The 40,427-nt window shown below is 63.5% G+C and carries 36 protein-coding genes and 2 pseudogenes; 18 read left to right on the top strand and 20 right to left on the bottom strand.

Annotated elements, in window-relative coordinates:
- Positions 1-430: 430 nt before the first annotated feature.
- Positions 431-2,146 (top strand): outer membrane beta-barrel protein, encoded by a 1,716-nt coding sequence (locus tag ACZYOF_RS24060; protein ID WP_463717334.1) that lies wholly within the window; start codon positions 431-433, stop codon positions 2,144-2,146.
- A gap of 131 nt (positions 2,147-2,277) precedes the next feature.
- On the opposite strand, the gene ACZYOF_RS24055 is transcribed toward ACZYOF_RS24060, so the two are convergent.
- The 5 genes from ACZYOF_RS24055 to ACZYOF_RS24035 all read right to left on the bottom strand — a co-directional run bounded on the left by ACZYOF_RS24055 (position 2,278) and on the right by ACZYOF_RS24035 (position 7,735).
- The gene (locus ACZYOF_RS24055; protein WP_463717333.1) at positions 2,278-4,185 is read right to left on the bottom strand and encodes a TRAP transporter large permease; all 1,908 of its coding nucleotides are present in this window, start codon (positions 4,183-4,185) and stop codon (positions 2,278-2,280) included.
- Positions 4,182-4,850, bottom strand: a complete 669-nt coding sequence (locus ACZYOF_RS24050) for a TRAP transporter small permease subunit (protein ID WP_282526603.1) — start codon at positions 4,848-4,850, stop codon at positions 4,182-4,184. Before ACZYOF_RS24050 ends, ACZYOF_RS24055 begins: the two co-directional genes overlap by 4 nt.
- A 113-nt stretch (positions 4,851-4,963) precedes the next feature.
- Positions 4,964-6,100 carry a TRAP transporter substrate-binding protein gene (locus ACZYOF_RS24045; protein WP_463717332.1) on the bottom strand — a complete coding sequence of 379 codons (1,137 nt, stop codon included), beginning with the start codon at positions 6,098-6,100 and terminating at the stop codon, positions 4,964-4,966.
- A 162-nt stretch (positions 6,101-6,262) separates the two neighbouring features.
- A complete protein-coding gene (locus ACZYOF_RS24040) occupies positions 6,263-7,282 on the bottom strand; it encodes an aldo/keto reductase (protein ID WP_463717331.1) in 1,020 nt (339 codons plus the stop codon).
- A 30-nt stretch (positions 7,283-7,312) separates the two neighbouring features.
- On the bottom strand, positions 7,313-7,735 hold the full coding sequence (locus ACZYOF_RS24035; protein WP_130582742.1) for a PaaI family thioesterase: 423 nt from the start codon (positions 7,733-7,735) through the stop codon (positions 7,313-7,315).
- 84 nt (positions 7,736-7,819) lie between these two features.
- On the opposite strand from ACZYOF_RS24035, the gene ACZYOF_RS24030 reads away from it, so the two are divergent.
- The 3 genes from ACZYOF_RS24030 (at position 7,820) to ACZYOF_RS24020 (ending at position 10,844) form a co-directional block, all read left to right on the top strand.
- On the top strand, positions 7,820-8,443 hold the full coding sequence (locus tag ACZYOF_RS24030) for an NUDIX hydrolase (RefSeq protein ID WP_130582741.1): 624 nt from the start codon (positions 7,820-7,822) through the stop codon (positions 8,441-8,443).
- 188 nt (positions 8,444-8,631) lie between these two features.
- Positions 8,632-9,612 carry a Bug family tripartite tricarboxylate transporter substrate binding protein gene (locus ACZYOF_RS24025; protein WP_282526607.1) on the top strand — a complete coding sequence of 327 codons (981 nt, stop codon included), beginning with the start codon at positions 8,632-8,634 and terminating at the stop codon, positions 9,610-9,612.
- Between the two features lie 38 nt (positions 9,613-9,650).
- Positions 9,651-10,844 (top strand): hypothetical protein, encoded by a 1,194-nt coding sequence (locus ACZYOF_RS24020; RefSeq protein ID WP_463717330.1) that lies wholly within the window; start codon positions 9,651-9,653, stop codon positions 10,842-10,844.
- A 108-nt stretch (positions 10,845-10,952) separates the two neighbouring features.
- On the opposite strand, the gene ACZYOF_RS24015 is transcribed toward ACZYOF_RS24020, so the two are convergent.
- Positions 10,953-11,243, bottom strand: a complete 291-nt coding sequence (locus ACZYOF_RS24015) for a hypothetical protein (protein WP_130583494.1) — start codon at positions 11,241-11,243, stop codon at positions 10,953-10,955.
- Positions 11,244-11,490: 247 nt separating this feature from the next.
- Between ACZYOF_RS24015 and ACZYOF_RS24010 the strand changes: the two genes are divergently transcribed.
- Positions 11,491-11,970 (top strand): hypothetical protein, encoded by a 480-nt coding sequence (locus ACZYOF_RS24010; protein ID WP_028168237.1) that lies wholly within the window; start codon positions 11,491-11,493, stop codon positions 11,968-11,970.
- 24 nt (positions 11,971-11,994) lie between these two features.
- Here the strand turns inward: ACZYOF_RS24010 and ACZYOF_RS24005 are convergent, their stop codons facing one another.
- The 5 genes from ACZYOF_RS24005 to ACZYOF_RS23985 form a co-directional block, all read right to left on the bottom strand.
- Positions 11,995-13,212 (bottom strand): EAL domain-containing response regulator, encoded by a 1,218-nt coding sequence (locus ACZYOF_RS24005; protein ID WP_130583495.1) that lies wholly within the window; start codon positions 13,210-13,212, stop codon positions 11,995-11,997.
- A 372-nt stretch (positions 13,213-13,584) separates the two neighbouring features.
- On the bottom strand, positions 13,585-14,757 hold the full coding sequence (locus ACZYOF_RS24000; protein ID WP_463717329.1) for a lactonase family protein: 1,173 nt from the start codon (positions 14,755-14,757) through the stop codon (positions 13,585-13,587).
- Between the two features lie 213 nt (positions 14,758-14,970).
- On the bottom strand, positions 14,971-15,978 hold the full coding sequence (locus ACZYOF_RS23995; RefSeq protein ID WP_282526610.1) for a Bug family tripartite tricarboxylate transporter substrate binding protein: 1,008 nt from the start codon (positions 15,976-15,978) through the stop codon (positions 14,971-14,973).
- 197 nt (positions 15,979-16,175) lie between these two features.
- Positions 16,176-17,150 (bottom strand): TAXI family TRAP transporter solute-binding subunit, encoded by a 975-nt coding sequence (locus ACZYOF_RS23990; protein WP_463717328.1) that lies wholly within the window; start codon positions 17,148-17,150, stop codon positions 16,176-16,178.
- Positions 17,151-17,165: 15 nt separating this feature from the next.
- Complete coding sequence (locus tag ACZYOF_RS23985) at positions 17,166-19,205, bottom strand: TRAP transporter permease (RefSeq protein ID WP_282526611.1); 2,040 nt, start codon at positions 19,203-19,205, stop codon at positions 17,166-17,168.
- A 364-nt stretch (positions 19,206-19,569) separates the two neighbouring features.
- On the opposite strand from ACZYOF_RS23985, the pseudogene ACZYOF_RS23980 reads away from it, so the two are divergent.
- Positions 19,570-20,372, top strand: a pseudogene (locus tag ACZYOF_RS23980) (SDR family NAD(P)-dependent oxidoreductase).
- 101 nt (positions 20,373-20,473) lie between these two features.
- Here ACZYOF_RS23980 and ACZYOF_RS23975 read toward each other — a convergent pair.
- A complete protein-coding gene (locus ACZYOF_RS23975; protein WP_463717327.1) occupies positions 20,474-22,018 on the bottom strand; it encodes a cation:proton antiporter in 1,545 nt (514 codons plus the stop codon).
- 154 nt (positions 22,019-22,172) lie between these two features.
- Between ACZYOF_RS23975 and ACZYOF_RS23970 the strand changes: the two genes are divergently transcribed.
- The 6 genes from ACZYOF_RS23970 to ACZYOF_RS23945 all read left to right on the top strand — a co-directional run bounded on the left by ACZYOF_RS23970 (position 22,173) and on the right by ACZYOF_RS23945 (position 27,007).
- Positions 22,173-22,937 carry a tetratricopeptide repeat protein gene (locus ACZYOF_RS23970; protein WP_463717326.1) on the top strand — a complete coding sequence of 255 codons (765 nt, stop codon included), beginning with the start codon at positions 22,173-22,175 and terminating at the stop codon, positions 22,935-22,937.
- A 120-nt stretch (positions 22,938-23,057) separates the two neighbouring features.
- Positions 23,058-24,965 carry a propionyl-CoA synthetase gene (locus ACZYOF_RS23965; protein WP_463717325.1) on the top strand — a complete coding sequence of 636 codons (1,908 nt, stop codon included), beginning with the start codon at positions 23,058-23,060 and terminating at the stop codon, positions 24,963-24,965.
- A gap of 139 nt (positions 24,966-25,104) precedes the next feature.
- A complete protein-coding gene (locus ACZYOF_RS23960) occupies positions 25,105-25,374 on the top strand; it encodes a hypothetical protein (RefSeq protein ID WP_463717324.1) in 270 nt (89 codons plus the stop codon).
- A 16-nt stretch (positions 25,375-25,390) separates the two neighbouring features.
- The gene (locus ACZYOF_RS23955; protein ID WP_130577446.1) at positions 25,391-25,597 is read left to right on the top strand and encodes a DUF6494 family protein; all 207 of its coding nucleotides are present in this window, start codon (positions 25,391-25,393) and stop codon (positions 25,595-25,597) included.
- Positions 25,598-25,824: 227 nt separating this feature from the next.
- Positions 25,825-26,562 (top strand): OmpW/AlkL family protein, encoded by a 738-nt coding sequence (locus tag ACZYOF_RS23950; RefSeq protein ID WP_394568900.1) that lies wholly within the window; start codon positions 25,825-25,827, stop codon positions 26,560-26,562.
- 226 nt (positions 26,563-26,788) lie between these two features.
- Positions 26,789-27,007 (top strand): alkylphosphonate utilization protein, encoded by a 219-nt coding sequence (locus ACZYOF_RS23945; protein WP_130577450.1) that lies wholly within the window; start codon positions 26,789-26,791, stop codon positions 27,005-27,007.
- Positions 27,008-27,125: 118 nt separating this feature from the next.
- Here the strand turns inward: ACZYOF_RS23945 and ACZYOF_RS23940 are convergent, their stop codons facing one another.
- The gene (locus ACZYOF_RS23940; RefSeq protein WP_165420997.1) at positions 27,126-27,821 is read right to left on the bottom strand and encodes a DUF1013 domain-containing protein; all 696 of its coding nucleotides are present in this window, start codon (positions 27,819-27,821) and stop codon (positions 27,126-27,128) included.
- 226 nt (positions 27,822-28,047) lie between these two features.
- On the opposite strand from ACZYOF_RS23940, the gene ispH reads away from it, so the two are divergent.
- Genes ispH through rnhA form a run of 3 tightly spaced genes read left to right on the top strand, consistent with a single transcriptional unit; the run spans position 28,048 to position 30,467 of the window.
- The gene (gene ispH / locus ACZYOF_RS23935; RefSeq protein ID WP_282526617.1) at positions 28,048-29,016 is read left to right on the top strand and encodes a 4-hydroxy-3-methylbut-2-enyl diphosphate reductase; all 969 of its coding nucleotides are present in this window, start codon (positions 28,048-28,050) and stop codon (positions 29,014-29,016) included.
- A 6-nt stretch (positions 29,017-29,022) separates the two neighbouring features.
- On the top strand, positions 29,023-30,003 hold the full coding sequence (locus ACZYOF_RS23930) for a homoserine kinase (RefSeq protein WP_463717323.1): 981 nt from the start codon (positions 29,023-29,025) through the stop codon (positions 30,001-30,003).
- The gene (gene rnhA / locus ACZYOF_RS23925) at positions 30,000-30,467 is read left to right on the top strand and encodes a ribonuclease HI (protein ID WP_463717322.1); all 468 of its coding nucleotides are present in this window, start codon (positions 30,000-30,002) and stop codon (positions 30,465-30,467) included. Before ACZYOF_RS23930 ends, rnhA begins: the two co-directional genes overlap by 4 nt.
- Positions 30,468-30,663: 196 nt before the next feature.
- On the opposite strand, the gene ACZYOF_RS23920 is transcribed toward rnhA, so the two are convergent.
- From ACZYOF_RS23920 to ACZYOF_RS23895, 6 genes are all read right to left on the bottom strand, one after another.
- Positions 30,664-31,149, bottom strand: a complete 486-nt coding sequence (locus tag ACZYOF_RS23920) for a peroxiredoxin (RefSeq protein ID WP_028168672.1) — start codon at positions 31,147-31,149, stop codon at positions 30,664-30,666.
- A 108-nt stretch (positions 31,150-31,257) separates the two neighbouring features.
- A complete protein-coding gene (locus tag ACZYOF_RS23915) occupies positions 31,258-31,812 on the bottom strand; it encodes a DUF924 family protein (RefSeq protein WP_282526619.1) in 555 nt (184 codons plus the stop codon).
- A gap of 27 nt (positions 31,813-31,839) precedes the next feature.
- Positions 31,840-33,528, bottom strand: coding sequence for a long-chain-fatty-acid--CoA ligase (locus ACZYOF_RS23910; RefSeq protein WP_463717321.1), 1,689 nt, complete (start codon positions 33,526-33,528; stop codon positions 31,840-31,842).
- A gap of 136 nt (positions 33,529-33,664) precedes the next feature.
- Positions 33,665-35,137, bottom strand: coding sequence for a D-alanyl-D-alanine carboxypeptidase family protein (locus ACZYOF_RS23905; protein WP_463717320.1), 1,473 nt, complete (start codon positions 35,135-35,137; stop codon positions 33,665-33,667).
- Positions 35,138-35,358: 221 nt separating this feature from the next.
- Positions 35,359-37,137 (bottom strand): glucan ABC transporter ATP-binding protein/ permease, encoded by a 1,779-nt coding sequence (locus tag ACZYOF_RS23900; RefSeq protein ID WP_463717319.1) that lies wholly within the window; start codon positions 37,135-37,137, stop codon positions 35,359-35,361.
- 172 nt (positions 37,138-37,309) lie between these two features.
- On the bottom strand, positions 37,310-38,368 hold the full coding sequence (locus tag ACZYOF_RS23895; RefSeq protein WP_463717318.1) for an ABC transporter substrate-binding protein: 1,059 nt from the start codon (positions 38,366-38,368) through the stop codon (positions 37,310-37,312).
- Positions 38,369-38,607: 239 nt separating this feature from the next.
- Here ACZYOF_RS23895 and ACZYOF_RS23890 point away from each other — a divergent pair, with 239 nt between their 5' ends.
- The 3 genes from ACZYOF_RS23890 to ACZYOF_RS23880 all read left to right on the top strand — a co-directional run bounded on the left by ACZYOF_RS23890 (position 38,608) and on the right by ACZYOF_RS23880 (position 40,186).
- Complete coding sequence (locus ACZYOF_RS23890) at positions 38,608-39,033, top strand: hypothetical protein (RefSeq protein ID WP_463717317.1); 426 nt, start codon at positions 38,608-38,610, stop codon at positions 39,031-39,033.
- Positions 39,034-39,143: 110 nt separating this feature from the next.
- Positions 39,144-39,542 (top strand): phosphoribosyl-ATP diphosphatase, encoded by a 399-nt coding sequence (hisE, locus tag ACZYOF_RS23885; protein ID WP_130577461.1) that lies wholly within the window; start codon positions 39,144-39,146, stop codon positions 39,540-39,542.
- 62 nt (positions 39,543-39,604) lie between these two features.
- On the top strand, positions 39,605-40,186 hold the full coding sequence (locus tag ACZYOF_RS23880; RefSeq protein WP_463717316.1) for a YqaA family protein: 582 nt from the start codon (positions 39,605-39,607) through the stop codon (positions 40,184-40,186).
- A 138-nt stretch (positions 40,187-40,324) separates the two neighbouring features.
- On the opposite strand, the pseudogene ACZYOF_RS23875 reads toward ACZYOF_RS23880, so the two are convergent.
- Positions 40,325-40,427, bottom strand: a pseudogene (locus ACZYOF_RS23875) (IS110 family transposase); the annotation flags it as partial.

Below are 40,427 nucleotides of genomic sequence, written 5' to 3'. Positions count from 1 at the left end.
TGCTTCGACGTATCCATTCCAATGCGGATAATCTGCGTCACGGACGGCTCCCTCGTTTGAGATTTCGACAACCTCATTCTGGCACAACTGATGCCGTAGGGGGCCGTCCACCCCATCAACCACAGGCTTTTGTCGTGTGCTCCGCTGCAACCGCTTGCTCGCGCCAAGACATCTCGCTGTGGTTATGGGTCCCGTCTTTCGACGGGACGACAGTCGTAGGATGGGTAGAGCGAAGCAAAACCCATCCTACGAACTGCGCCACTACAACCTCCCGTGGTAATGCTTGGCTCCATTCCGCGCGAGCCGCTGTTGCGGGGTGCGGCTGATGTGCTATCTCCGGTGGTGTTCGAATCTTCGCCCCCTACCATAGTGCGGGCTCAGTAATGCGTAGTTGGTTTCCTCGAAGAAAAGGACTCGGCTCGTGTTACGGATGCGGTACGTGGTGGCGGTCGGCGTGCTCATGGCGCTGAACGGAACGGATGCTTTTTCTGCGGACATTGTGAGGCCGGTCGTGAAGGCGCCGCCGCTGCCGTGGACCTGGAGCGGCTTCTATATCGGCGGACATTTTGGCGGAGGCTCCGGCATCACCCATGTCGGTGATCCCTACGGTCCGTCGATCTATGGCGACGACATCCGTACGCCGACGGCCCTCATCGGCGGCCAGCTTGGCTACAACTGGCAGCAGGCTGGATCGCCGTGGGTGTTCGGCCTCGAAGCCGACGTGTCCGCCGTCGATGCCGACGGCACCAACACCTGTCTCGCCTATTCCGGCCTGTTCGTCTCGGCGAACTGCCGTATCCAGCAGGATGTGATGGGAACCATCACCGGGCGGGTCGGCCAGGCCTTCGGGCCGGCCGGTCACTCGCTGGCCTATGTGAAAGGCGGCGCCGCGTTTCTGTCGAGCCGTTTATCGATGACGACCAACGCTCTCGATTTCTTCGGGCGGCCGGAAGCTTCGGTGAACGCCAATGCGGTGCAGTGGGGATGGACAATCGGGCTCGGTGTCGAGCACGCGCTGGCACCGGCTTGGTCGATGAAGCTGGAATACGACTATGCCAATTTCGGGGGCCGCGACATCGTGACGCCGCTTGGCGGTTTTCAGACGGTGCCGCTCGATCCAGCCAGCCTGGTCGAGACCGCTGGTCTGCCGACGGGAGTCCGGCAGGACAGCCATGTCGTCAAGCTGGGCGTGAACTATCGCCCTGGTGCGGACGCATCGCGCGGCTGGGACAACCGGCCCCTCGCTTTGCTGACGGCGGCGCCGTCGGTCTCCGGGTGGTCGGCGGAAGTCGGTGCGCGCTACTGGTACAGCAGCGGTCGCTATCAGAACGATCTCGGCATGAGCACAGATCAGCCGCTGCAGAACGCGCTGATTTCACGGCTCACCTATGAGACCACAGGGCACTCCGGTGAGGTGTTCGGCCGGGTCGACAGTCCGGCCAGGGTGTTCCTGAAAGGCTTCGCCGGCGGCGGCGGGCTGACATCCGGCCACATGAACGATGAGGATTGGCTACCAACCTATCGCGACACGGCCATGGCCTATTCGAACACATACCAGGGCAGGGTCGAGGGCACGATTGCCTATGCCACGCTGGACGTTGGATACACCCTGCTGGAAACGCCGGGCGCGAAACTCGGGGCGTTCGCAGGCTATAATTTCTATCGCGACCGCAAGGACTCCTATGGATGCGCGCAGATTGCGTATCCCGGCGGCGGTGTGATTTGCGCCGTTCCGTCGCCGACCACCGGGATCACAATCTCGCAGTCCGAAGACTGGCACTCTCTGCGCGTCGGCGTGAACGGCATGGTCACGATTGCTCCGGGGCTCAAGCTCACGGCCGATGCGGCCTATTTGCCCTACGTCTCGGTTTCCGGTCTCGATACACATTACTTGCGTTCTGACGAGTCGTCGCCCTATTCCCCGACCAACGGCACCGGGCGCGGCATGCAGCTCGAAGCCGTGCTGACCTACGACGTGACCGAGCGCTTCAGCGTCGGCGTCGGTGGCCGCTTCTGGTCGATGTGGGCGACCGATGTCCTCGATAGAGGATTCGGCAGTCTAGTTCCGACATCGACCCTCCCGATCCGCGCCGAACGCTTCGGCACGTTCCTGCAGTCATCCTACAAGTTCAATGCAGTGAATTAGAGCGTTTTCGAGCGAAGTGGATACCGGTTCGCGTGAAGAAAACGCGTCAAAACAAGAATCTAGAGCTTCGGTTCTGATTCAATCAGAACCGAAAATGCTCTAGGAGTATCGAGAAGACCCGTGCCGACCTGTCAGTTGCCGTACAGATAGTTCGGTAGCCACAACGTGAGGCCGGGCCAGATATACATCAGCACCATGCAGATGATGACGATCAGCATGTAGGGCATCATGCCGGCGAAGATCTGATTCAGCGTGACGTGTTTCGGCGCCACGCCCTTCAGATAGAACGCCGACATCGCGACCGGCGGCGACAGGAACGCCGCCTGCAGGTTCACGAACACCAGGACGCCCCACAGAACGGGATCGATGTTGAAGTGCTTCAGCATCGGCAGGAAGATCGGCACGAAGATCACGATGATCTCGGTCCATTCCAGCGGCCAGCCCAGGATGAAGATGATCGCCTGCGACAGGATCATGAACTGGACCGGCGACATGTTCAGCGACAGCACCCAGCTCTCCAGCAGCGCCTGGCCGCCGAGGATCGCGAACACCGCCGAGAACAGCGCCGAGCCGACGAACAGCCAGCACACCATCGAGGTGGTCTTGGCGGTCAGGAACACCGCTTCCTTGGTGCGCTTCCAGTCCAGCGTCCGCGCCTGGAACGCCAGCAGGAAGGCGCCGGCCGCACCCACCGCCGCCGATTCGGTCGCGGTCGTGATGCCGAACAGGATCACGCCCAGCACGACCACCGTCAGGATGCCGAGCGGCATCACCGAGGTGATGAGCAGCCGCAGCACCTCGAACTGCTCGGCCTCCATGGTCCAGTAATAGTAGAGAAGCAGCAGGCCGCAGATGCCGGCGATGAACGCGAAATAAGTATAGAACTCCGGCGGTGGTCCAAGCTCCGCTGGTGCCGCGATGGTCTTGCCTCGCAGCTCGGCGCTGCCCATCTGCTCCAGCACTTCCGGCTCGTTCTTCGTGGCGGCCTCCGACCGGCTGGCGCCGCCGCCGAGCTCCTCGAGTTTCTCTTCCGTGCTGTCTTCCGCGGGCTGGGCCCCCGCGCCAAGCGGCTGAAGCGTCTCCTGCGCTCGCTGCTGCTGCTGCTGCTGCGCGGCGGCCGGGAGCTGCGGCTGAATATCCGGCTGCTGGTGGATCACGACGTACCACCAGGCAGCCCACAGGGTCGCCAGCGTCAGCACCAGAGGCACGAGGGCGTGACCGAGGCTCGTCAGCAGCATCGAATAGGTGACGCGGGTGCCATCCACGCTGGCGTTGACGGCCCTTCCGGGCATCAGCACCGCCGCAAGCAGCGCCGGCAGCATCTTGCGCGAATAAGACTGCTGCAGCTTGGCGATCCAGGGCCGCACCGGGACTTTGGTTTCGCTTTCGGGAAGCTTCGGCGCAATCTTCGGGTTCAGGAGCGCCCAGCCGACAATGTAGAGCAGATAGAGGAAGGCGAGGAAGAAGCCGGGAAACATCGCCGCGGCGTAGAGCTTCACCACCGACTGCCCGGCGACCGCCGCATAGACGATGATCATCACCGATGGCGGGATCAGGATGCCGAGCGTGCCGCCGGCGGTGATGACGCCGGAGGCGAGCTTGACGTCGTAGCCGGCCTTCAGCATCGGGTTGAAGGCGATGACGCCCATCAGCACGACGACGGCGCCGACCAGGCCGCTGGCGATGCCCCAGAAGGTACACACGATCAGTGTCGCCACCGCAAGCGAAGCGGGCAGGCGGCGGAAGGCGAGCTGAATCGAATAGAACATCTTGTCGACCAGCGCGCCGCGCTCCATCACGTAGCCCATCAGCACGAACAGCGGGATCGAGATCAGGACGTCGTTGGTCATCGCGCCATAGGTGCGCTGGACCATCAGGTCGAAGATGTGGTTGTCGCCCCAGGCCTCACCGCCACGGTGATAGGCGAAGAAACCGAAGAACATGCCGAGGCCCATCAGCGTGAACGCCGTCGGGAAGCCCATCATGATGACGATCACGATGAGGACGAGCATCAACAGCCCGAGTGCCGGATCGCTCATCGTTGCAGGTCCCCGCCCATGCCGCGCTGCCGCGCGCTTTCCTCGATGTCCTGCGCATGCGCGATCGCGGCCTTGCGCGATTCTTCATCGACATATTCGCTATGCGCGAGCTGCTCCTCGACCACGTCGATCTCGCTGACATCGCGGAGCCGATCGGGCCAGGCGCCGGTCCTGAGGCACATGACGCAGCGCGCGATCTCGGCTGCGCCCTGCAGCAGCACCAAGGCTCCGGCCAGCGGGATCATGAATTTGAAGTGGTAGACAGGCGGACCGTCGGCGGTCACGTTGGAATGCTCGTTGATGCGCCAGGAATCGAGCGCATAGTCCCAGCCGGCGTAGACCAGCGCCGCGATGCCCGGCAGGAAGAATGCGAAATACAGCACGAGGTCGAGGGAGGCCTGCAGGCGCGGCCGCATCGAGCTGTAGAGGAAATCGCCGCGGACATGGGCGTTCTGCGCCAGCGTGTAGGCGCCCGCGAGCATGAACAGGGTGCCGTACAGCATGTTGGAGGCGTCGAAGATCCAGGCCGTCGGCATGTTGAGGATGTAGCGCTTGAAGACCTCGGCGCAGACGAGGCCCATCAGCCCGACGACCAGCCACGCCGCGGCCTTGCCGGTCCAGGTGCTGATGCCGTCGATCATGTACAGGAAACGCTGTGCGTTCATCTGCGTTCGCTATCGGCCGTTTTCGGAAGTATCGGGTTGGTGTAGAGACAGCGGAAGCGCCATCCGGGGTTCGGTGTCCCCGGATGACGCTTTCGGTCGTGCGCGGCGCCCGCTCAGGTCTTCTTCTTGGCGTTCGGGCCAAAATAATGGTTGTAGGCCATGCGCCGGTTGACCACCGTGTCGTTCTCCCACTGCGTCGCGCGCTTGGCGAAGGCGAGCTGGGATTCGACGATCTCCTTGAACAGCGCGTTCTCGGCCGACTTCCTCTCGACCACCTGGTCGTAGATCTCGAGCTGCTTCTGCAGGATCGAGTCCGGTGTCTTGTAGAACTTGACCTTGTCCTTGGTCTGCATCTCCTCGTAGTCCTTCGAGTAGCGGTCGATCGCCTTCCAGCTCATGTCCTGGCTGGACGCTTCGACGGCGTTGGAGATGATGGCCTTCATCTTGTCCGGCAGGGCGTCGTACTTGGCCTTGTTGAACATGATCTCGAACTGCTCGGCATTCTGATGGTAGCTCTGCAGCATGCAGATCTTGGAGACGTCGGTGAAGCCGAGCACGCGGTCAGAGGTGGCGTTGTTGAACTCGGCGGCGTCGAGCAGGCCGCGGTCCATCGCCGAGACGATTTCGCCGCCCGGCAGCGCGTTGACGGCTGCGCCGAGGCCGGTGAACACGTCGATGGAGATGCCGACGGTACGGAATTTCAGGCCCTGGAAGTCCTCCACCTTGGACATCGGCTTCTTGAACCAGCCGAGCGGTTGGGTCGGCATCGGCCCATACGGGAAGGAGACGACATTGGCACCGATCGAGGCGTAGAGCTTGGCGAGCAGCTCCTTGCCGCCGCCATACTTGTGCCAGGCGAGCAGCATGTTGGCGTCCATCGCGTAGCCGGGACCGGAGCCCCACAGCGCCAGCGCGGTCTGCTTGCCGTAGTGATAGACCAGCACGCCATGGCCGCCGTCGAGCGTCCCCTTCGAGACGGCGTCGAGCAGGCCGAAGGCCGGTACCACGGCGCCGGCGGGAAGCACCTCGATCTTAAGGTCGCCGCCGGTCATGTCGTTGACCTTCTTGGCGTAATCGAGCGCGTATTCGTGGAAAATATCCTTGGCCGGCCAGGTGCTTTGCCAGCGCATGTTGATCGGACCCTGCGCGCTGACGATGGTGGGCGCTGCAACGCTTGCTGCTGCGCCTGCGGCCGCAACCTTCAGGAAGCGGCGGCGACTGGACGTACTGCCCTTGCTGGATTTGGTCATGGTTTCCTCCCTGCCCTTTTTTGATCGCGATCGTTGGAGATCTGCTTTTTTAGGAAGGAAGACAAAGGCGTGCGCAGCGGTTTGGCAAGAACGTTCCCGACGATGCGACGCTAGGACGCGGGGGCCGGTGAAGACTGTATGCGGCCTATTTCTTGAGCGCGGCTATGACCGCTTCGCCGTCCGCGCCCGCCGGCCCTCGATCGGATAGGCCGGATCGTTGTAGCCGGGCGTGGAAGCATGCCCACTCACCACAAGCCCATCGATCAGCGCCTCGTCTTCGGCAGTGAAGCGATAGTCGAGCGCGCGAACGTAGTCGTCCCATTGCGCTTCGGTGCGAGGACCGGCGATCACGGCGGAGACGAAGGATGAATTCAGCACCCAGGCGACCGCGAACTGCGCGGCGGTGATGCCGCGGGCCTCGGCATATTGCTTGATCTCCTGCGCAAGCCTCAAGGATTCCGGCCGCCACTCGGTCTGCATCATGCGCTTGTCGCTGCGGCCGGCGCGGCTGTCCTTGTCGGGGGTAGCATCGGGGCGATATTTGCCGGTCAGGACGCCGCGGGCGAGTGGGCTATAGGGCACCACCCCGAGGCCATAATAGCCGCAGGCCGAGAGATGCTCGACCTCGGGCATGCGATTCATCGCATTGTAATAGGGCTGGCTCACGATCGGGCGGTCGAGGCCGAGCCGGTCGCAGATGTTACAGATCTCGGCGAGGCGCCAGGCGCGGTAGTTCGAGACGCCGAAATAGCGCACCTTGCCCTGCCGGATCAGGTCGCCGATCGCGCGCACCGTCTCCTCCAGCGGCGTCGTGTGGTCTTCCTTGTGCAGGTAGTAGATGTCGATGTAGTCGGTGCCGAGCCGCTTCAGGCTCGCCTCCGCCGCCTGCAGCACCCAGCGTCGCGACAGCCCACCAAAATTGGGATCGTCACCGACCTGATTGGCCAGCTTGGTGGCGAGGATCCAGTTCTGCCTGTTGTTGGATATCGCGCGGCCCACCACCTGCTCGGAGTTTCCGGCGTTGTAGGCATCGGCAGTGTCGATGAAGTTGACGCCGGCTTCGCGCGCCTTTGCGATCATCCGCGCCGACGTTGCCTCATCGGTCGGGCCGCCGAACATCATGGTGCCCAGGCAGATCGGCGAAATCTTCAGGCCGCTGCGGCCGAGTTGACGGTACTGCATCGTCTGCTCCTCCGAACCCGGATGTTAAGCCTACTCGCTCTTCAATATCTTGAACACGCCGTTCGCCATGGCGATGCAGCGTCTGTCGACGGTCACTTCCGTGGTGATGAAGATCAGGCTCCTGGTCGACCGCACCACGCGCGGCTTTGAGATCAAGGTTTCGCCGATCTTGCCGGCCTCCACAAAATGCGTATCAAGCTGCACGGTCGCCAGCGTCGGCTTGCCCGAGACGTAGCGGGCGGTCATGCCGCAGGTGCGGTCCGCGAAGGTCATGATCACGCCGCCTTGTACCAGGCCACGGCGATTGTGATGCTTGTCCTCGGTGATCAATGCATATTCATGCTCGTCACCGACGAGGCGCTGCCACAGCGGTCCGACCAGATGCAGGAAACCGGATGTATCGACGATCTTCCAGCCGTCGGATTTGAGCTTTTCCGCAGGCGGTTTCGTCATGTGATGCTTTCCGTCCGGCAAGGCGTGATAAAGTCGTGATATCAAGTCATTTCATCGAACGCGGGACTGTTGTAGTCAAGGTCAATGGCCCGCACATTTGACGATGCCACCCGGCGGAATATCGCAGAGCTCTGTACGGCATTCACGCGCCTGCCGGATGACAGCGCGCCGCTGCTCAAACGTGCGGCGGTCGCAATCGCGCTCACAAGAGGCGAGGGCGAGGAGACCGCATTCCTGCTCACCCGCCGTGCGGCCAGTTTGCGCAGCCACAGCGCGCAATGGGCGCTGCCCGGCGGACGCTGCGACCCTGGCGAGACCCAGGCGGAAACGGCGCTCCGCGAGCTGCACGAAGAGCTCGGCCTCCGCGTCGATGATGCTGATGTGCTCGGCGTGCTCGACGATTATCCGACCCGCTCGGGCTATCTCATCACACCGATCGTGGTGTGGGTCCCCACTCGGGCGCCGATCGCGCCCAACCCGGACGAGGTCGCCTCGGTCCATCGCATCACGCTGCAGGCGATCGAGGCGGAGGATGCGTTCAGCTTCACCACCATTCCCGAAAGTGTCAGGCGCGTGATCCGCTTCCGCCATGCCGGCCAGCACATCCACGCGCCGACGGCCGCCTTGATCTATCAGTTCCGCGAAGTGCTGGCCGGCCGCGACACCCGCGTCGCCGATCTCGAACAGCCGGTCTTCGCCTGGAAGTAGGCAGCACTCAGCCGTCATTGCGAGGAGCGCAGCGACGAAGCAATCCACATCTCCACGAGTGGCGCGATGGATTGCTTCGCTCCGCTCGCAATGACGGACGGCTCAGCCATCAGAAGTCTGGTTGCTGATGCCACTCATTTGAGTGACAATGCCGCCATAACAACAAACATCAGGGGAGGCGTTCGGACATGCTGTCCTGGAAGAAACGACTTTGCGCCGTCATCGCCGCACTTGCTGTCGGCGCGGCATTTCACACCGCGCAGGCCCAGGATTATCCGAACCGGCCGATCACGCTCGTCATCCCCTTCGCGCCCGGCGGCAGCACCTCCATCGTCGGCCGCGGCATCGCCGAGAAAATGAGCGAGCTGCTCGGCGAGAAGATCGTGATCGACAACCGTCCCGGCGCTGGCGGCACGGTCGGCACCAAGGCGGTCGCCAAGAGCGATCCCGATGGCTACACGCTGGTGCTCGGCTATACCGGGACGCTCGCGATCGGCCCGTCGCTCTACAAGAAGGCGGGCTACGATCCGCGGAAAGATTTCGCGCCGATCGGCATGATCGGCAATGCGCCGAATTCGCTGGTCGTGCATCCGTCGTTCCCGGCCAAGAACGTCGCCGAGCTGATCGCCTACGCCAAACAAAATCCCGGCAAGATCAGTTTCGGGTCGGCCGGCGCCGGTACCGCCAGCCACATCACCGGCGAATATTTTGCGCGCAGCGCCGGCATCTCGCTCGTGCATGTTCCCTACAAGGGGACGGGCCCTGCGCTGGTCGACCTCATTGGCGGGCACATTCCGATGGCATTTGCGCCGATCCCGGCCTCCCACGCCAATGTCAGCGCGGGGACATTGCGCGCGCTCGCGGTGACGAGTTCGACCCGCTCCGATCTCCTGCCCGACGTGCCGACGATCGCCGAGGCCGGTGTTCCCGGGTTCGACGCCTCGCTCTATTACGGCCTCGCCGCGCCGGCCGGCACGCCACGGCCGATCATCGACAAGCTCAACAAGGTGCTGCGCGATGCGCTCGCCTCGGACGAGGTGAAGCGGCAATTGGGCTCTGATGGCACCGAGATCACGCCGGGTTCGCCAGAGGATTACACCGACTTCATCGACAAGGACGAAAAGAAGTGGGCGCAGCTCGTGAAGGCCAGCGGCGTCGAGCCGGAGTGATAGGGTGACTTTGCAGGAGTCCTTGCTACAAGAGAGCGATGCGCCTGCCATTGATTCGCTGTTTCCCCGGATTGGTCGCGCTCGCGCTGTTCGCGAGCGCGCCGGAGGCCGTGGCGGTCGAGGCTGCCAGCCTTTCGGCATCCACTGCGGATGCGATGGCGCAGGCAGCGACGCCGCAGGCAATCGCCGAATATCGCCGCAAGCTGCGGGAATATCAGGAAGCGCGCGCCGCCTTCGACGAGGAAGCGGGCGCCTACTGGAGCGCGATCGCCGAGAAGCGCCGCACCCGCAACGCCAAGCGGCGCGAGCGGCAGGCGATCGCGCTCGATGATTATGTGCTCGACCAGCCGCCGGTCTATACCGGGCCGAAACGGCCGGTGAATCCGGAACCGGAAGAAGAGGAACCGTCGCGTCCACGCAGGACCATTCCTGTCGTCGCCGATTTCCTGAAGGCTGCCGCCGAGCAGTTTCAGTTCACGCCGCAACGGCCGGCCACCGAGATCGAGTTCAAGCGCGCCTACGCCCGCTACGCGCTCGCGGCCGGCTTGACGCGCGAGCAGGCGGTGCGGGTCTATTCGTTTGAAACCGGCGGCAGCGGCAATCACGATATGCAGTCGGGCTACCGCGGTCCAGGCACAAGGGCGATCTCGACCGCAATCGGCTACAATCAGTTGCTCACCACCAACACCGTCGAGTTGATCGCCCAGCAGGGCCCAGAGTTCATCAAGGTGCTGACCCAAAAGGCCGCCACGCTGTCCCGTCCCGCGCGCAAGGCGATGGATCACAAGCTCGCGGTGCTGAAGAAGATGGTCGCGTTCGCACGCACGGTGCCGGACGACTGGTCGGCGCATGAGCGGCTCGCGAGCACGCCGCAGGGCTGGGCGGTCCATGCCATGGTGCTCGATGTCGACGTCGGCCCGATGCTGCAGACCCACAAGCTGCTGACGTCAGTCATCTTCGCGCGGACCAAGGGCTACACCCGCCCGCTGACCGCGGCCGAGCTCGAGATGATGAATCTGACCGGCGACGGCACCGGCTACGACATGGTCACGATGCCGCAAGCGATGCGCGAGAGGGTGCCGACGTCGAACTTCTTCCAGCGCGGCGGCTACGAGCGCAACCCGGTCGCGATCCGCCACAACACGGTGGCAAAGCTGCTCGCGGTCACCGATGAGCGGATGGATTTCAACAGCAACAAGCCCGGCGCCAAGGAATTGGCGTCGGTGTTTTAGCGTCCGCGGGCCGTAGGGTGGGCAAAGCGCAGCGTGCCCACCTTTCTTGCGCCGACCGTGGATGGTGGGCACGCTGCGCTTTGCCCACCCTACGAAAGCACGCGCCGCCTAGTTCGATCCGAACATGAACTTGCCGTCGCCCTCGAGATAGGGGCCGGAGCGCATGTAGAGCTGGCCGTTCTGGCCGACGAAGAACAACGTGCCTCTCGGCACCTTCTTCGCGCCCTTGAGCAGCAGGCCGGCATTGTTGGTCCCCATCTTGTAGGCGAGGGTCGAGCCGTCCTTGCCATAGGCGTAGCCCATGTCGGACTTCAGCTCCCAGGGCGCGGGCGATGCATCCTGTGCGAGTGCGGGAGCGGCCAGCGTCGTCAGCGCCGCTGCCATCAAAAAGGTCGCCATCAAAAAGGTCGTCGTCAAAAAAGTCTTGGCCTGAAATCGAGTCATGATCATCCTCCCCAGTCGTCGCTGCCGAAACCGGCGCCCTTGTCTTGAACAAATCACGAACGCCATTATTCCGTCAATACGACGGAAGTCGTCGTGCGGCATCACGTGCATCCTGCGGGTTTGTGATTTCCTGCTTCGCGACTATGTTGCCGTTTCCATCTACAAACGCATGATTGCGAAAAGTTTGATAGGGATGATTCGAATGACCCCCGGCATGAATATCGGTTTCGGTATTGCGCTCTCGCTCATGACGATGGCCACCGCGGCTTATGCCGACGAATTCAAGCTCTCCAACAACCAACGCATCGCCTGCAGCCGGGGATTGTCCGCCGGCAAGCTCAACACCGCGACCTGCAAGTCCTACGCCTATCTGTTCAACACCAAGACCTCGGAATACTTCCGCTGCCAGGTCTCGCTGGCGCTGACGCGTGACAACAAGGAGGTCATCAACGTGCAGGCCGATGGCGGTTGCACCAAGCGGCCGCGCATCTTCGACACCGATGGCAATTACTCCTTCGACGCCACCGAAACCGAACCGCCGAACACCAACTCGTTCTTCGGTCCCGGCGGCTATTCGGTCTGGGCCAGCGACAACAACGTGCAGAAGGTGCGAGGCTGCATCACCATCTCCTCCGGCCTCGGCTCGGATATCTCGAAATGCATCGACATGACGTTCCAGTGAGCCTCTGGACCGTCGCAGTGAACGTCACGATTTCGATTCCGCGCTCGCAGCCGGGGAAGGCCGCGAGCGGGCGAATTTCTTTACCCCCATCGGCTTGCCGAACAGATAGCCCTGCACCAGGTCGAAACCGACCGCATGAGCAGTGAGGAAGTCGGCGCGGGTCTCGACGCCCTGGGCAAGCGCCCGCGCGCCATGGTCGTGGGCGAGTTCGACGACATGTTTGCACACGGTCTGCTTCAGCCGGTCGTCGGCGGCGCCGGTGACGAATTGATGATCGATCTTCAGTTCGACGAAGGGAAAGCTCTTCAACCCCATCAGCGACGGCCACTCGGTGCCGACCTGGTCGACCGATATTGCGATGTTGTGGAACCGCACCTGCCGCGCCACCTCGATCACGAGGTCCAGGTTCTCGATCACCTCGGCGCTTCCCATCTCGAGCAGCAGGCCGCCGAAGGCGGGGTGCTGCGGCACGCGACGGCATAGTTCGCGCACGGCTTGCGGATCCCTCAGGAACGACACCGGCAGGTTGATCGAGAGGTCTACCGGTCCTTTCTGCTCCAGCAGATAGTGCCAGTCCTCGATGGCGCGACCGACCACGAATTCGGACAGCGCATGGAAATGCGGATCGCTCTCATCGGGAATGAAATAGGCCGGCGGCACCACGCCCCAGGCCGGATGCCGCATCCTGACCAGAGCTTCTGCGCCCGCGGGCACCAGCGTGCGCAGGTTGATCCTCTGCTGGTACCACAATTCGAGCCAACCGGCTTTGAGCGCCTCTGCCACATCGACCGCGGGGCTCGGCGCGGGCTCCTGTGGCAGCAGCATCGCGACGCTGTCGCGCAGCGTTCCTGCGCCAAACGGCGTCGCCAGCGGCGGCAGCATGGCTACGCCGTATTCTTCGCCAATTTGCCTGACCGCTTTTACCATAATCGACTCGGGCGGGCCGATGACGAGAACCTTGCCGGCGAAATTCTTCCTGACGAGAACCTCCAGAATCCTGCCGACCTCGATCCCGTTGACCGAGACACCGAGCACAAGCAGGTCGGGCCGATGCGCGTCCAGCGCGCCATCCAGTTCGGTGGCCTCGCCGCACTCCGAGGTGATGAACCCGAGATCCTCGAGAGCATCAGAAAGAAAGGTACGAAGGTGCTTCTTGCTATCTGCGACGCAAGCCCGCGGCGTCAATTTGCGATGACCGAACCAGCCGGGTCGTGCGTATTCCTTGGGGTTGATGTGATGCATGCCCGCCCTCTCCCGCGATGTCGATTTGACTCGTACATCTCAGTGGCGGCCTTAATCTGGAAATTTGAGGACCCTCCCTGCAAATCCCCATGAATGCTTAGGTAGGGTTAAAGAGACAAATGAAGCTAAAATTGTAATTAAAAATCGAAGCAGATGAGGCCATCGCCGGCCGCAAATGCCGTGCTCCGACGCCATTCGGTCCGAACTGCTCGCGAGGCGATTGCAATGGTGCGCCGCCGCGTCGTTTCGCGGCGGCAGCACGCGTTAATGTCTGTGGTTGTTTATCGTTGTCGCCGTGATCGATTCCCGTTTTGAGAATAGCATTCACGTGATCGATGCTGCTCCTATCGTCCCTCCGGCTCGATGCCGATCTTAGTGCCCCATGCGCGCCGAAGCCGGGTGACCCGGCACCTTGAAGCGTTTGCCGGTGTCGCTAACCTTCCCACCATCGACTTTCAGGATCGAGAAATCCTGGGTCAGGTAATTTCCGGCGAGGAGGTACTTGCCATCCGGCGTGAACGCGACCGCCTCGGGCAAGCCACCGACCTCGATGTCCTGAGTCTTGGTCACCTTCTTGCCGTCGATCTTCAGCACCGTGAGGGTGCCGTTCTTGTGATAGTAGTACGCGTTCTTCATGTTGGAGCCGCGCAAAATGGCGGCGACAGCGAGATCTCCCTTCGGCGAAATCGCCAAGCCCTCGGGACCGTCGCCGACCACCACACGATCGATGATGCGCGGCGGGTTGGCTTCGAGATCGATCACGCTCGTGGTGTCGACGCTGCCGTCGGATGAGCCGGCGCCGCCATTGTCGGACGTCAGTGCGAGTTTGCCATTTGGCGTCACCGCAACATTGTATGGCCATTGGCCCGTCGGCAGATCGACCTTGTTGTAGGTGACCTTGTCTCCGGCAATATCGAGCACCGAGACCTTGTGTGCGGGGAAGCGGACAGCAAGCGCCCGCTTGCCGTCCAGCGTGAACGCCACATGGGCGACGCTGTCGGGCAACGCAATCGTATCGGTGACCTTGACGTCGCTCCCATTGATCGAGAGCACGCTAACGGAATTGTCGCCGCGATTGGCGACCAACGCCATCTTGCCGTCCGAGCTGATGCTGAGCCCCGAGGGCTGCTTGCCGACGGTAACAGTCGCTGCCAGCTTCGGCGGGTTGGCCTTGAGATCGATGACATAGACCTTGTTGTCCGGCACCTGCTTCAGCGCATCGCCGTCCTTGGTCACATCGACAGAATCGGCGACGAGAGCGATCGAGCCGGTCGGGTCGATGTCGAGATTGACCGGCGGTCCCACCACTGAATTCTTCAGCGGCAGGGAGGCGACAGTCTTGGGATTTTCGGGATTGGCGAGGTCGAGGATGAGAACCTGGTCCTTGCCGGGCACCGACAGGATCGGTTTTCCATCGTCATCCCATAATAGCTTCTCGTCGAGACCGACGATCATGAAGGGTTTCGCATGGACAGGATTGAAGGCGAGATTGCAGAGCAGGACTGCAGCTCCCAAAGATAGTCCGACGGCGCGGTAAGCAGGCATTGGCGTTCTCCCGGTTGCGCCGGCCACTGGCGGGCCGGTTTCGCGCAGGGAAAATTAAGCAGGGAACACGATCGTTGCCAATGACCAAACTGACGTGCGTATTGGCGCTCGGCTCTATGCGTCGTTTGGATGGGTTGGCCGACGCGCCCCGTCCGGTCCATTTCCCGGCCGGGGGCACATCGGGCGTCTCATATCCGCTCGGCGTCGCTATCGTCACTCCGGCTTGATGCCCGCGAATTTGGCGACCTTGCCCCATTTCTCGGTCTCCGCCAGCACGTAAGCCTGCATGTCTTCGGCTGAGCCGCCGACGGGTTCGGCGCCGAGCTTGCGCAGACGCGCAATCCCGTCCTCGGTCTTGAGGAATTTGGCGACGCTCGCATTGAGGCGGTCGATGATCTCCTTCGGCGTCTTCGCAGGAGCCGCGATCGTAAACCAGGAAGCGGCCTCGTAGCCGGGCACGCCCGCTTCCGCGATTGTCGGAAGGTCAGGCAATAGCGGCCAGCGCTTGGAAGTAGATACCGCAAGCGGACGGATCTGTCCGGCTTCGGCGAAGGGCTGCGCGGCGGGGAGGTTGTCGATCATCAGATGCACGCGGCCGGCGATCAGGTCGGTCAATGCCGGTGCGCTGCCCTTGTACGGCACATGCGTGATCTCGACGCCCGTCATCGAGCGGAACAGCTCGGTCGAGACATGGGCGGTGCTGCCGAGCCCGGGCGTGCCGTAGAACAATTCGCCGCGCTTCGACTTGGCGTAGTCGATCAGTTCGGCGACCGACTTCACCGGCAGCGAATTGGTGACCGAGCAGAGATTGGGCACCCGCGCGATGATGATGACCGGCGCGATATCCTTCAGCGGATCGAACGGCATGTTCCCGAACACGAACGGATTGATCGCATGCGTGCCCGGCGTGCCCACGAGGAAGGTGTAGCCGTCAGGATCGGCCTTGGCGACGGCGTCGGCCGCGATGTTGCCGCCCGCGCCGGTCTTGTTCTCGACGATGAACTGCTGGCCGAACTCCTCCGAGACCTTGGCCGCGACCACGCGGGCCAGGATGTCGGTGGTTCCGCCGGCGGCAAACGGCACCAGGAGCTTGACCGGCCGCGTCGGCCATTCGGCGGCGCGCGCCAGGTGCGGCAGCAGCGATGTGCCGGCAAGCGCGGCGGTGCCACGCAGCAGAGAGCGGCGGCTGAGATTTGACGAAGCGACGGTCGAAGAGGGCATTTGAAAGTCCTTGAGCGATGCGGAAGGGTAGGCGCCGGAAAACCGAGCGGCGCACGATGGCGCCGCTCGGCGGGTGGTCAGGAATTCTGGTTGGGGCGCGTTATAGCGTTTTCGAGCGAAGTGGATGCCGGTTCGCATAGCAATCAAGTTTACGCAGATTGCGTAGACTTATCTGCGCAGAAAACGCGTCAAAAAAGCTAGCCGCCGATGCCCTTTTCCTTGAAATACTTCAGCGCGCCGGGATGGAACGGGATCGGGGAGCGATCCTGCCGCTGGTTGTCGAGCGAGAAGCTTTCGGCTTCCTTGTGCACGGCGACGATATCGGCCTTCTTTTCCACCAGCGTCTTGACGATCGTATAGGCATCGTCGTTGCTCATCTTGTCGCCGGTGACAATGAGATTCCAGACCTCCGTGATGGAGTTGTCCTTGTCATAGCCCGGATACGCGCCCGCCTTGATCGTGCTTGGCGAATAGAGCTTGCCGTATTTGGCGTTCATCTTCTCGGCCAGGTCGCCATGGTCGATCAGTTTCATCTTGATGCCGGGGGTCGCCGCCAGATCGGTCACCGCCGCGGTCGGAATGCCGCCGACCCAGAAGAAGGCATCGATCTTGCGGTCCTTGATGGCGTTGACGGATTCGGCAACGCCGAGCCGCTCGCGCTTCATGTCCTTGTCCTTGTCGAGGCCGGCGGCTTCGATGACACGGAATGCCATCACTTCGGTGGCGCTGCCGGGCGAACCCGTCGAAACGCGCTTGCCCTTGAGATCCGCCATGGACTGGATGCCGGTCCCTTCGACGGTCACCACATGCATGCGGTTCGGATAGACGACGAGGAGGGCCTGCAGCGGCACCTTGCTGTTCTTGAACTTGTCCTGGCCCTGCAGCGCGTCGAGCGCGGCGTCGGCCATGGTGAAGCCCATTTCGCTCTGCCCGGTGCCGATCAGCTTGAGATTGTCGACCGAGCCGCCGGTGACCTCGGCGGTGGCTTGCACGTTCGGAAGGTTCTTCGAGAGCACGTTGGCGACCGCGCCGCCGAGCGGATAGTACACGCCACCGGTGCCGCCGGTGCCGATCGACATGATCTTCTGCTGCGCATGGACGATGCCGGCAAAGGCGAGACCGGCCGAGATCGTCACAGCCAGTATCGCCGCGGTCTTTTTCAGTTTCTTCATCCTATCACTCCCTGATTAAATCGTGAGCGCCGGTTCCTTCGGCGTCGGTGTTCTCGCCTGCCACAGCAGCACGCCGAGGCCAATGATCAGGCCCGGCACGTAGGTGTAGCTGATATCGCGGCCGATCATCCATTCGACGATCGCCTCGATCAGACTCGGAAACACCAAGAGCAATCCGGATAGCAGAAGCAGGCCGCGTTCGATCGGCGTAGTTTGTCGCAGTGCCCAGTTCTGGGCAAACGCGGCAAGCGCGAGTAGCCCGATGGTCGCCTTGATCGTGATTTCGAGGATATCGACCCACGAGCCGCCTTTGGGAATCGCCAGCAGGAGACCGACGCCCTGTGGATCAAGCACGAACACGAACGGCACTAGGAAGGCGGGCAGCGTGTATTTCCACGATTGCAGCGTCGTGCGGTAGGGATCGCCGCCGGTGATGGCGGCAGCCGCGAACGGCGAGAGCGCTGTTGGCGGCGACACCTCCGACAGTACGGCGTAGTAGAAGATGAACATGTGCGCGGCGTAATCGGGTACGCCGAGCTTGATCAGTGCCGGCGCTGCGATAACGGCGCAGATGATGTAGGAGGCGGTCACCGGCACTGCGAGGCCGATGATCCAGACGATCAGCGAGGTATAGATCGCGGTCAGCAGGAGACTGCCGCCGGCATAGCTGATCACGATCGACGAGAATTTCAGGCCGAGACCCGTCAGCGTCACGATGCCGACGACGATGCCGGCGCATGCACAGGTGGTCGCGGCATTGAGCGCGCCGATCGAGCCGTCGGCCAGCGCCTTCACCAGCTTCGAGGGTACCAGCGCCGTTTCCTTCCGCAGGAAGCTCAACGCGAAGGTGACCACGACGGCGTAGAACACCGACAGTGACGGCGAATAGCCGATGATCATGAACACGACCACGGCGGCCAATGAGACGAAGTGAAAGCCGTAGCGCTTGGTCATCTGGCCGAGCGTCATCTCCGGCTTGAAGTTGACGTCCTTGGCACCGAATTTGCGGGCGTCCAGTTCGACCATGAACAGCAGCGACATGTAGTAAAGGCAGGTCGGGATGGTCGCCATCCAGATCACGTCGAGATAGCTGATCTTGAGAAATTCGGCGATCAGGAAGGCGGCCGCGCCCAGCACCGGCGGCGACAGGATCGCGCCGAGGCCGCCGGCCGCCAGCAATCCGCCGGCGGCGTTTTTCTCAAAGCCTGCTTTGGCCAGCATCGGATAGGCCACGGTGCCGATCATCACGGTGGTGGCGACGCCGGAACCCGAGGGGCCGCCGAGCAGGAACGACGACAGCACGACCGTCCGTCCTGCGCTGTTCGGCTTGCCGCCCATCAGCGCCAGCGAGAAGTCGATGAAGAATTTCCCGGCGCCGGATTGCTGCAGGAATGCGCCGTAGATGGTGAACAGGATGATCAGCGTGGCTGACACATCGACCGCGACGCCGAAAATGCCTTCCAGGGTAATGAAGAGATGGCCGACCAGGCGGGACAAATCATAGCCACGGTGGGTCCACGGTGCCGGCAGGTGCGGACCGAGCATCGCATAGGCGATGAAGAACAGCGACACCACGGGCATGATGGGTCCGGTCGTGCGCCGCGTCGCCTCGAGTAGCAGCACGATGAAGACAATGCCGACGATGACATCCAGGTGGTCGGGCGTGGTGGCGCGGTCGGTGAAATCCTCGCCGCCCCACAGCGCATAGACGATGGTTGCGACCGCAACGATGCCCGGCACGATGTCCCACCAGCGTACGCGGTTGCGAAACCGGGTAGCCAGCGGAAACAGCAGGAAGCTCAGCACCAGCGTGAAGGCGACATGGGTATAGCGAAGTTCCTGGGTCGGAACGATCGCGTAGGCGGCATAGAGGTGGAACAGGCTCATGACCACCGCGATCGTGGTCGAAATGCGTCCCGCCCAGCCCATCAGGCGGTTGGTCGCGCCTTCCTCAGCCTCAACGAAGGTTTCCGCTTTTTGCAGCGCCTCCTCGGAGATGGCGACGACGTCGTCATTGGGCGACGATTTGCCTGACGGTCGGCCTTCTGTGGTCATGCTTCCCCCGGTACGCTCTCTGTAGCCCGGCTGGATGGCCGGGTCTTGGGCGGCGCATTCATGCTGGTTTGGGGGAAGCGTTGCAAGGGGCATCGCGCCTGCGACTTTCGGATGATACATGCGGCGTATGCATCGGGCACATCAGCCGGATTGGGTTGACCGCGGGCGCGCGTCCGGCCAATTTCCCGGCAAGGGGAATACTCATGAATTCCAGGTTGGCGGCTGCCGCATTCTTGGTCGGCGCCTGGCGCGCCGGCCTGTAATCCTTAGCCCGGATAAAGCGAAGCTGTGATTTGGGAGCGCCAGGCCCCGGATTACGCTTCGCTTCATCCGGGCTACAACACGAATAGCAAGGGAGAAACCAATGGATCGGCTCAAGGGCAAAATCGCGATGGTGGTCGGCGCCGGCTCGATCGGGCCGGGCTGGGGCAATGGCAAGGCGACCGCCGTCACCTTTGCCCGCGAGGGTGCCAGCGTGTTCTGTGTCGACCGTAACGCGGCTGCCGCGGAAGAGACGGCCGCCATCATCACCGGCGAGGGCGGCAAGGCGACCGCGTTCACCGCGGATGTCTCGCGTGCGGCCGACGTCGAGGCGATGGTCGCGGCATGCCTCAAGACATACGGCCGCATCGATGTGCTCGACAACAATGTCGGCATCGCCGAGATGGGCAGCGTCGTCGAGGTGAGCGAGGCGGAATGGGACCGCGTGTTCGCCGTCAACCTCAAGAGCGCCTATCTTGCCATGAAGCACGTGATCCCCGTGATGCAGAAGCAAGGCGGCGGCTCGATCATCAACATCTCCTCGATCGCCTCGATCCGCCATCTCGGCATCTCCTACGTCACCTACGCCACCACCAAGGCGGCGATGAACCAGATGACGCGCACCACCGCGGTGCAGTTCGCGCGCGACCATGTGCGCGTGAATGCGATCCTGCCCGGTCTGATGAAGACGCCGATGGTGGCGCATTCCGCGGCCTCGCCGCCAGCTATGCTGCCGGCGATGTGGACGAGATGTGGCGCGCTCGCGACGCGCAGGTGCCGATGGGCCACATGGGCGACGCCTGGGACGTCGCCAACGCCGCGCTGTTCCTGGCCTCGGATGAATCGAAATATGTCACCGGCATCGAGCTCGTCGTCGACGGCGGCGTGACGCTGAAGGTGAGTTAGCGCGTGGTGCCGTAGGGTGGGCAAAGCGAAGCGTGCCCACCTTTCTTGCACCGAACGTGGATGGTAGGCACGCTTCGCTTTGCCCACCCTACAAATTCCCGTTACGCCTGCGCGCTCAATTCGGCGCGGTCGAGTTCTTCCTCGATCAGGTGAAACGCATCATCGCCGATCTCCTCGGATTCACGCAGCGTCAAGAGCGATTGCCGGGCGGCGCTGATCGCGCGGCGCCTTAAGGGATCGGCGGGAAGCTCGCTCGAGGTGACGCCGCCGCTTGGATCGGTCTCGGCGCGCATCAGGAGCGCGCGGTACTCCAGCCTGAGGATTTCGGCTTCCTCGGAGGGATCGCTGTCGATCTCTTCCAGCGCGGCGCGAAAGGCGATGGCGCGGGCGCGCGCTGCCTCGGCCGTCACCGGGTCGTCGTCCTTCAGACGCAGCGCCAGGATCAAAGGCCGCAGGGTCAAGCCCTGGATCACCAGCGTTCCAAATACCACAGAAAAGGCGGTCAGCAGGATCAGGTCGCGATACGGAAAATCTTCCGGCAATGCAAAAGCGGCCGCCAGCGTGACGATGCCGCGCATGCCGCACCAGGAAACGACGATGCCGCCCTTGACCGTCGGCGGCGGCGCGGCGCGGTGGGGATGAAACAGCCCCCACGCCACCAGCCGCCTGACGACGGCGCCATAGCTCATCACCCAGCCGATGCGCGCGAGGACGACGGCCGCCAGCACGCTTGCGGCAAAGATGCAATATTCCACGCGCACGACCTCGTCGAGCCCGGCCCAGATCGGCTTGAGCTGCATGCCGATCAGCATGAAGGCGAGGACGTTGAGCACGAACACCACGGTCTCCCACACCGCGTAGGACGGCACGCGTAGCCGCGCCGGCGTCCGCGCCGGTGCAGTACGCGCCATGGTGATGGCGAAGACGACGATGGTGAGGATGCCGGACAGGCCGATCCGCTCGGCGATGATCCACGCCATGAACGTGCCGCCGAACTGGGTGATGATCGCGCTCGGCGCGTAAGCGATTCGGCGCGTCAGCAGCATCGAAAGCCGGGCGAAGAGATAGCCGGCGATCAGGCTGCCGATCACCGCCAGCACGAGCGACGGCGCAAATTCGCGCAGCTTCAGGTGTTCGACCGCCACAGTGCCAACGGCGACGCGATAGATCAGCAGCGCGCTGGCATCATTGAGCAGGCTTTCGCCCTCGAGGATCTTCAGCAGCCGATAGGGCAGCTTGACCTGGCGCAGGATCGCGACCGCGGCCGCTGCGTCCGGCGGAGCGACGATGGCGCCCAATGCGATCGCCGCGGCCCATGGCATGTCCGGCCTCAGCCAATGCGCCACCAGCGCGACGGCGGCGGTCGTGGTGCCGACCGCAGCGAGCACCAGCATCGACACCGGCAACCAGTTGTTGCGGAGGTCGCGGAGCGACGTATCGAATGCGGCATCGAGCAGCACAGGTGCCACGAACAGCGCCAGCGCGAGGCCGGGTTCCAATGTCCAGGATGGCCCCGACGGCAGGAAGGTCAGGAGCACGCCGCCGATCGCAAGGAAGGTCGGATAGGGCACGTTGATCCGGCGCGCCACCGCCGACAGCGGAATGGCGACGAGCAGCAGGACGATGGTCCATTCGAAGGTTGACACGCGTCAAATTCCTGTTGGCAGTCATTGGCTAATCTAGCATGAGTTTGCGAGCCCATGAGCAAGCGCAAAAATCGCGACAAATCTCCCGCTGGTGCGGGGTACGCGTCGTTTGCTACCATTGGCTCGAGATCAAGAATTCCTACCGGACCAATCGATGCAATCCTGGCTCTTCATCCGACGCGCTCTCGTCGCGTCGGGCCTTTGCATGGCGCTTGCGCAGCATGCATTTGCAACCAGCGTAGAGCCGCTCAAGGATGTGCAGGCCGATCCCGCGCCATGCCTCACTGCTGCCGGCGCTGACGATAACGATAAGGCCGTCGATCTCTGCACGGCGCTGATCGACAACGAAAACACCGCCAAACCCGATCGCGTCAAGGCGCTGATCGCGCGTGGTGAGGTCTATGCCCGGAAGGACATGGTCGACCGCGCGATCTCCGATTACGATGCAGTGCTGAGGCTCGATCCGACGCTCGCCGATAGCTTCAATGCGCGCGGCGAGCTTTGGCGCAAGAAGGGCGACCGGCCCAAGGCGCTCGCTGATTTCGGCGCGGCGATCAAGCTGAATCCGGATCACGCCGCGGCGCGCGCCAACTACAAGTCGTTGGCGCTCGAATTGGAGCGCCTCGGCGCGCTGATGGCCGTTGCGGGCAAGCCGAGTTTCAATTGTGCCAAGGCGCGACGCGCGGTGGAGAAGGTCATCTGCGCCAACCCTGATCTCGCCGACCTCGACCGCGAGATCTTTGCGGCGAATGCCAGGGCGGTCCGCGAGGCCGAGACCCCACGTGCCGCCCGCGCCCTGCAGCGCGAGCAGGATGAATTCATCTCACGCCGCAATGCCCAGTTCGGCCGTCACGGCTACGACCTGCAGAAGGCGATGAAGCAGCGGCTGCAAAGGCTGAACGGGGCCGACGGGTACTAGTTGCGGCCACTGGTCCTGCGCTTTCGGCTTGAATCCGCGCCGCTTCCCGTGACAATGGCGGCAACAGTGAAACGACAATCGCCCGCCTCGTCATGGCCGGCGACCGCCGGGAGGAACGCAATGAACATTCAAAACAGCCGCTATCAAGAGGTCCATGCCCGCTCGCTGGCTGATCCCGATGGTTTCTGGAGCGAGGCGGCGCGGGAGATCGATTGGATCGAGCCGGCCAAGACGATTTTCGATCCCTCGCTTGGCGTCTATGGGCGCTGGTTCACCGGCGCCGTCGTCAACACCTGCTACAACGCGCTCGATCGCCACGTGCTCGGCGGCCGCGCCGACCAGGTCGCACTGATCCACGATTCCCCACTCACCGGCAGCATCACGAAATTCACCTATGCCGAGCTTCTGAAGGAAGTGCAGGCGCTCGCCGCGGTCATGCAGGATTTCGGCGTGACCAAGGGCGATCGCGTCATCCTCTATATGCCGATGGTGCCGGAAGCGGTGGTGGCGATGCTGGCCTGCGCGCGGATCGGCGCGGTGCACAGCGTGGTGTTCGGCGGTTTTGCCGCAAAGGAATTGGCCAGCCGCATCGACGATGCCAAGCCGAAGCTGATCTTTTCGGCGAGCTGCGGCATCGAGCCCGGCCGCATCGTGCAGTACAAGCCGCTGCTCGACGAGGCGATCAAGCTCGCCAGCGCCAAGCCGGAAGCCTGCATCATCCTGCAGCGCCCGCAGCATGGTTGCGAGCTCACCGCGAGCCGCGATCACGACTGGGCCAGTCTGCGCCGCGCCGCACTCGACGCCGGCAAGGCCGCGCCTTGCGTCCCGGTGCTCGCGACCGACCCGCTCTACATCCTCTACACCTCGGGCACGACGGGAATCCCGAAGGGCGTCGTGCGCGACAATGGCGGGCATCTGGTCGCGCTCAAATGGTCGATGTTCAACCTCTATGGCGTCAAGCCCGGCGAGGTTTGGTGGTGCGGTTCCGACATCGGCTGGGTGGTCGGCCACAGCTACATCGTTTACGGCCCGCTGTTCCATGGCGCGACCTCGATCATGTATGAAGGCAAGCCGATCGGCACGCCCGATGCCGGCGCGTTCTGGCGGGTGATCTCCGAGCACAAGGCGGTTGCGTTCTTCACCGCGCCGACTGCCTTCCGCGCCATCCGCAAGGAGGATCCGGAAGGCAAGTTCATCCGGCAGTACGATCTGGCAAATTTCCGCACGCTCTTCCTCGCCGGCGAGCGCGCCGATCCGCCGACGGTGGAATGGGCGGAGGCACAATTGAAGGTACCGGTGGTCGACCATTGGTGGCAGACCGAGACCGGCTGGTGCATTGCCGGCAATCCGGTGGGGCTCGGCATGCTGCCGGTCAAGCATGGCTCGCCGACGGTGCCGATGCCGGGCTATCAGGTCGATGTGGTCGATGAAGCCGCAAGGCCGATGCCCGCGGGCACCATGGGCTCGATCGTGATCAAGCTGCCGATGCCGCCCGCCTGCCTGCCGACGCTGTGGCAGCAGGATGAGCGCTTCAAGGAATCTTACCTCTCCGAATTCCCCGGCTATTACAAAACGTCGGACGCCGGCTACAAGGATGAGGACGGCTATGTTTGGGTGATGGGGCGCACCGACGACATCATCAATGTTGCCGGTCACCGGCTCTCCACCGGCGGCATGGAGGAGATCCTGGCCTCGCATCCCGATGTCGCCGAATGCGCCGTGCTCGGCGTCAAGGATGCGATCAAGGGCGAAGTGCCCTGCGGTTTCCTGGTGCTGAAGGCCGGCGTCAGCCGCCCGCCCGCCGAGATCGAGAAGGAGATCGTGGCATTGGTGCGCGAAAAGCTCGGCCCGGTCGCCGCCTTCAGGCTCGCGATCACGGTCGGCCGCCTGCCGAAGACGCGCTCCGGAAAGATCCTCCGCGGCACCATCAAGAAGATCGCCGATGGCGAAAGCTGGACCATGCCGGCCACGATCGAGGACCCCAAGGTGCTCGACGAGATCGGCGACGTGCTGAAGGGAAGGGTGTGACGGTTGGATCGTCATGCCCGGGCTTGACCCGGGCATCCATCAAGATCAGAGAAGCCGCCATCTTTTCGATGGATTGCCGGGTCATGCCCGATCAGGTCGGGGACGGGCGCACGGCAATGACGAAAGAGGGAAACCACGTATGCGACGTTACTTCGCCCGAGCCCATATCGCGCTGTTCCTAGTCGCGCCACTGCTCGTCGGCTGCCTCGAGCGGAGATCGGCGCCGCTGGCCGACGCCGCAGGCGATGACGACGCCTTCTGCCGCGCCAACAATGTCCAGCAGGGCTCGCCCGAATATGTCGCCTGCCGCAAGGACCGCGACGTCCAGCGGCAGCACGCCGAAGCGCGCGCCGACCGTCGTCAGCGCAATCTCGGCGAATACATGCTCAACAATCCGGTGAGGCCATAAGCAGAGGAGGAACGTCATGAACGAGGACGTCTTCAACGAAAGCCTGCGCCGATTCCTGAAGCGCGTCGGCATCACCTCCCAGCGCGAGATCGAAAAGGCCGTACGCGACGCCATCGAAGCCGGCCGCCTCAAGGGCAACGAGAAGCTGACGGCAAAAATGACGCTGACGATCGACGCCGTCGGGCTCAAGCACGAGGTGACGGAAGAAATCGCGCTCGGATAGTGCTTTGCCAGAGCGTTTTCAAGCGAAGTGGCAGCGCGTTACCGCTACGGCTGGATCGCATCGGCGTTTGTCGTGATACTTTTGCAACGGTGTGGCTTAATCACGCCATGTCTCGTCTGATTTGATCCGCATCAAATCCTTCACCGTCCCGCTTCTGGTCTGAGAGAGGCAACGCGCGACTTTCCGCGCGGACTTGGCGATGGGAAGACTTGGCGATGGGGAATTTGATGAGGACAAGAACAATTTTGACGGCGTCGCTCGTGCTTGCGGCGGCGTTCGGTGGGGCTGCCATGTCGGCGCAGGCTGCGGATCTGGCGGCGACGCCGGTCTACAAGGCGAAGGCACCGCCGCCGGTGGAGACCTTCAACCCCTGGATGATCCGTCTGCGCGCGCTCGGCGTGTTGCCGGATGCGGGCGGCAGCTCGGTTAACGTCTTTGGCGTTCCGGGCCTGTCGTCACCGAATTCGGGGCTCTCGATTAGCGATCAGGTCATCCCGGAGCTCGACATCACCTATTTCTTCACCGAGAATTTAGCCGCCGAACTCATCCTTGGCGCGACCAGGCATCACATCAGCGGTACCGGGGCGCTCAACGGGCTCGACATCGGTAAGGCCTGGCTGTTGCCGCCGACGCTGACCCTGCAATATCACTTCACCGGGCTTGGCGCGTTCAAGCCGTATATCGGTGCCGGCATCAACTACACCGTGTTCTTCAACCAGTCCGCGGCCAACACGCCGGTCGGCGGCCTTGCGGTGACGGATCTGCACATCAGCAACCAGGTCGGCGCCGCGGTTCAGTTCGGCTTCGACTACATGCTCGACCGCCACTGGGGCCTCAACGTCGACGTCAAGAAGCTGTGGCTGCGGCCGGATTACTCGGCAACCGTCAACAACGCGATTCCAGTCACCGGGCGCGCCAATATCGATCCGTGGCTGGTGGGCGGCGGCGTCGTCTACAAGTTCTGACGCCGCGGGGGACGGCGGCGCCGGGAGCCGGGCCCCGGCGCCGCTGGCCGCCTTGGTGCTGAGCCAGCATGAGATGACGGACCAGATCGAATTGCGCTAGAGCATGATCCGGAAAAGTGGAAACCGGTTTTCCCTCGCGACAAACGCGAAGCGTTTGCGCGGAGATCATGCTCAAATTAAGAGATGAGATCATTCCCATCTCAGCGCGCGCCGCGGAAAGCATCACATGGACATCAAGGTTAGGGATTCAAACGGCGCGCCGCTCGCCGAAGGCGACAGCGTCACGCTGATCAAGGACCTGAAGCTGAAAGGCTCGTCCACGGTCTTGAAGCGCGGCACGGTGATCAAGAACATCCACCTCACCGATAACGAGGACGAAATCGAGGGCCGCACCGACAAGGTCAAGGGCCTGGTCCTGCGCACGGAGTTCTTGAAGAAGGCGTGAGGGCGGCCATCCGCCGTCATCACCCGCCACCGGGTCGCGGCTGCTGCATCACTCCAACAAAAACGCGGCGGGTTGATCCGCCGCGTTTCGCATGCCTCGTACCGAATGCGAGGCAGCCTTATTCTTCCTGCTCTTCTTTCTTGCCGCCGATCGTCTTCAGCTTGGCGAACACGGCGTCGACGTTGAGGTCGTCGCCCTTTCTCTCGGCGGGCTCGAACTCCGGCTCCTTCCGCGTGGTCTCGGAGGCCGGCAGCAGCGTGGCGCCACCATAGGTGGCGGTGGCGGGCTTCTCCTTGGCGGCGCGCTGCACCTCGAAGTCGAGCTCGATCTGCGAGCACAGGCCGAGCGTCACCGGGTCCATCGGGGTCAGCGTCGAGGTATTCCAGTGGGTGCGGTCGCGGACGCTGGCGATCGTCGTCTTGGTGGTTCCGACCAGCCGCATGATCTGGGCGTCCTTCAGTTCGGGATGGTTGCGGACCAGCCACAGGATCGCGCTCGGCCGCTCATGGCGGCGCGACACCGGCGTATAGCGCGGGCCCTTGCGCTTGGCGGCGGCCGGCAGCACCACCTTGCTCTCGCCGAGCCTGAGGCGATAGTTGGGGTCCCTTTCGCCCTTTTCGATCTCGTCGCGGCTCAATTGGCCGGTCGAGATCGGGTCCATGCCCTTGATGCCCTGGGCGGCGTCGCCGTCCGCGATGGCGCGGACCTCCAACGGGTGCATCTTGGTGAAATCGGCGACCTGGTCGAAGGTCAGCGCGGTATTATCGAGTAGCCAGACGGCGGTCGCCTTGGGCATCAGAGGTGCGTTGCTCATGGCAAATCTCCTTTGTGCTTCGCCCACCTCTTTGGAGGCGAAACCGGGGGTCATCAGCGATGACGGGAATTAAGCCCTATATAATCCTTCGGGTACCGGTGGCGCAATGGTTCTGCTAGAGTGCCTTGACACCGTCCGAAACCCAGCCCAAGTCGGGCTAAAGTCCTTACCCAACTGACCGTTCCCTGCCCGCCGGCAAGGGGTGATTCGGTCGCGAGATCGCTCCATGCCAGCCAAACCAGACCTGAGAATCGTGCTTTGTTCGCCACGCGGCTTTTGTGCCGGGGTGGTCCGGGCCATCGACACCGTGGAACGGGCGCTGACGATCTACGGCGCCCCGGTTTATGTCCGGCACGAGATCGTCCACAATAAATATGTCGTGGACGGCCTGAAGAAGAAGGGCGCGATTTTCGTCGAGGAACTGGCGGAAATCCCCGCGAATACCACCGCACCGGTGGTTTTTTCCGCTCATGGGGTTCCAAAGTCGGTTCCGGCGGATGCGCAGGCACGCCATTTGTTCTCGCTGGACGCCACCTGTCCGCTGGTCACCAAGGTGCACCGGGAAGCCGCGATCCATTTCAAGCGTGGCCGCGAGATCCTCCTGATCGGGCATTCCCACCACCCGGAGGTGGTCGGCACGCTCGGCCAGTTGCCTGCGGGCGCCGTGACCCTGATCGAGACCGCCGAGGACGCCAAGACCTTCACCCCGAAGGACCCCAACAACCTCGCCTTTGTGACCCAGACCACGCTGTCGATCGACGATACCGCCGAGATCGTCGCGCTGCTCAAGGAGCGCTTCCCGAACGTCAACGGGCCGCACAAGGAAGACATCTGCTATGCCACCACCAACCGCCAGCTCGCGGTGAAGAAGGTGGCTCCGGTGGTCGATGCGCTGATCGTGGTCGGCGCGCCGAACTCCTCCAACTCGCAGCGCCTGCGCGAGGTCGCCGAGCGCGAGGGCTGCCCGATCGCGGTGCTGGCGCAGCGTGCCAGCGACATCGACTGGGATCGCTTTGAGGGCATCAGCAGCCTCGGCATCACGGCCGGCGCCTCCGCGCCGGAAGTGATCGTCGAAGAGATCATGGACGCGTTCGCCGAGCGCTTTGAATTGCATGTCGAGACCGTCTCGGCCGCGGAAGAAAACGAGTTCTTCCCGCTGCCGCGCTCGCTGCGTCCTGAAGCCGCCGCCGAGTAGTCGTTTATGGCGGTCTACACCGACGTCGCCGCCGAAGAGCTAGCGGAATTCCTTAGAGGTTACGACATCGGCGATCTCCTCTCCTACAAGGGGATCGCCGAGGGCGTCGAGAACTCGAACTTCCTGCTGCACACGAACTGCGGCTCGTTCATCCTGACGCTCTACGAGAAGCGCGTGGCGGAGGATGACCTTCCGTATTTCCTGTCGCTGATGGCGCATCTCGCCGAGCGCGGCGTGAGCTGCCCGCAGCCGGCGCGAAACCGCAAGGGCGAGGTCTTTAGCCGGCTTGCGGGGCGGCCGGCGGCGGTCATCAATTTCCTCGAAGGCATGTGGCCGCGGCGGCCGAATGTCGGACATTGCGGTGCCGTTGGCGAGGCGTTGGCGAAGATGCATCTTGCCGGGCTGGATTTCCCAATGTTCCGGCCGAATCCGCTCTCGGTTGCCGGCTGGCGTCCGCTGTTCGATCTTGCCGGCGCGCGCGCCGACAGCGTGCAGGCGGGCCTGCGCGATTTTATCGAGCGCGAGCTTGGCTATCTCGAGGCGAATTGGCCTACCGATCTGCCGGTCGGCGTCATCCATGCCGATCTGTTTCCGGACAACGTGTTCTTCCTCGGCGACAAACTGTCGGGGCTGATCGACTTCCCGTTCTCCTGCAACGACATCCTGGCTTATGACGTGGCGATCTGCCTCAATGCCTGGTGCTTCGAGCCGGACCATTCCTTCAACGCGACGAAAGCGCGCGCGCTCCTCAATGCATATGGCCGGGCGCGGCCGTTGTCGGAAGGAGAGCAGGCGGCGCTGCCGCTGCTCGCGCGCGGCGCCGCGCTGCGCTTCCTGCTGACGCGTTTGGTCGATTTCCTCAACGTGCCGCCAGGTGCGCTGGTGAAGCCCAAGGACCCGCTGGAATATGTGCGCAAGCTGCGCTTCCAGCAGAGCGTGAAGACGCTCAGCGACTACGGCGTGACGCAGGCGGGGTGCGTGGCGTGAGCGAAAAGCCGCATGTGACTGTTTTCACCGATGGCGCCTGCTCGGGCAATCCCGGCCCGGGCGGCTGGGGCGCGATCCTGAAATTCGGCGACGTCGAGAAGGAATTGAAGGGCGGCGAGGCCCATACCACCAACAACCGCATGGAATTGATGGCGGCGATTTCGGCGCTGGAGGCGCTGAAGAAGCCCTGCGTGGTCGATCTCACCACCGACAGCCAATATGTCCGCCAGGGCATCACCGCCTGGATCTTCGGCTGGAAGAAGAACGGCTGGCGTACTGCCGACAAGAAGCCGGTGAAGAATGTCGAGCTATGGCAGCGGCTCGATGCCGCGCTGAAGCCGCACGAGGTGCGCTGGCACTGGATCAAGGGCCACGCCGGCCACGCCGAAAACGAGCGCGCCGACCAGCTCGCCCGCGACGGCGTCGCCATGGCGCGGCTGAAGGAAAAAGTCGGCGGTTCGTAGTTGGTAGGGTGGGCAAAGCGCAGCGTGCCCACCATCTACGTTCGGTGCAAAAAACGGTGGGCACGCTTCGCTTTGCCCACCCTACGGCCTCTCCGTCGTCGTCCGTCATTGCGAGCGAAGCGAAGCAATCCATTTCGCCGCTTGCTGAGGCGTGGATTGCTTCGTCGCTACGCTCCTCGCAATGACGGGGGGAAGCTTAGAGCTGTGCCAGCAGCGTGTCGCCGCCGGAGACCTCGACCTTGCCCGGGGCCGGTTCGAGGTTGAGCTTCTTCACCACGCCGTCCTCGACCAGCATCGAATAGCGCTTGGAGCGGATGCCGAGCCCGTTGCCGGAGGCATCGAGCTCCATGCCGATCGCCTTGGTGAAATCGGCGTTGCCGTCGGCGAGGAACAGCGCCTCGTCGCGCTGGTCGGTGTCGCGCTTCCAGGCGTTCATGACGAAGGCATCGTTGACCGAGACGATCGCGATGGTGTCGACGCCCTTGTCCTTGATGGCGTAGGCGTTGAGGAAGATGCTCGGCAGATGCATCTTGTGGCAGGTGCCGGTGTAGGCGCCGGGCACTGCGAACAGCGCCACCTTCTTGCCCTTGAAGACATCATCGGTGGTCCGCACCTGCGGACCTTCCTCGGTCATCACGCGAAACTTGGCATCCGGCAGCTTGCCGCCAACTTGGATCGTCATCGTCCAGTCTCCCTGAATGAGCTGATGTTTTGTAGACCGTGCAGCTTGCGGGCACAATATTCGCGAGCGTCAAAACCGCAACGGCCGCGCGCCTTCACCGTTCCGTCATCATCCAGAAAATCCGCCTTCGTCCAGGAAGGCCTGCTCGTCCGGTGTGGTCGCGCGCCGCAGGATGCGGTTGCGGTGAGGAAAGCGGCCGAACCGCCGGATGATATCGGCGTGCCCCTCCGCATATTCGAGCTGCTCCGTGTTGCCGATGTTCCGGAACAGCTCGATGCAGCGGATCTGGTCGGGCAGATGCTCCGAATGCATGAAGGGCATGTAGAGGAATTCGAGCAGGTCGGGGTCGATCCGCGCATCCACCCCGCGGTCGATGGCCCGATGCGCCACCTCCCGCGCCAGCGCGTCGCTTGAATAGGTCAGCGCGTCGCCGCGGAACATGTTGCGGGGAAACTGATCGAGCATGATGACGAGCGCCAGCGCGCCGTCGTCGATCATCTCCCATGACGACAACTCGCCGCCCGCCGCCTTCCGCCAGAGCTCGAGATAGCGGTCGCGTATTTCCGCATCGAACGCATCGTCGCCCGCGTACCAGCGATCGGGGCCGGCCGCGCGCCAGAACGCCAGGATCTCGCCCGGCGTGACATCGCGAACGTCAATCATGGTCCGAACGTCCGCTGGCGCGCGAATTCAGGCCGCAGCCGCCGGCTTCTTCTCGTCGCGCAATTCGCGGCGCAGGATCTTTCCGACATTGGTCTTCGGCAGCTCGGTCCTGAACTCGATCTGCTTCGGCACCTTGTAGTTGGTGAGCTGGGTGCCGCAGAACTTGATGATCTCCTCGGCGGTGAGGCTCGGGTCCTTGCGGACGATGAAGGCTTTGACCGCCTCGCTGGTCTTGGCGTCGGACACACCGATCACGGCGCATTCGAGCACGCCCGGATGGCTCGCGATCACTTCCTCGATCTCGTTCGGATAGACGTTGAAGCCGGAGACCAGGATCATGTCCTTCTTGCGGTCGACGATCTTGGTGTAGCCGTTCTCGTCCATCACCCCGATGTCGCCGGTGCGGAAATAGCCGTCCGCGGTCATCACCCGCGCGGTCTCGTCCGGCCGGTTCCAGTAGCCCGACATCACCTGCGGGCCCTTGGCGCAGATCTCGCCGGCCTGTCCGAGCGGCAGTTCATTGCCGTCATCGTCGCGGATCGAGAGATAAGTCGAAGGCACCGGCAGGCCGATCGAGCCGGAGAACTTGTCGGTGTCGGCGGGGTTGCAGGTCAGCGTCGGCGAGGTCTCGGACAAGCCGTAGCCTTCCGACAGCGCGCAGCCGGTCACCGCCAGCCATTTCTCGGCCACCGGCTTTTGCGTGGCCATGCCGCCGCCGAAGGAGGTCTTGAGCTTGGAGAAGTCGAGCTTGTCGAAGCCGGGTGTGTTCAACAAGCCGTTGTAGAGCGTGTTGACGGCGGGAAAGCTGTTGATCTGGTATTTCGCGAGCTCCTTGACGAAGCCGGGCAGATCGCGCGGGTTCGGGATCAGGAGGTTGACGCCGCCGGCGCGCACCGCCAGCAGATAGCAGGCGGTCAGCGCGAAGATGTGGTAGAGCGGCAGCGCGCAGACGATGAAGAGCTGGTCGACATGCGGCGGCTTCTTGATCGCCGGCTGCAGCCAGGCGTCGTTCTGCAGCACGTTGGCGACGATGTTCCGGTGGAGCAGGGTGGCTCCCTTGGAGACGCCGGTGGTGCCGCCGGTATATTGCAGGAAGGCGACGTCATCGGGCGTGATCCTGGGCCGGTTGAGCTTCATGCCCCGGCCTGCGGCGACAGCAGTGTTGAATGTGACGGCGCGCGGGATCGAGAACGGCGGCACCATCTTCTTCACCCGGCGCACCACCAGATTGACGATCACGCCCTTGAAGCCAAGCAGGTCGCCCATGCTGCCGACGATGACGTGCTTGACCGACGTCTTGCCCAGCACCTGCTGCACGGTATTCGCGAAATTCTCCAGAACGATGATGGCTTCTGCGCCGGAATCCTTGAGCTGGTGCTCGAGCTCGCGCGGGGTGTAGAGCGGGTTGACGTTGACGGCGGCGTATCCGGCACGCAGCACGGCGGCGGTCGAGATCGGATATTGCAGCACGTTCGGCATCATCAGCGCGACGCGCGCGCGCTTTTGCAGGCCGAGGCTCTGCAGATAGGCGCCGAGCGCGGTCGACATCTCGTCGAGCTCGCGATAGGTGATCGCCTTGTCCATGCAGATGAAGGCCTTGCGGTCGGCGAACTTCGCAAAGCTTTCCTCGAGCAGCTCAACCAGCGATGAGTATTGCGTGACGTCGATGTCGGCGGGCACGCCGGCCGGGTAGTACTTGAGCCAGATGCGCTCCATGGAAATCCCCTCTCCTCGTCCCCGGACCGTGGCCCGGACTGCCTTCTTTTTGGCAGTATTGGGCTAGCCGGCGGCCGATGGCAAGCCGTCCGCGCCCGTTCGACGCATCAGCAAATCGGGGGATGTTGCGGCGCGGTTAACTGGCCGGCTTGCCGTCGTTCTTCGGCTTGGCCGCCGCCTTCGGCTTCGCCGGCTTGGCGGCCGGTTTGTCGCCCGCGGTGGCCGCGGGCTTCTCCGAAGACTTTGCCGCCGCGCCATCCGACTTGGCATTCGCCGACTTGGCATTGGCATGGTGGACGGCGGCAGGCTTCGCCGCCGGCTTGGTTTCCGGCTTGGCGGCTTGCTTGGTATCCGCCTTCGTATCTGCCTTGGCCTGCTTTGCAGCCGGCTTGGCGTCGGACTTGCCGTCGGCGGACGCGTCCGGCTTCTTGGCCGCGACATGCGTCTTCTTCTTGCGCGGCTTTGGCGTGTCCTTCTCGGTGTCCGCCGCGACCGCGGCGATCAGCGCCGCACCCGTGCGGGTCGGGCCGGTATAGACCACGACCGGCTCGGACGGCTCCGCCGGCTGCGCCAGCAAGTCGGCCGGCTTGAAGATCGGCGGTGGCAGGGCGGCGAAGAAGGTCGCGCCGGTCTCGCCGCTGCTGCTGCTGGTGCTGCTGCTGGCGACGGTGTCCTCGTCCTCATCACTTGCGGGCCGCTTGCGCTTGGGGCCGCACATCTCATCGCGCAGGTTCGGCGGCGTAGCGTCGATCGGCGCCAGACTCTCGACTGTGCCCAGCGAAGGGCGGAGCCAGGACAGGTTGTTATTGGCAAAACCGCGATCGAGCAGTTGCGCCGCGCGCACCGCGCGCATGCGACCCGACGAGGCGCCGAGCACCACCGCGATCAGCCGCTTGCCGTCGCGCGTCGCCGACGCCACGAGGTTGTAGCCGGACGCGCAGATGAAGCCGGTCTTGAAACCGTCGGCGCCGGGATAGCGGCCGATCAGGCGGTTGAAGTTCTGCGTGGTCCGGCGGCCGAAGCGGATCGAGGGGATGTGCACGAAATATTCGTATTCGGGAAGATCGCGGATGATGGCGCGGGCGAGGATCGCAAGGTCACGTGCGGAGGTGATCTGGCCGTCCGCCGGCAGCCCGTTCGGATTGACGTAGCTCGTCTGCGTCATGCCGAGCTTCTGCGCGGTCTCGTTCATCATCGCGGAGAAGCCGTCGATCGATCCGCCGACGCCTTCGGCGAGCACGACCGCCATGTCGTTGGCCGACTTCACCAGCATCATCTTCAGCGCATTGTCGACGGTGACCTGCGTGCCCGGACGGAAACCCATCTTCGAGGGCGACTGCGAGGCCGCCGTCGGCGAGACCGTGAGCAGCGTGTCGAGCGAGACGCGGCCGTCCTTCACCGCCTTCAACGACACATAGGCCGTCATCAGCTTGGTGACCGATGCCGGATACCAGGGCATGGTCGCGTTGTCGGCCTGCAGCACCTTTCCGCTATCGGCTTCCACCACCAGCAGCGCCTCCGCCTTGGTCGCGCGCGGCGCAAGCGCGAGGGCCGCGGCGGCGACGAAGAGGAGAAGCGATCGGCGAAGCAGCGGGCGAAGAAGGTGCACTATCCTGGTCCGGTCCTGATTGAAGACCCGCCTTGAACAAACGCCTTGGCCAAGGTGGGCTTTCAGATGTGACGTTCCGGTTTCAAGCGTGTCCGGCGCCGGCCAATTTTGCGGCGGTGCAAACCCTATACCGGGCCGCTTTTGGAGAACAGAGGCCGGGTTATTTAATCGTGGACGAAATCGGCCGAATTTCGACAATTCCGCGGCCGGTGAAGCGCGGCCTATTCCGCCTGCAGGCTTGCTCGCGCGTTCTCCTGGACCATGAATTGGGCCCGCGCGAGATCGGCAAAACGGCCGCCTTTTGCGACGAGTTCATCGAAAGTTCCGCTTTCGATCACCCTGCCGTTGTCGAACATCAGGATGCGGGTGGCGTGGCGGATGGTGGAGAGGCGATGCGCGATCACGAAGGTGGTGCGGCCTTTCATCACTTCATCGAGAGCGGCGTTGACCTTGGCCTCGGTGACGGCATCCAGCGCGCTGGTGGCCTCGTCCAGGATCAGGATCGGCGGGTCCTTGAGCAGCGCGCGGGCGATCGACAGGCGCTGCCGCTCGCCGCCTGACAGCATGCGGCCGCGCTCGCCGGCATGGGTGTCGAATCCCTTCTCGCTGCGCTCGATGAATTCCAGCGCCTGTGCCCGGGCCGCTGCCGTGCGAAGTTCCTCGTCGGTGGCGTCAGGCTTGCCGACGCGCAGGTTCTCGGCGATCGAGCGGTTGAACAGCAGCGCCTCCTGGAACACCACGCCGATGTTCCTTCGCAGCGCGGTCAGCTTCAGCGCGCGGATATCCATGCCGTCGATCTTGATGATGCCCGACTGCGGATCGAAGGCGCGGTGCAGCAGCGCAATCGCGGTCGACTTGCCGGCACCGGTCGGGCCGACCAGCGCGATGGTCTGGCCGGGCAGCGCGGTGAGGGTCAGATCTTCCACTGCCGGCCGCTTGCCATCATAGGAGAAGGAGACGTCGTGGAATTCGACGAGGCCCGACAGCCGGCCTGCATCCATTGCGCCGGGACGGTCGCGCACCGCCGGCACCGCGTCCAGTACGTTGAAAAATTCCTTCAAGCGCGGCGCTTCCATGAACACGTTGTTGATGAAGCCCACCACCTGCTCGAGCTTCTGGATCAGCATGGTCGCGAAGGAGACGAACATCACGATCTCGCCGACCGAGGTCAGTCCTTGCTGGTTCAGCACGATGCCGACCGTGAAGATCGCAAGCACGGTGATGGTGGTGGAGGCACGGGTGATCACGGTCACCAGCGCCCACCATGACAGCACAGGCATCTGCGCAGCGAGCAGCTTGTCGGCGACGAAGCGCAGGCCTTGCACCTCGGAGTCGATGCGGACGAAGCTCTGCACCAGCGCCACATTGCCGAGCGCGTCGGAGGCGCGCGCGGAGAGATCGCTGTAGTGCTCCTCGACCTCGCTCTGCATGCCGTAGGTCTTGCGTACCACCAGCGTGGTCAGCACGGTGAAGACGACGCAGAGCGCGAACAGGAGGATCGCGAGTCGCCAGTTGATGTAGAGCGAGAGCGGCAACAGCACGACCAGCGACAGGATCGCGGCAAAATGCTCGCGGAAGAAGCCGAGCCAGAGCCGCCACAGCGCGTCCGTGCCGTTCAGCATCACTTTCATCAGCCGTCCCGAATGGGTGCCGGTGTGAAAGGTCAATGGCAGTTGCAGGATGTGCTCGAAATAATCGGTCAGAACCGCCTGCCGCTGGCGATGCGCGAGCCGGTCGGCATGCAGCGCCACGATGGCGCTACACCCGATCGTGAACAGGCCGAACGCGACCCAGGCCGCGAGCAGCGGCCATGGCGAGGTGGACGCGATCAGTCCGGTGACCGGCTTGCCCGAGAGCACGTCGACGATCTTGCCGAACAGCACCGGCTCGGCGAATTGCGCGCAGGCGAGCAAGAGATTGGCGCCGGCCAGGATCCAGCCGAGCCGCGCCTCCTTGCCGAGCAATTCGAGCACGCGAACATAAAGACGAAGCAGCGACATGCCGCCATTCTAATCCGGGATCGCGGGCAAGAACCAGAGCGCGATGCTCTTTCCCGCCGTTTTCTCCACGTCATTGCGAGCGGAGCGAAGCAATCCATATCTCCGCTTGCGGAGGCGTGGATTGCTTCGTCGCTGTCGCTCCTCGCAATGACGGGCGCGGCGCTACTCTTGCTCAATTCACCACGCGCGCGTCGGCCGGCGGCAGGAATGCGTCATCGAAAATATCCGCCGCGGTCGGCCGCTTCTGGAATTTGAAATCCTCCGCGATCTGGTCGATCGACCGCTCGAACCTGACCGTATCGATGCCGCCGAGGCCGTGCTGCTTCACTTCCGCGGTGAGGATGTTGTCGCCGATGATGGCGCGCAGCCGCTCGGATTCCAGTTCGCGTGAGCCGGCATCCATGCGGCTCACCACTTCGGTGACCGCTCGTGCGGGTTCCTTGATCGCAAGATGTGTTCCCGTGATCACCGCCCGCACAAAGCCCTTCACGGCCTCGGGCTTGGCGGCTGCCAAGTTCGGGTTGACGATCAGCGCGGCGCCATAGGCCTCGCAGCCGTAGTCGGCGAAGCGCAGCACTGCGAGATCGTCCGCCGGCACGCCGCGATCGCGCAGGTTGATCGCCGACAGATAGGAGAAGCCGGTGACCGCGTCGACCTGTCCCGCCGACAGCATCGGCTCGCGGACCGCGGCGCTGATGCTGTTCTGCTTCACGCTTTGCGGCTTGATGCCGTTCTGCCTGGCGACCGCGGGCCACAGCCGGATCGAGAGATCGCCTTCGGCGACGCCGAGATTCTTGCCCTCGATATCGGAGAGCGCACGGATGCCGCGGCTCCTGCGCGCGATGATGGCGTAGGGCGCGTGGTTGAACAGCACGAAGATCGCCTTGACCGGTGCGGCGCCATTCCGGTCGCGCGCGCGGATCAGCGTGTTGATGTCGACCAGCGCGAAATCGCTCATCCCCGCGCTGACGCGCCCGATCGCGTCCTGCGATCCGCCCGCGATGTTGGTGGTGACCGCAAGCCCCTCCGCGCCGAACGATCCGCCGACGCCTGCCATCACGAAGGGCGACACCGCCGCGTCGATCGGGCGGTCGAGCGTAAGCTGGATCGTGATCGGCTGCTTGGCGGCGCCTGCGCTCTGTGCGCGGCTTGCGCGAGAGCACAGGCTGGCGCCGAGGCCGATTGCAAGGCCCAGGAAATCGCGGCGGGTGGAAGTTGAGGTTACGCGCATGATAACGTCAGGAGACGCGAGACAATCTGTCGCGCTGGGTATGTCTGTTTCGTGACACCGAACGCGCGTTTTCGCCCGTTCAGCGGTGCCATTCTGCCGCTTCTAACCTGAATGCTTGATGACTGCCACGATTTCGCCAGGGATCGTTCAGCCTGCGTTTGGTTTGGGGAACTTAGGGTCGCACCCGTGGTTGGCTATGAGTGGCCCGACGGGCCGAGCTTCCACGGAGGACTACTCAGATGTTTGCGCGAAAAGGTGTGTTTTCATCGATCGGCCGCGCAGCCGCACTGGCTACCGTCGCGGCGGTCGCGCTGACGGCGGTCGAGCCGTCGCTGGCCTATGCGGGCTCGGCCCCGAAGGCCAAGGAGGTCACGGCGCAGACCGGCACCAGCGACGTCACCGATATCAGCGCCCGCCGACGATATTATCGCGGCGGTGGTGGTGGCGCGGCCGCTGCCGCAGCCTTTGCCGGCATCGTTGGCGCGGGGCTTGCGATCGCCGCGGCCCAGAACCGCCGCGATTACTATGATTCCTACGGCTACTATGGTGGCGGCCCGGTCTATTACGGTGGCCCGGCCTATTATGGCGGCGGCCCGTATTACTACGGCGGCGGCTATGGCCGCGGCGTGCCGTACTATCGCGGCCATCCGCTCGCGAGCTGGTAAACGCGATTTTGATCGAGATGTGGCCACCGGCCCGCGCGGCCGGTGGATTTTTTTCGCCCATTGGCCAGCATGTTAACACGCTGGCCAGAGGTTTGAATTAGGCTTGAGGAATGAGTGATTCGCTCGATCGGCTTTATCAGGCGGTTCTCGCGGCCCGGCATCTCGATCCGGCGACGTCGCGCACCGCCCGATTGTTTCAGCGCGGGCCGTCAAAAATGGCCAAGAAGCTGGCCGAGGAAGCGATCGAGGTCGTGATCGACGCCCTCAGCGGCAAGACCGACGCCGTGGTGCGCGAGAGCGCCGACCTTCTCTATAACCTGACTGTTTTGTGGGCAGCCGCCGGGGTGAAGCCGGAGGATGTCTGGAAAGAGATGGAACGGCGCGAGCATTTACTCGGAATCGCCGAAAAACTGCCGAAGACCGGAGCCAGACTGGCCAAGCCGTCGGCCGAGCCGGTCGTGCGGCGGCGAATTGTGGCGCTCGAAAGCAGCCTGCGGAAGCGGCGCTGACCCGCCAACAATCCTCTTTTGCCGGCATGGACAAATGCGCTCCATGATGGTTGATCGCGCCCATGCTGAAACGGATCTACGACTGGTGCATCGACGCCGCCGACAAACCCTACGCGCTGTGGATTTTGGCCGCCGTCGCCTTCGCTGAGAGCTCATTCTTCCCGGTTCCGCCCGACATCATGCTGCTGCCGATGTCGCTGGCGCAGCCGAGGCGCGCCTGGTGGTTCGCCACCGTCTGCACGATCGCGTCGGCCGCCGGCGGCGTGCTCGGCTACGCCATCGGCGCGCTGCTCTATGACTCGGTCGGCCATTGGCTGATCACCATCTACGGCCTCGGCGACAAGGTGGACGCCTTCCGCGCCTCCTATGCCGAATGGGGCGCGGTGATCATCCTGCTCAAGGGCCTGACCCCGATCCCCTATAAGCTCGTCACCATCACCTCGGGCTTCGCCGGCTATAACATCTGGCTGTTCATCCTGTGCTCCATCGTCGCGCGCGGCGGCCGCTTCTTCATTGTCGCGGTCCTGCTCAACCGCTACGGCGACTTCATCCGCAAGGAATTGGAGAAGCGGCTGGGCTTCTGGGTCGCAATCGGCGCGATCGTGCTGGTGCTCGGCTTCTACATCGCCTTCAAGCTGGTTTAGCGCACGCGAGAACTCTCTCCCCTCATGGTGAGGAGGCGCGAAGCGCCGTCTCGAACCATGAGGCCCAATCGAGCCCGTGGCCCATCCCTCGAGACGCGCGCTAAGCGTGCTCCTCGGGATGAGCGACTATCTGGATTGTCAAGTTGCATTGGCGTAAGCGGCACGCGCCTCGCGTGCTTTGGCGTTGAGGCGGACCAGGAGCTTACGGGCGAGCGCAATGCGAATGACCATTTTTTCCTTT

This window comes from Bradyrhizobium sp. LeoA1Lang, assembly GCF_055413685.1.
This window is presented reverse-complemented; position numbering and strand designations above follow the sequence as displayed.

Bases quoted from the DNA above. Each gene is read 5' to 3' on its own strand.
- ACZYOF_RS24060 (WP_463717334.1), top strand. From the start codon at position 431: ATGCGGTACGTGGTGGCGGTCGGCGTGCTCATGGCGCTGAACGGAACG.
- ACZYOF_RS24055 (WP_463717333.1), bottom strand. From the start codon at position 4,185: ATGAGCGATCCGGCACTCGGGCTGTTGATGCTCGTCCTCATCGTGATC.
- ACZYOF_RS24050 (WP_282526603.1), bottom strand. From the start codon at position 4,850: ATGAACGCACAGCGTTTCCTGTACATGATCGACGGCATCAGCACCTGG.
- ACZYOF_RS24045 (WP_463717332.1), bottom strand. From the start codon at position 6,100: ATGACCAAATCCAGCAAGGGCAGTACGTCCAGTCGCCGCCGCTTCCTG.
- ACZYOF_RS24040 (WP_463717331.1), bottom strand. From the start codon at position 7,282: ATGCAGTACCGTCAACTCGGCCGCAGCGGCCTGAAGATTTCGCCGATC.
- ACZYOF_RS24035 (WP_130582742.1), bottom strand. From the start codon at position 7,735: ATGACGAAACCGCCTGCGGAAAAGCTCAAATCCGACGGCTGGAAGATC.
- ACZYOF_RS24030 (WP_130582741.1), top strand. From the start codon at position 7,820: ATGGCCCGCACATTTGACGATGCCACCCGGCGGAATATCGCAGAGCTC.
- ACZYOF_RS24025 (WP_282526607.1), top strand. From the start codon at position 8,632: ATGCTGTCCTGGAAGAAACGACTTTGCGCCGTCATCGCCGCACTTGCT.
- ACZYOF_RS24020 (WP_463717330.1), top strand. From the start codon at position 9,651: ATGCGCCTGCCATTGATTCGCTGTTTCCCCGGATTGGTCGCGCTCGCG.
- ACZYOF_RS24015 (WP_130583494.1), bottom strand. From the start codon at position 11,243: ATGGCGACCTTTTTGATGGCAGCGGCGCTGACGACGCTGGCCGCTCCC.
- ACZYOF_RS24010 (WP_028168237.1), top strand. From the start codon at position 11,491: ATGACCCCCGGCATGAATATCGGTTTCGGTATTGCGCTCTCGCTCATG.
- ACZYOF_RS24005 (WP_130583495.1), bottom strand. From the start codon at position 13,212: ATGCATCACATCAACCCCAAGGAATACGCACGACCCGGCTGGTTCGGT.
- ACZYOF_RS24000 (WP_463717329.1), bottom strand. From the start codon at position 14,757: ATGCCTGCTTACCGCGCCGTCGGACTATCTTTGGGAGCTGCAGTCCTG.
- ACZYOF_RS23995 (WP_282526610.1), bottom strand. From the start codon at position 15,978: ATGCCCTCTTCGACCGTCGCTTCGTCAAATCTCAGCCGCCGCTCTCTG.
- ACZYOF_RS23990 (WP_463717328.1), bottom strand. From the start codon at position 17,150: ATGAAGAAACTGAAAAAGACCGCGGCGATACTGGCTGTGACGATCTCG.
- ACZYOF_RS23985 (WP_282526611.1), bottom strand. From the start codon at position 19,205: ATGACCACAGAAGGCCGACCGTCAGGCAAATCGTCGCCCAATGACGAC.
- ACZYOF_RS23970 (WP_463717326.1), top strand. From the start codon at position 22,173: ATGCAATCCTGGCTCTTCATCCGACGCGCTCTCGTCGCGTCGGGCCTT.
- ACZYOF_RS23965 (WP_463717325.1), top strand. From the start codon at position 23,058: ATGAACATTCAAAACAGCCGCTATCAAGAGGTCCATGCCCGCTCGCTG.
- ACZYOF_RS23960 (WP_463717324.1), top strand. From the start codon at position 25,105: ATGCGACGTTACTTCGCCCGAGCCCATATCGCGCTGTTCCTAGTCGCG.
- ACZYOF_RS23955 (WP_130577446.1), top strand. From the start codon at position 25,391: ATGAACGAGGACGTCTTCAACGAAAGCCTGCGCCGATTCCTGAAGCGC.
- ACZYOF_RS23950 (WP_394568900.1), top strand. From the start codon at position 25,825: ATGAGGACAAGAACAATTTTGACGGCGTCGCTCGTGCTTGCGGCGGCG.
- ACZYOF_RS23945 (WP_130577450.1), top strand. From the start codon at position 26,789: ATGGACATCAAGGTTAGGGATTCAAACGGCGCGCCGCTCGCCGAAGGC.
- ACZYOF_RS23940 (WP_165420997.1), bottom strand. From the start codon at position 27,821: ATGAGCAACGCACCTCTGATGCCCAAGGCGACCGCCGTCTGGCTACTC.
- ispH (WP_282526617.1), top strand. From the start codon at position 28,048: ATGCCAGCCAAACCAGACCTGAGAATCGTGCTTTGTTCGCCACGCGGC.
- ACZYOF_RS23930 (WP_463717323.1), top strand. From the start codon at position 29,023: ATGGCGGTCTACACCGACGTCGCCGCCGAAGAGCTAGCGGAATTCCTT.
- ACZYOF_RS23920 (WP_028168672.1), bottom strand. From the start codon at position 31,149: ATGACGATCCAAGTTGGCGGCAAGCTGCCGGATGCCAAGTTTCGCGTG.
- ACZYOF_RS23915 (WP_282526619.1), bottom strand. From the start codon at position 31,812: ATGATTGACGTTCGCGATGTCACGCCGGGCGAGATCCTGGCGTTCTGG.
- ACZYOF_RS23910 (WP_463717321.1), bottom strand. From the start codon at position 33,528: ATGGAGCGCATCTGGCTCAAGTACTACCCGGCCGGCGTGCCCGCCGAC.
- ACZYOF_RS23900 (WP_463717319.1), bottom strand. From the start codon at position 37,137: ATGTCGCTGCTTCGTCTTTATGTTCGCGTGCTCGAATTGCTCGGCAAG.
- ACZYOF_RS23895 (WP_463717318.1), bottom strand. From the start codon at position 38,368: ATGCGCGTAACCTCAACTTCCACCCGCCGCGATTTCCTGGGCCTTGCA.
- ACZYOF_RS23890 (WP_463717317.1), top strand. From the start codon at position 38,608: ATGTTTGCGCGAAAAGGTGTGTTTTCATCGATCGGCCGCGCAGCCGCA.
- hisE (WP_130577461.1), top strand. From the start codon at position 39,144: ATGAGTGATTCGCTCGATCGGCTTTATCAGGCGGTTCTCGCGGCCCGG.
- ACZYOF_RS23880 (WP_463717316.1), top strand. From the start codon at position 39,605: ATGCTGAAACGGATCTACGACTGGTGCATCGACGCCGCCGACAAACCC.